44 protein-coding genes (1 of these 44 running past the window's edge) are annotated in these 57,671 nt (G+C 61.1%); 28 read left to right on the forward strand and 16 right to left on the reverse strand.

All coding sequences use genetic code 11. The features are described 5' to 3' along the window. A partial coding sequence (locus C2134_RS01640) for a transposase (protein WP_199179847.1) occupies window positions 1–248 on the reverse strand: 248 nt, incomplete at its 3' end. Window positions 249–912: 664 nt separating this feature from the next. Next, window positions 913–1,668: a winged helix-turn-helix domain-containing protein gene (locus C2134_RS21065; RefSeq protein ID WP_146042057.1), complete on the reverse strand. Its 756-nt coding sequence runs from the start codon at window positions 1,666–1,668 to the stop codon at window positions 913–915. 1,820 nt (window positions 1,669–3,488) lie between these two features. On the opposite strand from C2134_RS21065, the gene C2134_RS21070 reads away from it, so the two are divergent. From C2134_RS21070 to C2134_RS21075, 5 genes are all read left to right on the forward strand, one after another. Further along, a complete protein-coding gene (locus tag C2134_RS21070) occupies window positions 3,489–4,256 on the forward strand; it encodes a hypothetical protein (protein ID WP_146042058.1) in 768 nt (255 codons plus the stop codon). Window positions 4,257–4,265: 9 nt separating this feature from the next. Further along, entirely contained in the window at window positions 4,266–5,000 is a 735-nt protein-coding gene (locus C2134_RS01645) for a fimbria/pilus periplasmic chaperone (protein ID WP_103317011.1), read from the forward strand. A 141-nt stretch (window positions 5,001–5,141) separates the two neighbouring features. Further along, window positions 5,142–7,430: a fimbria/pilus outer membrane usher protein gene (locus C2134_RS01650; protein WP_158248664.1), complete on the forward strand. Its 2,289-nt coding sequence runs from the start codon at window positions 5,142–5,144 to the stop codon at window positions 7,428–7,430. A gap of 9 nt (window positions 7,431–7,439) precedes the next feature. Beyond that, window positions 7,440–7,976, forward strand: coding sequence for a DUF1120 domain-containing protein (locus tag C2134_RS01655; RefSeq protein WP_103317016.1), 537 nt, complete (start codon window positions 7,440–7,442; stop codon window positions 7,974–7,976). Continuing rightward, a complete protein-coding gene (locus tag C2134_RS21075; RefSeq protein ID WP_146042059.1) occupies window positions 7,973–8,665 on the forward strand; it encodes a hypothetical protein in 693 nt (230 codons plus the stop codon). Before C2134_RS01655 ends, C2134_RS21075 begins: the two co-directional genes overlap by 4 nt. Window positions 8,666–8,999: 334 nt before the next feature. Here the strand turns inward: C2134_RS21075 and C2134_RS01660 are convergent, their stop codons facing one another. Next, entirely contained in the window at window positions 9,000–11,636 is a 2,637-nt protein-coding gene (locus C2134_RS01660; protein WP_103317018.1) for a family 20 glycosylhydrolase, read from the reverse strand. Window positions 11,637–11,959: 323 nt separating this feature from the next. Here C2134_RS01660 and entS point away from each other — a divergent pair, with 323 nt between their 5' ends. The 13 genes from entS to C2134_RS01725 all read left to right on the forward strand — a co-directional run bounded on the left by entS (window position 11,960) and on the right by C2134_RS01725 (window position 29,895). After that, window positions 11,960–13,231, forward strand: a complete 1,272-nt coding sequence (entS, locus tag C2134_RS01665) for an enterobactin transporter EntS (RefSeq protein ID WP_103317020.1) — start codon at window positions 11,960–11,962, stop codon at window positions 13,229–13,231. Window positions 13,232–13,469: 238 nt separating this feature from the next. After that, complete coding sequence (locus C2134_RS01670) at window positions 13,470–15,578, forward strand: TonB-dependent receptor domain-containing protein (protein ID WP_103317022.1); 2,109 nt, start codon at window positions 13,470–13,472, stop codon at window positions 15,576–15,578. Window positions 15,579–15,693: 115 nt separating this feature from the next. Further along, the gene (locus C2134_RS01675; protein WP_103317024.1) at window positions 15,694–15,975 is read left to right on the forward strand and encodes a DUF2218 domain-containing protein; all 282 of its coding nucleotides are present in this window, start codon (window positions 15,694–15,696) and stop codon (window positions 15,973–15,975) included. Window positions 15,976–15,985: 10 nt separating this feature from the next. Then, window positions 15,986–17,095 carry an ABC transporter substrate-binding protein gene (locus tag C2134_RS01680; RefSeq protein WP_103317026.1) on the forward strand — a complete coding sequence of 370 codons (1,110 nt, stop codon included), beginning with the start codon at window positions 15,986–15,988 and terminating at the stop codon, window positions 17,093–17,095. Beyond that, a complete protein-coding gene (locus C2134_RS01685) occupies window positions 17,092–18,159 on the forward strand; it encodes a FecCD family ABC transporter permease (RefSeq protein ID WP_103317028.1) in 1,068 nt (355 codons plus the stop codon). The genes C2134_RS01680 and C2134_RS01685 overlap by 4 nt, the downstream gene beginning before the upstream one ends. Then, entirely contained in the window at window positions 18,156–18,929 is a 774-nt protein-coding gene (locus C2134_RS01690; RefSeq protein ID WP_103317030.1) for an ABC transporter ATP-binding protein, read from the forward strand. Before C2134_RS01685 ends, C2134_RS01690 begins: the two co-directional genes overlap by 4 nt. 153 nt (window positions 18,930–19,082) lie before the next feature. Beyond that, window positions 19,083–22,982: a non-ribosomal peptide synthetase gene (locus C2134_RS01695; RefSeq protein ID WP_103317032.1), complete on the forward strand. Its 3,900-nt coding sequence runs from the start codon at window positions 19,083–19,085 to the stop codon at window positions 22,980–22,982. Between the two features lie 168 nt (window positions 22,983–23,150). Continuing rightward, window positions 23,151–24,311 (forward strand): isochorismate synthase, encoded by a 1,161-nt coding sequence (locus C2134_RS01700; protein WP_103317143.1) that lies wholly within the window; start codon window positions 23,151–23,153, stop codon window positions 24,309–24,311. Further along, window positions 24,308–25,912, forward strand: a complete 1,605-nt coding sequence (locus C2134_RS01705) for a (2,3-dihydroxybenzoyl)adenylate synthase (protein WP_103317034.1) — start codon at window positions 24,308–24,310, stop codon at window positions 25,910–25,912. Before C2134_RS01700 ends, C2134_RS01705 begins: the two co-directional genes overlap by 4 nt. Window positions 25,913–25,916: 4 nt before the next feature. Next, window positions 25,917–26,792, forward strand: a complete 876-nt coding sequence (locus tag C2134_RS01710) for an isochorismatase (RefSeq protein ID WP_103317036.1) — start codon at window positions 25,917–25,919, stop codon at window positions 26,790–26,792. Between the two features lie 2 nt (window positions 26,793–26,794). Continuing rightward, window positions 26,795–27,559, forward strand: a complete 765-nt coding sequence (gene dhbA, locus C2134_RS01715) for a 2,3-dihydro-2,3-dihydroxybenzoate dehydrogenase (RefSeq protein WP_199179848.1) — start codon at window positions 26,795–26,797, stop codon at window positions 27,557–27,559. A gap of 167 nt (window positions 27,560–27,726) precedes the next feature. After that, window positions 27,727–28,833 (forward strand): 3-deoxy-7-phosphoheptulonate synthase, encoded by a 1,107-nt coding sequence (locus C2134_RS01720; RefSeq protein WP_103317040.1) that lies wholly within the window; start codon window positions 27,727–27,729, stop codon window positions 28,831–28,833. A 267-nt stretch (window positions 28,834–29,100) separates the two neighbouring features. Next, a complete protein-coding gene (locus C2134_RS01725) occupies window positions 29,101–29,895 on the forward strand; it encodes a hypothetical protein (RefSeq protein ID WP_146042060.1) in 795 nt (264 codons plus the stop codon). Between the two features lie 95 nt (window positions 29,896–29,990). On the opposite strand, the gene pnp is transcribed toward C2134_RS01725, so the two are convergent. The 7 genes from pnp to rimP all read right to left on the reverse strand — a co-directional run bounded on the left by pnp (window position 29,991) and on the right by rimP (window position 39,214). Beyond that, window positions 29,991–32,135, reverse strand: coding sequence for a polyribonucleotide nucleotidyltransferase (gene pnp, locus C2134_RS01730; RefSeq protein WP_103317044.1), 2,145 nt, complete (start codon window positions 32,133–32,135; stop codon window positions 29,991–29,993). A 197-nt stretch (window positions 32,136–32,332) separates the two neighbouring features. Beyond that, window positions 32,333–32,602, reverse strand: a complete 270-nt coding sequence (rpsO, locus tag C2134_RS01735) for a 30S ribosomal protein S15 (RefSeq protein ID WP_043625892.1) — start codon at window positions 32,600–32,602, stop codon at window positions 32,333–32,335. 94 nt (window positions 32,603–32,696) lie between these two features. Further along, window positions 32,697–33,617 carry a tRNA pseudouridine(55) synthase TruB gene (gene truB / locus C2134_RS01740; protein WP_103317046.1) on the reverse strand — a complete coding sequence of 307 codons (921 nt, stop codon included), beginning with the start codon at window positions 33,615–33,617 and terminating at the stop codon, window positions 32,697–32,699. Then, on the reverse strand, window positions 33,614–34,027 hold the full coding sequence (rbfA, locus tag C2134_RS01745; protein ID WP_103317048.1) for a 30S ribosome-binding factor RbfA: 414 nt from the start codon (window positions 34,025–34,027) through the stop codon (window positions 33,614–33,616). The genes truB and rbfA overlap by 4 nt, the downstream gene beginning before the upstream one ends. A gap of 249 nt (window positions 34,028–34,276) precedes the next feature. After that, window positions 34,277–37,219 (reverse strand): translation initiation factor IF-2, encoded by a 2,943-nt coding sequence (gene infB, locus C2134_RS01750; protein WP_103317050.1) that lies wholly within the window; start codon window positions 37,217–37,219, stop codon window positions 34,277–34,279. Between the two features lie 39 nt (window positions 37,220–37,258). Continuing rightward, complete coding sequence (nusA, locus tag C2134_RS01755) at window positions 37,259–38,737, reverse strand: transcription termination factor NusA (protein ID WP_103317052.1); 1,479 nt, start codon at window positions 38,735–38,737, stop codon at window positions 37,259–37,261. A gap of 51 nt (window positions 38,738–38,788) precedes the next feature. After that, window positions 38,789–39,214: a ribosome maturation factor RimP gene (gene rimP, locus C2134_RS01760; protein WP_043625877.1), complete on the reverse strand. Its 426-nt coding sequence runs from the start codon at window positions 39,212–39,214 to the stop codon at window positions 38,789–38,791. Window positions 39,215–39,758: 544 nt separating this feature from the next. Between rimP and C2134_RS01765 the strand changes: the two genes are divergently transcribed. The 5 genes from C2134_RS01765 (at window position 39,759) to C2134_RS01785 (ending at window position 44,994) form a co-directional block, all read left to right on the forward strand. Beyond that, complete coding sequence (locus tag C2134_RS01765) at window positions 39,759–41,438, forward strand: long-chain-fatty-acid--CoA ligase (RefSeq protein ID WP_103317054.1); 1,680 nt, start codon at window positions 39,759–39,761, stop codon at window positions 41,436–41,438. A 128-nt stretch (window positions 41,439–41,566) separates the two neighbouring features. Further along, the gene (locus tag C2134_RS01770) at window positions 41,567–42,691 is read left to right on the forward strand and encodes a PilT/PilU family type 4a pilus ATPase (RefSeq protein WP_103317056.1); all 1,125 of its coding nucleotides are present in this window, start codon (window positions 41,567–41,569) and stop codon (window positions 42,689–42,691) included. A gap of 9 nt (window positions 42,692–42,700) precedes the next feature. Further along, window positions 42,701–43,051, forward strand: a complete 351-nt coding sequence (locus C2134_RS01775; protein WP_103317058.1) for an arsenate reductase — start codon at window positions 42,701–42,703, stop codon at window positions 43,049–43,051. Next, the gene (dapE, locus tag C2134_RS01780; RefSeq protein ID WP_103317060.1) at window positions 43,048–44,178 is read left to right on the forward strand and encodes a succinyl-diaminopimelate desuccinylase; all 1,131 of its coding nucleotides are present in this window, start codon (window positions 43,048–43,050) and stop codon (window positions 44,176–44,178) included. The genes C2134_RS01775 and dapE overlap by 4 nt, the downstream gene beginning before the upstream one ends. Window positions 44,179–44,364: 186 nt before the next feature. After that, window positions 44,365–44,994 carry a MarC family protein gene (locus C2134_RS01785; protein ID WP_199154135.1) on the forward strand — a complete coding sequence of 210 codons (630 nt, stop codon included), beginning with the start codon at window positions 44,365–44,367 and terminating at the stop codon, window positions 44,992–44,994. 31 nt (window positions 44,995–45,025) lie between these two features. Here C2134_RS01785 and C2134_RS01790 read toward each other — a convergent pair whose 3' ends face one another. Further along, on the reverse strand, window positions 45,026–45,673 hold the full coding sequence (locus C2134_RS01790; protein WP_103317064.1) for a LysE family translocator: 648 nt from the start codon (window positions 45,671–45,673) through the stop codon (window positions 45,026–45,028). A gap of 163 nt (window positions 45,674–45,836) precedes the next feature. Between C2134_RS01790 and ccoG the strand changes: the two genes are divergently transcribed. From ccoG to C2134_RS01805, 3 genes are all read left to right on the forward strand, one after another. After that, window positions 45,837–47,213, forward strand: a complete 1,377-nt coding sequence (gene ccoG / locus C2134_RS01795) for a cytochrome c oxidase accessory protein CcoG (RefSeq protein WP_233196330.1) — start codon at window positions 45,837–45,839, stop codon at window positions 47,211–47,213. 17 nt (window positions 47,214–47,230) lie between these two features. Further along, the gene (locus tag C2134_RS01800) at window positions 47,231–48,604 is read left to right on the forward strand and encodes an aminotransferase-like domain-containing protein (RefSeq protein WP_103317067.1); all 1,374 of its coding nucleotides are present in this window, start codon (window positions 47,231–47,233) and stop codon (window positions 48,602–48,604) included. 100 nt (window positions 48,605–48,704) lie between these two features. Continuing rightward, window positions 48,705–49,850: an agmatine deiminase family protein gene (locus C2134_RS01805; protein WP_103317069.1), complete on the forward strand. Its 1,146-nt coding sequence runs from the start codon at window positions 48,705–48,707 to the stop codon at window positions 49,848–49,850. 241 nt (window positions 49,851–50,091) lie between these two features. On the opposite strand, the gene C2134_RS01810 is transcribed toward C2134_RS01805, so the two are convergent. From C2134_RS01810 to C2134_RS21435, 5 genes are all read right to left on the reverse strand, one after another. Then, window positions 50,092–50,541 (reverse strand): hypothetical protein, encoded by a 450-nt coding sequence (locus C2134_RS01810; RefSeq protein ID WP_103317071.1) that lies wholly within the window; start codon window positions 50,539–50,541, stop codon window positions 50,092–50,094. Between the two features lie 67 nt (window positions 50,542–50,608). Further along, window positions 50,609–51,415 (reverse strand): DUF6602 domain-containing protein, encoded by an 807-nt coding sequence (locus C2134_RS01815; RefSeq protein WP_103317073.1) that lies wholly within the window; start codon window positions 51,413–51,415, stop codon window positions 50,609–50,611. Window positions 51,416–51,714: 299 nt separating this feature from the next. After that, on the reverse strand, window positions 51,715–51,882 hold the full coding sequence (locus tag C2134_RS21430) for a hypothetical protein (protein WP_158248665.1): 168 nt from the start codon (window positions 51,880–51,882) through the stop codon (window positions 51,715–51,717). A 144-nt stretch (window positions 51,883–52,026) separates the two neighbouring features. Further along, complete coding sequence (locus tag C2134_RS01820) at window positions 52,027–53,367, reverse strand: glutamine synthetase family protein (RefSeq protein WP_103317075.1); 1,341 nt, start codon at window positions 53,365–53,367, stop codon at window positions 52,027–52,029. Between the two features lie 10 nt (window positions 53,368–53,377). Further along, the gene (locus tag C2134_RS21435; RefSeq protein WP_158248666.1) at window positions 53,378–53,539 is read right to left on the reverse strand and encodes a hypothetical protein; all 162 of its coding nucleotides are present in this window, start codon (window positions 53,537–53,539) and stop codon (window positions 53,378–53,380) included. A 187-nt stretch (window positions 53,540–53,726) separates the two neighbouring features. Here C2134_RS21435 and C2134_RS01825 point away from each other — a divergent pair, with 187 nt between their 5' ends. Together C2134_RS01825 and C2134_RS01830 are read left to right on the forward strand one after the other, a co-directional pair. Continuing rightward, window positions 53,727–57,008, forward strand: coding sequence for a DUF748 domain-containing protein (locus C2134_RS01825; RefSeq protein WP_103317077.1), 3,282 nt, complete (start codon window positions 53,727–53,729; stop codon window positions 57,006–57,008). Between the two features lie 164 nt (window positions 57,009–57,172). Continuing rightward, window positions 57,173–57,671, forward strand: the 5' portion of a protein-coding gene (locus C2134_RS01830; RefSeq protein ID WP_103317079.1) for an adenosylcobalamin-dependent ribonucleoside-diphosphate reductase. Its footprint extends 2,354 nt past the window's final position; the window shows 499 of its 2,853 coding nt (coding positions 1–499); it begins with the start codon at window positions 57,173–57,175; its stop codon lies off the right edge, out of view.

Here is a 57,671-nt window from a genome sequence, read left to right on the forward strand (position 1 = left end):
AGCTTGAGCAGACTTTGGATGAAACCGATGGTCTGCCGCAAAGGCAGTCCAAACAGGTTCTTGATAGTCAAACAGAACTGAATAGCCACATCGCTATAGGTCTGCGTCCGTCCGCGCTTGCCCCGTGGAGTCGCCTGCCATGACATGCTCGTGTCCAGCCAGACGGACAGAGAGCCGCGTTGGATCAGGGCTTGGTTGTAGGCGTTCCAGTTGGTCGTTCGATAGCGTTTTGGAGCGGGCTTGGTCATGCCGCTATCTTACCAAGCTGTGGCGGGGAGGATTTGTGCAACAAAGCCCCTCGTAACTAAACTGTATCGTTTAATTTAAAATCAGTAATTTTTAATCATTTCAACTCAATGAAATCGAGGTGTGAAGCCCGTGAAGGCAGAATGAGCACAGAACAATCTTACTCTGCAATATTTCAAAAAATAATCAATAACGCAAGGGATTTAAAATTAAAAAATAAGCCCCCCAAAGATACTCTTTAATCACGCTCTCGCTCGCAAAATAATCTTGGTGATCCAAATCTATACATAGCTATATCCTCATTAATGTGAAAGATCCGAAAGGGATACTCCTCACCTATTTTCCTTAATATATTGAAATCACTAGCTAAGCTCCCCTTCTCGTACGAGTTTACATCAATCCTATCAATCCTAAATGAACGCACTCTTCCCAGCACATCATAAAATGGTGTGATACTGACCGTTCTACCTACATGTCCATCGCTGCCATCTAACGTAATGGCAATAGATTTAGTTTGCATTTCAATATCAATATAGCCTTTTACTACAACCTCTCGCCCCGTACGATTCGGGAGTCTCAATTCAGAAATTACCGTTTTACATGACAAAGAACTATCCATTTTATAATTGTAATACACAAAGCCAACATACCCTCCAACTATCATAGCTAATGGAAGTAAGTATAGTCTTTGCAAGTTTCTTGCTTCTTTAAAGACGGAGCCAATTCTGATTTTTCCGGACATAAAAAATAACTTTCTGCTCGGGGATTATTTGTAAAAAAAATCAAACTTTCCTTAGAGTCGTTAAATTTTCTCGGAGCATTGTCCGTATTGACAAGCCAGATATTTTCACGAAAACTCACCGGATGAAAGAAAATAAGATTTTTGGCAAGAATCAATCCAGCTCCAAACCCACAACCTAAAATAAAAATTATTATCGAAAGCATGGCAAACCAATTGCATGGCAATTTCTCTTCATGAAAAACAATCAATTCCTTGCTGAATTCATCTAGCTGAGGGCTATCTCCCTGGGACTCAGATTTTGTATATGGTGCGATGGGAAGATTGGAGTTAAAAGCTAATGTCCAACTAGCACAAGCATCAGCCTCATTATGGAAAACCGTAGACGACCCGGTATAGATACATCCCCGCCTAGGAATTGTTTTTATATTATGCTGGTCCAATCCAATTAAAGAAAATTGTCTTCTCAAATCAAAAATAAGGCGGTGATAACTATTATCAGTCACGATGACACTCGGCCAAACTGTATCCATTATTTGCCTCTTTCCCTCTATTTTATTTAACAAACATTCAAGAAGAAGAGCTTCTGTTTTTTTTAATGAATAGGTATCCCCCTCCTTTAGGCGGATAGTGCCAGTCCTAGCACAAAATATAGCCCTGCCATTTTCTATCAAGTAATACATATAATACCAACAGACCTATGTGATAAAATTTAACAGCGCGGTATAGAAAGCTAAAAATTAAATCATTAGTTTTTTAGCATCTTAAAACAGCAGCGCAAATGCCATTGGCGTTCTACTTAAACCTAGACTCAGAGCATGCTTCGCGTGCTAAGTAATTTAGCTGCAAATTCTTATTGCAACAATTATTTTGAAATAAAATTCGATATCGATTGAGACCAAAATCGGTACTTCCAAAGCCTAAAAGTTGTTTTGATGAGCGGTCGCTCCAAAGCCCACCGGCTGCGAGTCAAGAAGCTTCCCACGCCGCATCTCAAACTCAGTCCGTGCGCAAAACGCCAGAGACATCCGGTAGATACCTCCCCTGCGTGCTTGGCAGAGTACACTGTTACGTAGCCTAGCCACAACATGGTCTGCGGCAGACTGCGATCCCCGCATCCGGACACAATCGTCACAACCAGATCAGCGCGGCAAACGTCAACGGCTTTTGCTCAGTCAGAAATAAATAGCACGCAATTTATTTTATAACTATATCTTCCGTCATTGTAGTCTTCTAAGCTAACCGATTACTACTGCCCTTCAATCAGCTATAGGATTGATCGCTCTCACAGCCCGCACTTCGAGCATAGGGGCTTGCCTAGGCGATAGCAATGAATCATTTCTTTGGAGCAGATCACCCGCTTGGCCAATTTAGGATGGTTTACATCTAAACAGGTGCGAACGGTTGCATATATTTATCCTTGGTGTTGCTGTTCGCCGTACAGGGATCAAGCATGATTTTGCGAGTAAAAGTAAATAGGGAAGTGATCCTGCTTAATTCATTATGGAAATAAAATTAATTAAGAAAACTGACCTCCTCTACGGGAAGAGCAGATTTAGTGTAAAAATGCAGATCTGCTGATGATTACGCCGGGCTTTCTCACAAAGCATATTTAAAAATGCGCGCATAAAAATCAAACACACCATAAATGGAGGTTTATCGAACGCAGGAATATCTCAAAGCCATGTGAAATAAAATTTTCGTACCGCAACTAAATATGCATTCACTCAGACGATGCTCGAGAAATAGCGGCTGATAGTTTTACAAACTCACTTTTAGTGATATAAATATTTTGGCTTACACTGTTTACAATGAGCAACTGCCTACAAACTTGGGTTGCCTGAAGAATAACTTCGCAATTCCTTTTAGAGGGGACCGCCTTCAGCCTTGCATGAAGTTCGATCAAGCTGGATCGATTGCATACATGGCGGCCTGCTAAAAAAGGTCTACCTAAATGATCGTTTATCATTTCTACTCGCTAGAATGAGTTCATAATCCCTAAATTCTATGAACCCCCACCATTTTCATGAAATGAATTTTCCTTTCTATTCATTGTAAAGCCTAAAAACAGCTCAAAAACAGCGTTTAGTACGATGACCTAGCAACACATAGGCAAGAGCATTTTAAATGCCATGTACATTTTTTTAAAGAAATTAAAAAATTTTGGCATATTTCCACTCTAAAGGCAATCATCCACTCCTTCTCTGAGCTTAAATTTCATTCTTATTGAATAATAATATTAAATGCATACTTATTTTGCAAAATTTCTTTTTGCATTTCAACTGCAGCCTCGTCCCCACTTCGATGCCAAGTGAACCACACTATCCCCCAAAACGGCACAACCAACCCTAATCATGAAATACCCTACCAAAGGATTAAATCAGGAATGAATCAGAAATTCCAATGAAAACATCATTTTCTCTACTCGATGCGCTTGCTATAGTTTAGGTGTTGCGCTAGCTAAAGCGTGACATTCTACATTTTTTTAAACGTAAGGACGCCCATGAAATATGCAATTATCACCGCCTCCATACTTGGCATTTACTCTGCTGGAGCGATGGCCGGGTCAGATAAATTCACAGTATCGTTCTCTGGCCACATAGGCGCCGTAGCAAACCAATGCAAGGTCTCTGCTAACAAAGCACTTGATCTCAAGGCTGGCGAATACTCTTATGAGGTACTGAAGACCGGCAAACAGCAATCGGTGGAAACTATCGTCCCTGATGCTATTGAAGTCACTTGCGATACGAATACCACGCTTACTATCGGTACCAATTCAATACAAACAGAAGACCACGGTGTTACCTATTCGAATTTTGCCGCTTTTGACTCGAACACCAGCAACCTCAATAATATTGTCGGCAATAACACCTGGCCAATGACTCGTAGCTTGGGCACCTATAAACTAGTAGGTGGAGCCCCTAATGGCCTTAAACTTGAAATTGGTAGAGCGGCTGTTGGACTCTTTAACACTAGAGTTCAAGACAGCTCTGGCGACTACCAAGCAACCGGAAAATTTCAGAACGATAGTGGCCACCTGAATAACGATGGCTCTCTGGCATATATTTCAACAGAAAGTGGTGTTTATCATGTTACCGATAAAAAGGACAACCAGCCAATCTCCTCAAAAGGATTTAAATTTGACCTGGCTTACAGAGTAATGACTCATAAGATTGCAAGCAATGGCAACAATGATCATTATGAGCAGGTGGACAAGTCAAACCCTGTTGATATTAAAAAGGCTTGGCCGGTAACTGTTACATTTAATTAAAATCTTGCAATGACCAATACGAGTACCTGCGGTGCTCGTATTGGCCGGAATATCAATATGCCACACTTTTTAAAATTTCTCCTATGTCTTGCTTTGTTCACTCCACCATTCATATTTGCAGCGCCGGTACTGGGCAAGCTGACGCTTGACGTCAGCGCTGAAAAAAAACAAGGATCGATACGAGTCAAAAATACCGACCCCTATCCCGTACTGCTCTACAGCTCAACAGAATATGTGCCCGATAGTGAAGCGAAAAATTTCTTGGTGCCGACGCAGCCTGTTCTGCGACTGGAGGCCGGCGAAGAGAAAGATGTTCGTTTTGTCTTGCTGCTAAAAGAGCCGCCGCAGCAGGAGCTATATGGGCGTGCCTTGTTTGAGGCTATTCCCGCCTCCAAGGACAATGCGGTGGTAGTCAATATCAAACAGAGCATCCCAGCGATTGTGCGGATAGCCGATGCAGGATCGTCTCAACGTCGCTGGGAAGCTCTGGAGTGGCGCACAACAAGCGACAAGTCGATGACGGTGCGCAATCCCAGCAAAAGTGTCATTCGCATGGCAAGCATTATCAGCCTCACGCCCGGGGGCAAGACATTGGATCTGAAAAAAAGCTATATCCTGCCCGGCCAAAGTCTGAGTCTTCCGCTGCCTACTGCCAACCAGGGGATGCCAACCCAAGTGAAAATTACCCCTATAGCCGATGATGGAACGGCGATGCCACCGCATGTTTTCAAAGTCCAAAACTGACAAAAGCCAGGTCATTGCCCAAGCAGACAATAGTAAAAAGGGTGCGACCAAACATGCGAACTGTATTGAGCCATGAGATTAAAGATTGTTTGTCAATTCGTTTTGCTGGCATTGTCCGCTCATGGACATGCTGGCGAGACCTTGAATATCAGCAAGGAAGCCTTGAAGGCGCGTGGCCTGCCGGAGAGCCTGGCCGACTATTTCCGTGATGAACCGCGCTTTTTGCCTGGGCAACATCAAGTGGATGTGGTAGTAAATGGCCAGCCCATGGGGGCAATGACGGTGGAGATTCAGGACAGTGGTGCACTGTGCCTGACGCAAGCGCTGATCCAACAGCTTCGAATCAATCAGCCCTCGGAGGCTGGATCGAATCCAGATAGTTGCCTGGACCCTGGACTCACTTTCCCCGAAGCCAAAATATTCTACCGCCCCAATCAGGATAAAGTGGAGCTGGTGCTGGCGCCCGAACGTATTCGCAATGCCAAGGTGGATCAACTGGACACGCTGGCCACCCAAGCCCCGGCATTCCTATTGAATTACGCCGTGCAAGCCAGCAATAGCCAGGGGCAACAGCAAAACTCCCGCAGCTATAGCGCGGATACAGAGTTAGGCGTAAATTGGCAACGCTGGCTGCTGCGCAGCCGCCAGTCATTCAGCAGCAGCTCAACTGGCAGCGCCGATTGGCGGAGTCTGGGTAGCTATGCGCAAACCAGCGTGGACTCCATATCCAGCAGCCTGCAGTTAGGGGAAATTTCTGCTGCGAACAGTCTATTCAGCATTCCGGTTTTGCTGGGTGCCCAGTTATTCACCAACCAAGGCTTGGCCGGACTGCAGAGCGAGGGTTATACGCTGCGCGGAATTTCCAAAACCTATGCAACCGTTGAAGTACGGCAAATGGGCTCGCTGGTGCATAGCGCCATGGTGCCGCCCGGCCCTTTCACACTGAACAATATCATGCTGCTTAATGGCCGCGGGGACCTTTCGATTACCATCAAGGAGTCAGATGGCGAAACTCGCGATTACGTAGAAGCGATTTCTCCGCTCTATCAGCATGCCAACACCCAAAGCAGCAGCTATTCGGCAGCCGCGGGCATCATTCGCAAAGATGGTTTGTATACCAATGTAGTGACGCTGGGCTATACGCTGCCACTTGGCAGTAACAATATTCTGCAAAGCGGCGCACTTCTAGCAACGCAATATCAAAGCCTTGGCATTTCCTTGAACAGCTATCTCGGTTCAGGTCTCTCCATTGGCAATAATACCTTTTTCAGCCGTGATGCTGTACAACAGGCCAGTGGCTGGCAATCTACCTTCAATGCCGGTATTTCGCTATGGGACGGCAGCTCGCTTGGGATCAGTTATGGAGAGACCTCACGCCAGTATCGTGATCTGGGCAGCGGCACACCACTGGCGGGCAGCAACGGCAATCTAAAACAGCGTTATGGCTTGAGCTGGAGTCTAAATGGTAGCTTCGGCAATGCCAACCTGGGTTACAGCCAAAGCCACTACTGGCAGACCCAAAGCAACCAGAATCTGAACGCCAGCTGGTCTAAATCCATGGCAAAAGGAGGATTCGTTTCGCTTAACCTAAGCCAAGATAACAACAAACAATTATTGGCATTCATCAGTGTAAGTTATCCGCTCGGGGAGCGCCGTTTTTCTGCCTCGCTCAGCGGAAACCGTCAAGCGACGTCAGCCAATGCCTCACTTTCCGAGTCGCTGCAAAACGGGAGCTATAGCATCAACGCGGGAAAGAAGCTGAATGGAAGCGGTGAGTCATTAGGCGGTAATCTGCAATGGACTAGTCACCTCAGCAACATTAATTTGGCGGCCACTGCGTACAATAATTCCCGCACGTTCAGCGGCAGCGCGATTGGTAGTCTGGCTTGGCATCAGGGCGATATGATGGCCGCACCGTCCCGAGTCGCCGAAACTTTTGGCATTTTGACTGTGGAGAATGCTCCTGGCGTTCGCGTGGAACAACCTGGCGGTCAGGTATGGACAAATAGCCAAGGCAAGGCGCTACTGACTAGTTTGCCAGCTTACGCGTCTTCGCGTGTGGCTGTTGTCAGCAGCGATCTGCCAACGAATGTCGATCTCAAACATGGGATCCAGCAAGTCATGCCTTCATTTGCAAGCGTGTCGGTTTTGCGGGCGCAGGCAAAAAACTTGGAGCAACGATTCATTCGCGTACAGGATGCCAATGGCAAGCCACTGCCTGCTGGGAGTGCCATCATCGATGATAGGGGGCAACTCATCACCATACTAGGTCCTGAGGGCTTGGCCTTCCTAAGCGGCTCTCGTAGCGCAGCGGAATATCTTGTGGAAAAAAATCAGCAAAAATGCAGTTTCAAACTTCCTGAGCAAACTATAGCAAATCAGGAGATAGGCTCTGTTGTTGATGTGCCTTGCCTCCCGGCCAATGGATAAGGAAATTAAATGAAATTATTGTACATCTACATCAGCCTGGTGGGTCTATTTTTCAGCAGCACAAGCCTGGCGCAACCTTCCTGCAAAATCAGCTCAGACTTATACGTGATGGATTTTGGCGAACTAGCCAGAGTCAATATGCAAAGCACAAAAATATCAACCAAACTACGTCATGCCAGCCTGGGAAGCAAAACAGCCACCCTAAAGATTCAATGCGACACTCCACAAAAACTAAAACTCCGCTATTTAGCGGCAGCTTATGATGAAGCCACATACAAACTTGGCAGCAATGGAAAATTATTCATAACCTTAAGTGATACATTCGTCAACGGTGACAATGAGAAGCAACTGCTGAGCGATGGGAAAGAGCAATCACTAGAAATAGCACTAACACCTAATAGCTATGTGAAGCTTGCTAACGATAAAATGGTAACAGAAATGAAAGTCAACATTAAAGCCAGCCCAGTATTTGTAGATACCGGCTATCGGCGCGACTATGATAGTGAAATGCTTACTGAAGGCACGCTGGAGGTAAGCAGCCAATGAATTTGACACTGAAGCATTTTTCCAAACTATGCGCCTTGCTATGTGGCGCATTGTCACTGAGCAGCTTTGCATCGGAACAGACAAGCTCAGTTCAATTTAATTTCAAGGCAAAAATTTCACCACCGACATGTAGCTTTAGTCACGCCATCGCAACAAAAGGTGGCGCAATTCAAACTCAGAGGGTTCATTTTGATTATCAGAAACTGCAACTACCTCAGACCAAATCCAACACAGCCTTAAAACTAGGTCTAGAGGAAAAGGATGCAGAGCTTGGAATACAATGCGAGGCGCCAGTAGCAATCGCACTATTTGCTAAGGATGACTTCAGCCCCACAAAACAATCCTCTATTCCAGATGGAAGTTTTGCAGTCATTAATAACAAAAATCAGCTAGTTGGCCACTGGTGGCTGGGGCTGTCGAATCCTAGATACTCCGACGAAGACGAGCAGATGCAGCCTGCACGATTTGGTGTCTCATTTGGTGGGCAAAACAGAAGTGATGATTCAGGAAGGACAATCTTGCCCGCAGATAATCTATTACTGTCTTGGTTGAGCAATGGCCAAATGGTCATCGGCAAACGATACACCTTCAATGTTCACATATCACCTTTTCTATACCCCAACGCATTCCCCCTACAAGAAGAAAGTATTTTTAATGCAGGCGCGACAATACATATCAAGTACCTATAAGCCGGCTTACCACGACGTTATTGCATAACTCCATTATATAATGGTTTGACAAGGCTTGCAGACAACAAATCTCCTGCTCAAGCTGCGTTTAGCAAGCCACGTAGTTTGGCCTGCAGCCCCCTGAAAGTTGCTGGCACTTGACTGGAAGCAACGTTAAAGAGCCAAAACCCTGTCCTTCATCGTGCAGAATCATTCCCTATCTGGTCAATATCACTTGCTAAAAATATTTAGAGATGGAAAATGGAAAACGGCGGACCAACAGGTCCGCCGTCCTTCACCCGTCAAATAACGCAGCCCATCAGGCCAGCGCGTTCAAAACGCGCCCCATGCCCGCTCACTGCCCGGACAAGGTTTCCGCCCGGCCCACGCGGCTGCCGTCCTGGCTCACGCCGCGCCAGTAATTGGCCTGCACCTGCCGGCCTGGCTGATAGGTTTGCCAGCTGCGGCCGTCGGTCGAGTACTGCAGCCGCGCGCCCGGCCATTCCGTGGTGACGGCATACGGCCCGCTGCCGGGCTGCACCGCCGGCATCGGCAGGCGGTATCGCACGCCGGCTTTTTCCAACTTCGGCGCTTCGCGCCAGCCCAGCACGGCGGCAAACTGTTGCCAATCGGCGTTCAGCGCCGCCTTGTCCACCAGATGGGTGACGCCCAGCTGGTAGGTTTCGCCGGCCTGGTATGGCCGCTCCCACGCCGCCTTGTGCCAGGCGCGCTCGGCCAGCGCCAGCATGCGCGGGTAAACGCGCTGTTCAAACTCGGCATCAGTCCGCACGATCTCGCTCCACGCCTGCCCTTGCATGCCGGCAAAACGCGCCGGCGCGGCAGAGCTGGTCACGGCAAATGGCTTGCCTTGGCGGTCCGGCATCACTTCGGCGTTCTGCGCCAGGTTGTCCGGCGCGAAGCTGAACACCTTGTAGCTGTCGGTATCGCGCGAGGCCCAATAGTAGCCGTGCTCGCGCGGGTTCAGCTCGTAAGGGAAGTCGAAATACAGATAGTCCGGCATCGCCAGCACGGTCTTGAACCCCTTGTTGGCCAGGTCGCTTGACGATTGCGCTGCGCCCCAGTACAGGGTGTCCCATTCGGTGACCAGGGTATGCGCGGTGGCGAAGTCCGACGCGCCGGCCGCGCCGTGCACGCCATCCTGCCAGGCGCCCATGGCGGCGATGCCCTGGCTGGCCACGATGCCGCTGGCCTGGCGGGCGAAGCGCAATGGCAAATCGTCCACGCTCTTGATCTGGCCGCTGCTGACAAGCGCCTGGCAGGCCGGCGAGCGGCCCCACGGCTTGTCCTGTTGCGCCATTGTTACCTTGCCCTTGCCCGGATCGCTGCCGCTGACATCCTGAAAACCGCCGCCCAACAGGATATTCTTGGCCTCGTCGCCGCCAAAGTGCCAGGTCTGCAGCGGCTGGCCGGCTTCGTGGTGCATGGCCGCCACCTCGGACACCAGCTTGCTGACGAAGCGCTGGCTGCCCGGCACGCAGGGGTTCAGGTAGGTGTGGCGGTCGTAAAACTGCACCGACAAGGTATTCGATTGGTCCTGCGGGTCGAGCAGGCGGTATTCGCTGGCTGCCTGCGGCTGGCCTGCCGCCATCAGCTTGCGGTAACGCGCTTCCATGGACACCACGGCGGCGCGGGCGTGCGCGGGCATGTCGAATTCCGGGATCACCTCGATGAAATGCGCCTGGGCGTAGCGCACCAGATCGATGTAATCCGCGCGGGTCAGATAGCCGCCGCCGGACTGGTTGTCCGGGCCGGAACCCAGTTGCGGCAGCAGGCAGCGGGTTTCGCTCAAATCATGGCAGCGGCGCGCGCCGACGTCGGTCAATTCCGGCAGGCCAGGAATCTGCACGCGCCAGCCTTCGTCGTCGGACAGGTGCAGGTGCAGCTTGTTGAGCTTGTAGGCCGCCATCTGCTCAATCAGCCGCCGCACGGTAGCCGGTTGTTTGAAGTTGCGCGCCAGGTCCACCATCATGCCGCGATACGCATAGCGCGGCGCGTCTTCCACCGTCATCGCGGGGATGGCGCCGCCGCCTTGCGGCACCAGGCCCAGCAAGGTTTGCACGCCATAGAACACCCCCGCCGCATCATAGCCTTCCACCCTGACGCCCTGCTGGCCGATTGACAGGCGGTAACCGCCGGACACGGCGATGTCTGCCGGCAATTTGGTCCCGGCCACTCCCCCCGCCACCGGCGCCCCATTGGCGCGCAGCCCCAACTGCGCCGCGCGCTCTGCCAACGCCTGCCGCTGTGCAGGATCGAGCCCGGATAGATTCAGACTGAGCCCGCTCACCTGCACCTGGCCGCTGCCCGCTTGCTGCCGCATCACCGCGGGGATGGTGCGTTTTGCCACCTGCGCGGCAGACAGCGGCAACCCGCGCGGGGTAAAGGTGTGATAGCGCTGCTCCGGCGTGGCCAGCGGGCGCTGTTCGCCGGCCGGGTTCTTCCAGTTGTCGCCGGTCAGCGGCAGCAGGTAGCTGGCATCGTCGCTGCTGTCATGCTGCAGCAGGGCTGGCGGCTGGCCATCCACCACTACATAAGGCCGCGGCAGCACGTCGCTTTCCTGCAGCAGCCAGTATTCGTCTATCAGCGGCAGTTCCAGCTTCTGGCCGGCGGCCAGCCCCTGGAAGCCGGCCGTGGGCGTGAGCTGGTACAAGTCGCCAGTGATATGGCGGATGGCGAAGTCTGGCGAATCCAGCTTCAGAATGCGGCGGATGCTGTGCAGATACAGGCTCCATCCGCTGCCGGCCGGCACGACTTCACCGCCACGGTTCTCCAGAATCAGCCGGCCCTTCAGGCAGGAGGCCCAGTCCGCGCCCAGGTCGGCGCAGGGCGCGCCGGCAGCTGCGCCCTTATTGGTATCCACCGCCATTTTCAGCGACAGGCTCTGCCCCAACGCCGCCGCATCCGGCGCCGACCAGGCGGCGGACGACAAGGCTGCCAGCACAGCCATGCTCAGTAATCGTTTCAGGTTCATCTTCCTCTCCTCCTCCACAGCCATGCGAAGCCGACCCATCCAGCAAGGGCTCGGCAGGAATCATTTCAGCGCCAGATGCCAGCGCCATTTGGTATTAGATTGGTATTATTGGTGACATGCAATAGGTATTAACAACGCGGCTTGATGCAAGACAAATTGCCCGCGGCTCAGATGGCCGCCGGATGCTTGGGTTTTCTGGCTCAATTCACAATTAATATTGATTCTCATTAATATTAAGTGCTAGCATGCGCCTGCTTCGGCAGGACATCCGAATCCACATTCGGCCTCAGCCTGGCCCCCGTCATCCCAACCGCCGCTTACTCATGAAAAAATCCCCCATCTTCGTTGATTTCAGCCTGCTCAGGCTCAATCCGCATTTCCGCTGCATCTTCATCGCCCGCCTGATCTCGGTGTTTGCCTTCGGCATCCTGATGGTGGCGGTGCCGGTGCAAATCCATCAGTTGACCGGCTCCCCGCTGCAGGTGGGCATGGCCATGGCGCTGGACGGCATCGGCATGTTCGCCGGCCTGATGTGCGGCGGCGTGCTGGCGGACCGCATGGACCGCCGCCGGCTGATTCTGCTGGGTCGATCTTCCTGCGGCCTGGGCTTTTTGGCGCTGGCGGCCAACGGCTTTCTGGAGCAGCCGTCGCTGGCCGCGCTCTACGCGGTATCGGCTTGGGATGGTTTCTTCAGCGGCATCGGCATCACCTCGCTGATGGCGGCCATTCCGTCCATCGTCGGGCGTGAAAACCTGCCGGCGGCCGGCGCGCTGAGCATGCTGACCATGCGCCTAGGCGCGGTGCTGTCGCCGCTGCTGGGCGGCGCCGTGATCGCGGCCATCGGCGTCAACTGGAACTACCTGCTGGCCGGCCTCGGCACCTTGCTGACCCTGGTGCCGCTGACCCGCCTCCCCAGACTGCTGCCGCAAGGCGGCGAGCCCGCCCATCCCTTGCGCGCGCTGCGCGAAGGTTTCGGCTTTCTGCTGCAGGACAAGGTGGTCGGCGCGGTGGTGGCGGTAGGCACGCTGCAGGCTTTGCTGGCTTCGGTGCGGGTGCTGTATCCGTCGCTGGCGGAGGATGGCTACGGCAGCGGCGCTTTCGCCGTGGGCCTGATGTATGGAGCGGTGCCGCTGGGCGCCATGCTGGGCGCCTTCACCAGCGGCTGGGTGGCCGGCTTGCGCCGTCCCGGCGCCGCCATGCTGGCCGCCCTGCTGGCTTCCGCGCTGGCCCTGGCCTCGCTGGGCTGGATCCCTCACCTGGCAGCCGCGCTGGCGGCGCTGGCTGTAGTGGGCTACTTCGGCTCCATCGTCTCTTTGCTGCAGTTCACACTGGTGCAGGGCCGCACGCCGGACCACCTGCTGGGGCGCGTCAACAGCCTGTGGAACGCGCAGGACGTGACGGGCGACAGCCTGGGCGCTTTCGGCCTGGGCGCGCTGGCGCGGCTTTTGGCGCCGATGGCCGCCACCGCTGCGCTCGGCCTGAGCGCGGCGGCAGCCGGACTGGCGATGCTCGCCGGCTTTGGCCAACTGCGCCGGCTGCGGCATGGCGCGGGCAGCGAATCCCCGACGCCTAAAGCGGCTCCGCAACAGAGCTGATCCCAGCGTCGTTGCGTCCGGCGGCGCGCGATAGAAACCAGATTTCTGCACGCGCCGCCGCTTTATTGAGAATGATAATGCAAACAATTCCTATTTACATTAAGGTAGATTGGTGCGACAATACGTCAACCATTTGACATTGATTGCGCAAATATTCCGCTGGCCTCAATAAAACCTTGCCACAGCGCCGCGCCTGCCAAGTGGACAACCGTTCCGTGATGAACTCTGGGTTTAGACAATGAAAAACAATCGCCTCCCACGCCAGGGCTTCCGACTGGCGCTGCTCTCTGCTGCCGTCTGCAGCCTGCACCTCCCCGCCGCCTATGCTGCGGAAGCTGAATTGCCGACCGTAGTCGTCACCGCCACCGGTTACGAACAAAAGATCAAAGAAGCGCCCGCGAGCATTTCCGTGATTACGAGAGAGCAGCTGGAAAAGAAGCCTTACACCAATTTGACCGATGCCCTCAGTGATCTGGAAGGCATCAACATCAATGGTTCCGGCCCGGGCGACAAGGACATTTCCATCCGTGGCCTGCCCGGCGAATATACGCTGATCATGGTGGATGGCCGCCGCCAGAATACCCGCGAGACGCGCAGCCGCGGCACCGGCGGCTTCCAGCAATTCCAGATTCCGCCGATGGAAGCGATTGAACGCATTGAAGTCGTGCGCGGCCCGATGTCTTCGTTGTATGGCTCCGACGCCATGGGCGGCGTGGTCAACATCATCACCCGCAAAGCGCCGAAGGAATGGCACGGTTCGATGACGCTGGGCGGCACCATCACCGAACACTCCAATGAAGGCAACACCGGCCAGAGCAGCTTCTGGGTGGGCGGCCCGCTGGTGAAGGATCTGCTGTCGCTGCAACTGTATGGCGCGCTGAATAATCAGGCAGAGGACAATATCTTCTACGCCAACAGCGGCGATGGCGGCAAAGTCGGCACACACTTGGGCGACATCAACGCCAAGCTGAGCTTTACCCCCAACAAGGATCACGAGATCACCTTCGAAGCCGGCCACAATGAGTTGCGTCAGACCACCACGCCCGGCAAGAGCGTTGGTCTCTATTTGAAGGGAACCACGCCGAATACCAAGGACGATTATTTTGACGTCCGCGACCACTGGAGCCTGAGCCACAACGGCAAGTACGGCAATATCCGCTCCAATCTGGCCCTGTATCAGGAAATCGAAAAACCCAGCCACAGCGTCAACAACGTCGATGACGGCAAAAGCCTGAAGCTGACCAATACCACGCTGGATGGGCAACTGACCTTCCTGTTTGATCGCCACACGTTCAAGGTAGGCAGCCAGGTCGGCCAGCAAGTCGGGGACAATATGGCCGCGCAGGAAGCGCTGCTGCCCCCATTCAAATTCACCGGCACGCCCAACCCTAACAAGATTACCGTCAATACTTGGGCGTTATTCGCGGAAGACACTTACGACCTAACCGACACCCTGAAGCTGACCGGCGGCGGCCGTCTGGACCATCACAGCGTCTTCGGCAGCCACTTCACGCCGCGCCTGTACCTAGTGGATCAACTGAACGCCAACTGGACATTGAAAGGCGGCGTGGGCAAGGGCTTCAAGGCGCCGACCATCCGCCAGAGCACCGACGGCTACTGCATGCGCACCGGCAGCCAGGTTGAAACCGGCCTGCTGTGCGGCAACTCCAAGCTGAAGCCGGAAGAAAGCACCACTTACGAAGCCAGCCTGCACTTCGACGACAACCAAGGCTTGAACGCAAACGCCACCGCCTTCTTCAACCGCTTCCGCAACAAGGTGGTGAGCTACGGCACCGACCAATTCACCAACGAATTGATCGCCAAGGGCAATCCGGCTCGCGTCTACGTATACGACAACGTGGACAACGTGGACATCCATGGCCTGGAGTTCTCCGGCAGCTGGGCGTTTGCGCCGCGCTGGACCGTGTCCGGCAACTACACCTACACCAAGTCCAAGCGCCACGGCGGCAAGGAAACCAGCTACTCCGGCCAATCGCTGGAAGGCATGCCGCTGGACAAAACCCCGGAACATGCCGGCAACGTCAAACTGGCTTGGAACCCGGTGGAAAAACTGGATGTGTACAGCCGCCTCAACTTTGAAGGCAAGCAGTACTACACCGGTTTCCGCAACGGAGCCAACGTCGTCCGCACCCGCGGCGGCTCCAGCACCTGGGATCTGGGCGGCACCTACCAGATCAACAAGACCTTCGACGTCAACTTCGCCGTGCTGAACGTGGGCGACCGCAAAGTCGCCATCGACGACCGCGCACGCGACAACGGCCTCAACGGCAACTGGATGGTCGACGAAGGCCGCCGCTATTGGCTGACCCTGACCGGCAAGTTCTAAACCCCGCACTTCCCGTCCGCTTGGCTCAAGCAGACGGGAAGCCGCGCACGGCAGTTGCCGGACCCTTCAGGTCCGCCAACTGCCTGTTCCCGTTTATGCAATAGGAGAAATCAAGATGCTGAGCAGCCGCGCTTCTTTGACCACCGCCCACGCCGACAAGGTGCTGTACAAGCTGTGCAAGCACTACGCGCTGAAAGTGCCGGTGGATTTCGACACCCATCGCGCCCACGTGCAGTTTCCCATCGGCACCTGCGACATCCAGCGCCAGGGCGACACGCTGGACATGGTGTGCGCGGCGGACGCGGCCGACAAGCTGGCCAAGATCGAATTCATCATGGACGAGCACCTGGGCTTGATGGCCAAGCAGCCGGAACTCAAGCTCGACTGGCAGAAGTAAAGGATTCCCGATGACAACCCTATTCTCCCGCCTGCTGCTGGCAGCGCTGTTCGCCACAAGCGCGCTGACCGCCCAGGCCGCCGTCATCACCGACATCGCCGGCCGCAAAGTGGACGCGCCGGCCAAGACGCAGCGCATCCTGCTGGGCGAAGGCCGGCTGTTCTACGCGCTGGCGCTGCTGGAAGGCAAGCAGCCGCTGGCCCGCATTGCCGGCTGGCAAGGCGACTTCCGCCAGCTGGACCCGCAAACCTACGCCCAATACAAAAAGCGCTTCCCCGAAATTGACCGCATCCCGCTGATAGGCGGCACCAGTGAGAACTCGGTCAGCGCCGAGAAAGTGCTGGCGCTGAAACCGGACATCGCCATCTTCAGCGTCTCCGGCCACGGCCCCGGCCTGAACAACCCCATCGTCAAACAGCTGCAAGCCGCCAAAGTGCCGGTGGTGTTTGTCGATTTCCGCAACGCCCCGCTGGAGCACACCGTGCCCAGCCTGCGCATCATGGGCCAGGCGCTGCAGCGCGAGGCAGAGGCGGAGCGTTTCATCCGCTTCTATCAAAGCAAAATGGACGCCATCCGCCACACCGTGGCCGCCATCCCGGCGCAGCAGAAGCCCAAGGTGTTTCTCGACCTGCGCGCCGGCGCCTTCCCCAATGTCACCAGCGCCGGCAAAGGCAGCCTGGGCGAGCTGGTGGATGCCGCCGGCGGCGTCAATATCGGCGACAAGCTGATTCCGGGCGCGGTGGGCGAAGTCAATATGGAGCACATCCTGGCCGCCAAGCCGGACTGGTATATCGGCACCGGCAGCGCCGCGCCCGGCGACAAGGCCGGCATCCAGTTCGGCGCGGATATCGCGCCGGCCCAGGCGCGCGCCTCGCTGGCCGCAGCCGCCGCGCGCAAGCCGGTGGGCGCGCTGGCCGCCGTGCGCGAGGGCCGCACTTTCGGCGCCTGGCACCACTTCTACAACACGCCTTACCACATCGTGCTGCTGGAAGCCTTCGCCAAAACGCTGCAGCCGCAGCGCTTCGCTAAGCTGGACCCCGACGCCAGCTGGCAACAACTGCACCGCGACTTTCTGGCGATCCCGCCGCAGGGCACGTACTGGGCGAGGGGCGGCAAATGATGGAACACGCCATGGCGGCGCCCGCCGCCTCGGCCATCTGCGCCGACTACCGACGGCGCTTGCTGCGCCGGCTGTTGCTGATCGCGTTTTTGATCGGGCTGATATTCGCCTCGCTGACGCTGGATGTCACCACCGGCGCCAGTGGCCTGCCGCTGGCCGAGTTCTGGCAAACGCTGCTTGAGCCGGCCACGGCTGATCCGTCCACCGCCGTCATCGTATGGGACATCCGCCTGCCCTACGCCCTGATCGCCGTCGCCGCCGGCCTGGCGCTGGGCCTGGCCGGCGCGGAGATGCAGACCGTGCTGCACAACCCGCTGGCCGACCCGTTCACGCTGGGCCTGCAGCCAGCGGCGGCGTTTGGCGCGGCGCTGGCCATTCTGCTGAACCTCAGCCTGCCCGGCGTGCCGGCGGCGTGGATGCTGCCGGCCAACGCCTTTGTCTTCGCCCTCGGCTCCGCGCTGCTGCTGGACGGCGTGGCGCGTGTGACGCGGATGGCCGCCAGCGGCGTGCTGCTGTTCGGCATCGCGCTGTTCTTCAGCTTCAACGCCCTGGTTTCGCTGCTGCAGTTCGTTTCCACCGCCGACGCGCTGCAAGACCTGGTGTTCTGGCTGATGGGCAGCCTGTCGCGCGCCGACTGGCCCAAGCTGGGGCTGCTGTTCGGCGCTTTTGCGCTGATTCTGCCGTGGTCCATGGCCAATGCCTGGCGGCTCACCGCGCTGAGGCTGGGCGAGGACCGCGCCGCCAGCTTCGGCATAGACGTGCGCCGGCTGCGCCTGGCGTCCTTGCTGCGCGCCAGCCTGCTCACCGCGCTGGCGGTGGCCTTCGTCGGCACCATAGGCTTCATCGGCCTGATCGCGCCGCACATCGCGCGGCGGCTGGTGGGCGAGGATCATCGCTTCTATCTGCCGGTCAGCGCGCTGACCGGCGCCGCCATCCTGTCGCTGGCCTCCTGTGTCACCAAGAACCTGATTCCCGGCGTCATCGTGCCGGTGGGCATCGTCACCTCGCTGGTGGGCATACCCTTCTTCATCGCCATCGTGCTGCGCAACGGAGGTCGGACATGAGCGGGCCTCTGTCGCTGGAAAACCTGTCGGTGAGCTACGGCAAACACCGGGTGATAAACAAGCTCAGCGTGCCCAGCCTGGCGGCCGGAGAAGTCGCCGCCCTGCTCGGCCCCAACGGCAGCGGCAAATCCACGCTGCTGCGCGCGCTGGCAGGCCTGCAGGCTTGCGACGGCGCGGTGCGGCTGGGCGATAGGCCATTGAACCGCCGCCACGGCGAGGCCGCCTATCTGCCGCAAACGCTGCCGCCCTGCGTGCATCTGACGGTGTTCGAGTCCTTGATGGTGGCCGGCCAGGCCACGGCTGCGGGTCTGTTTCGCCGCCATGGCGACGACGAGGTGGTGGCGCTGCTGGAGTCCTTGGGCATCGCCCACCTGGCGCGCCATTATCTGGACCAACTGTCCGGCGGCCAGCGCCAGCTGGTGGGCATCGCCCAGGCCTTGATCCGCGAACCGGCGGTGCTGCTGCTGGACGAGCCGCTATCGGCGCTGGACCTGAACTACCAGTTCCACGTCATGGACCTGCTGCGCCGCGAAACCCGCCGCCGCGGCATGGTGACAGTGATCGTGCTGCACGACCTCAACGCCGCGCTGCGCCATACCGACCGCGTGCTGATGCTGAAAGGCGGCCAGTTGCTGGCCAACGGCCGGCCGGAGCAGGTCATCGATGCCGCCACGCTGCGCGCGGTCTACGGCGTGACAGGACGCGTGGAGCGCTGCCCGCAAGGCGTGCCGCATATTCTGGTGGATGGATTGGCAGGCCGCGCCGGCTAAGGCGCCTGCTCGCCGCGGCCCGCCGGCCGCGGCAGTCATCGCCGTAAATTTTGCAGATTTCCGCATAGTTAATTGCAATTGATACTCAATCGCATTTATTATGCGACATCATCATTCCGCAAGCCGCCTGCGCGGCTCATCCAGCAGCACATCATGAACCCGACACCGTCCCGCCTCCCCGTCAGCGCCGCCCAGCACGGCATCTGGATGGGCCAGCAACTGGCAGCGCACAATCCATCCTACTGGACCGCCGAAGCGATAGAACTGCGCGGCCCTCTCCTTGCCGAGGCGCTGCTCGAATCCGCGGCGGAAGTGCTTGCACACTGCCCGGCGCTGAACATGCAGTTCCACTTCGACGGCGAATCGCTGTGGCAGCAGCCGCATGCGGAACGGTTTTCTCCCCCTGGCCTTCATGACCTGAGCGGCGCGGCCGATCCGCGCGCGGCCGCCGATGCCTGGATGCGCGAGTCCCTGTCCCGCCCCTGGCAAACCGATTCCGAACGCCCGTTCCGCGCGGCGCTGCTGAAACTCGGCCCTCGCCATCACCTGTGGTATCTGCAAACGCACCACATCGCGCTGGACGGCTACGGCTACGGCCTGCTAGCCAAGGCGATCGCTGCGCGCTACAGCGCGCGGGCGTCCGGCCAAGCCATGCCTCCCCTGCCCGACTGGTCGCTGCAAAAAGTGCTGGCGGAAGACCAGGCTTATCGCGCATCGATGGATCGGGACCATGACCGCGCCTTCTGGCAACAACGGCAAGGCTATTTTCCGGCCGCGGTGACGCTCGCGCCGCCGCAGCCACTGGCCGATCATGTCGCCAAGGCCGGCGGCATGCTGGACGCGCGGCAGATCGCCAGCTGGCAGCTTGCCGCCAAGACATGCGGCGCCAATTGGGGAGGTTGGCTGCTGGCCGCGGTTGCCGCCTGGCTGGCGGAACACTCCGGCCGCCGCGACATCACCCTGGGCCTGCCGGTGATGAACCGCATCGGTTCCGCCGCGCTGGACATCCCCTGCATGGCGATGAATATCGCCCCGTTCAGCCTGCGGCTGACGCCAGGCGACACGCTGGCGGAACTGGTGCGCCAATCGGAAGATGGCCTGCGCGCCATCCGCCCCCGCCAGCGCTACCGCTACGAGTGGCTGCGCGGCGATCTGGGCAGGCTGGCCGGCAATGACCGGCTGTTCGGCCCCGTCGTCAATCTGATGCCGTTCGACCGCCGCGCGCCGTTCGCGGGGTTGGATGCCCGCATCCTGCCGATCAGCGCCGGGCCGGTGGAAGATCTGTCCATCAACCTCAGCCTGCTGAATACAGAATGGCGTTTCAGCCTGGAGGCCAATCCGCGCGCTTATCCGCCAGAGCGGCTGCAAGCGCTGTGGCAATCGCTGCTGCGCTGGCTGGACAAACTGGCTCAAACAGAACCCGCCACGCCGTTGGCAGAGCTGCTGCCCCATCTGCCGCCCTTGTCCGTGCTGCACGGCCCCGCGCTGGCTAGCCCGCCGCAGGACGTCATGACCCATCTGGCCGAGCAAGCCGCCAGCCAGCCGGATGCGGCGGCGCTGGTCTGCGGACCGCAAACACTGAGCTATAGCCACTTGCTGGCCAGAGTCCAGGCCCTGGCCGGTCAATTGCGCGCCCAGGGCCTGCAGGACGGCGAGCGAGTGGCGATTCTGCTGCCGCGCGGCGTCGATGCGATCGTCGCCATTCTGGCCACGCTATGGGCAGGCGGCTGCTATGTCCCGCTGGACCCGCACGGCCCGCCGGCGCGCCTGCAAATGGTATTGGACGATGCCGCGCCCAAGCTGGCGCTGACCTGGCAGCGCTGGGCGGCGCAGCTGGGCGGCATCGCCACGCTATGCCTGGACGAGGCCTTGCCTTTCGCGCCATCGCAGATGCGCGCCATGCCCGCGGCGGCGCATCTGCCAGCCTACCTGCTGTACACCTCCGGCTCCACCGGCAAGCCCAACGGCGTGCTGGTAGGCCGCGGCGCCTTGGCGCATTTCGTCTCCAGCGCCGGCCAGTTCTACCGGTTTGCCCAGGGCGAACGCATGCTGCAGTTCGCGCCGCTGCATTTTGACGCCAGCGTGGAGGAAATCTTCCTCGCGCTATGCCATGGCGGCACCTTGCAGGTGCGCGACGAAGCCATGCTGGAGTCCATGCAGGCCTTTGTCGATGCCGTATCCGGGCTGGGCATTGACGTACTGGACCTGCCCACCGCCTTCTGGCATGAGCTGGCCTATGCGCTGACGCCGCAGCTGGCCGAGCAGCTGTCCGGCGTGCGCCTAGTCATCATCGGCGGCGAAGCCGCCCTGCCCGAGCGCGCCAGCCGCTGGCGCGAGCTACTGCCAAATTGTGTCCTGCTGAACAGCTACGGCCCGACCGAGGCATCCATCATCGCCACCGGCGCCATTCTGTCCGGCCCCGGCGCGGCATGGGACGGTTCGGACAGCCTGCCCATCGGCCTGCCCCGCCCCGGCGTGGACGCCGTCATTGTGGACGAGACATTGCGCCCGGTTCCGGCGGGCGAGGCCGGCGAACTTTGCCTGCTGGGCGAGGCCTTGGCGCTGGGTTATCTGCACCGGCCGGAATTGACCGCGCGCCGCTTCGTCGAACTGAGCGCCCTGCCCGGCTCGCCGCGCGCCTACCGCACCGGAGATCGAGTCGCCTGGCGCGATGGCCAGCTCCGCTTCCTGGGCCGCTTGGACCAGGAGCTGAAGATCAGCGGCCTGCGAATCGATCCGGCCGAAGTGGAAAACGCGCTGCTGGCCCATCCCTCGGTGCGGGAAGCCGCGGTGATCGGCCTGCCGCGGGCCGGAGGCGGCTACACGCTGGCCGCCTTCCTGAGCGGGGAGGAGCAAGCCGATGCGGCCGCGCTGCGCCACGCGCTGGCGGATGTCTTGCCCGCCGCCGCCATTCCTGACCGCTGGCACTGGCTGCCGCAACTGCCGCGCAACGTCAACGGCAAGATAGACCGCAAGCAGTTGGCCCTGCTGGCCGATGACGCGCCCGCCGCTTCGTCGGACGCCGGAGATGCCACGCCGCTGCAACAAAAGATCATGGCCGTCTGGCAGCAGGTGTTGGGCGCTATGCCGGACAGCCTCCATGCCAATTTCTTCGCCATGGGCGGCAAATCGCTGCAGGCGATTCAAGCCGCCAACCGGCTGAGCCGCGAGCTGGAGCGCGAAGTCCCCGTTTCCGCCTTGTTCACCCATCACACCGTCAGCGCACTGGCGCAAGCGCTGTCCGCCCCGGCGGCGCACCGGCCGCCCGCGCAAGACAGTGACCCGTTCGGCCCCTTGCTGACCATACAGCCTGGCGCGCTGCCGGCGCTGTTCTGCCTGCATCCGGCGGAAGGACTGTCCTGGTGCTATCTGGGCCTGGCGCGCCACCTGCCCGGCGTAGCCATCTACGGCCTGCAGGCAGCGGGCATACGCGGCGAGACGCCGGACAGCTTCGCAGCCATGGTGGATGGTTATATAAAGCAAATCCGCGCCATTCAGCCGCGCGGACCGTACCGGCTGCTCGGCTGGTCGCTGGGCGGCGCGCTGGTCCAGGCCATGGCCGCCGCGCTGCAACAAGCCGACGAAAACATAGAACTCTTGGCGCTGATGGACAGCTACCCGGTCACACGCTGGCAAGGCCGTCCCGCCCCCACCCTGCGCGACGCGCTGGTGACGGTGCTCAGCGTCAACGGCGAACTCGACGTCGATCCCGATGGCCAGCCCCTGGACAACGAGGCCATCTACCAGCGGCTGCTGCGCCCCGGCAGTCCGCTGGCGCCGCTGGGCCGTGCCGCGCTGGAGAAACTCGCCTTGGCGTCGTGGCAAGGCATGCAGCACTTCCGCGCCAGCCAGACGCCGCGCTGCCACGGCGACATGCTGTTGTTCCGCGCCAGCCATCATCCTGCGGATGGACCGCAGGCAGCCGACTGGGAGCCCTACCTGAACGGCCGGCTGGAGGTGATGGAGCTGGACTGCGATCACATCGGCATGAGCGATCCGCAACCCATGCGGCGGATCGGGGAAGCGCTGGCCAGGCGGCTGATAACGGGGTAATGCTTGCCGGGCAATGCCCGGCGCAAAGCAATACTCCACCCTCCATCTAGTTTTCGGAAAAACAAATCTCATACCAAATGAATTAAGCCGCATTTTTACAGTTGACTTAGTCCAGCTTTGGCTATAACTTTGAACGATAATTATTATCATTATCAACTGGAGCCTGCCATGAGCAAGCCATCCGTGATGACCAGCCAGACCGACGATGTTTTCTATTTTCTGTCCGCCCATCGCAGCCTGAAGGCCGCCGGCATCCATAGCCGCCTGAGCGTTCCGGCGAAAGACCGTCACTTCCAGACCGCCGTCACCCAAGCCTTCGCCCGCGCCCGCGCCGCCGGCATCGACAAGCCGGTGCTGATGGGCGCCATTCCTTTCGACATGGACCAGCCGTCCGAGCTGTTCATCCCGTCCTGCCACGGCTTTTTCGACCGCGCAGAACGGCTTGAGGCCGCCTCCCGCCGCGCGGCCGCCGCCGGCCAGGCCGTCAGCGCGCGCAGCATGCCGGACGAGCCGGGGTTCAAGTCCGCCGTATGCCAGGCCATCGCCCGCTTCCGCCATGGCGATATCCGCAAGGCTGTGCTGTCCCGCGTCTATGAGGTGGAGTTTGCCGAACCGTTGGCGGCCGACAAGATATTCGATGCCTTGTGCCGACAGAACCCGCACGGCTATCAGTTTCAGCTGCCGCTGAGCGTTGGCGGCCATCTGGTCGGCGTCAGCCCGGAGTTGCTGCTGCGCAAGCACGGCGCCAGCGTCCACACCTTCCCGCTGGCCGGCTCCGCCAAACGCCAGGCGGACGCCCATGCCGATCAGGCCGCAGGCGACGCCTTGTTGCAATCGGCCAAGGATCATTACGAACACAGTCTGGTGATCGAGGACATCCGCGGCGTGCTGGCGCCGCACTGCGTGGAATTGTCCATCCCCGATGCGCCATCCCTGCTCAGCACCCGCGCGATGTGGCATCTGGGCACGCCCATAGAAGGCCGGCTGGCCGACCCCTCCATGACGGCGCTGAAGCTGGCTTGCCTGCTGCATCCCACGCCCGCCATCTGCGGCTTCCCCACGGCCGCCGCGCGCGAGCTGATCGGCCAGATCGAGCCGTTCCAGCGCGGCGTATTCAGCGGCATGGTGGGCTGGTGCGACGAGGAAGGCAATGGCGAGTGGGCGGTCACCATACGCTGCGCCACGGTGGCCAAGAACCGCGCCCGCCTGTTCGCCGGCGCCGGCATTGTGGAAGCCTCCACTCCGGAAGCGGAATGGGCGGAAACCCAGGCCAAGCTGGGCACCATGTTGGCCGCCTTCGGACTCACCGGCATGGAGGCGCTGGCATGAGCATCGCCTTCACCCCATGGCCGCAAGCGCTGGCCGCCCGTTATCGCGCCGCAGGCTGGTGGACCGACTTGCCGATGACCGAGATGCTGCAGCGGCAATGCCGCGAGCGTCCGCACGCGCCAGCCATCCTGTGCGGCGAACGCGCAATCAGCTACGCCGAACTGGACCGCCAGTCTAATAACCTGGCCGCCTGGCTGCATCGGCAAGGCCTGCGCCGCCACGATACGGCCCTGGTGCAACTGCCCAATGTGGCCGAGTTCTACATCGTGCTGTTCGCCCTGTTCAAGCTGGGCGTGGCGCCGGTCAATGCCTTGTTCAGCCACCAGAAGCTGGAACTGTCCGCCTACGCGCGGCAGATCCAGCCGAAACTGCTGATCGCGGACCGCAGCCATGGCCTGTTTCACGACGACGCGATATTGCACGAGCTGCGCGCGATGGCGCCGGATCTGCGCCTGCACCTGTTCGCCCACGACACGCTGGAAGCCGTGTTGCGGCAGGATGCCGCGCTGCCGGACCATGCCGGCCCCAGCGCCGCCGACGAAGTGGCTTTCTTCCAGCTGTCCGGCGGCAGCACCGGCACCCCCAAGCTGATTCCGCGCACCCACAACGATTACTTCTACAGCGTGCGCCGCAGCGCCGAAATCTGCGAACTCGGCCCGCACACCCGCTTCCTGTGCGCGCTGCCGGCGCCGCACAACTTCCCGCTCAGCTCACCCGGCGCGCTGGGCGTATTCCACGCCGGCGGCGCCGTGGCGCTGGCACCCAGCCCGGAACCGATGGCCTGCTTCGAGCTGATCGAAAAACATCAAGTGAACATCGCCGCGCTAGTGCCGCCGGCCGTGGCGCTGTGGCTGCAAGCCGCGCCGGGGCGAGAGGCCCAGCTGAAAAGCCTGAAGCTGCTGCAAGTGGGAGGCGCCAGCTTTGCCGAGTCCATGGCGCGCCAGGTGCCGACCGTGCTGGGTTGCCGGCTGCAGCAGGTCTTCGGCATGGCCGAGGGCCTGGTCAATTACACCCGGCTGGACGACGCCGACGACATCGTCTTTACCTGCCAGGGCCGGCCGATGAGCGACGGCGACGAGGTGAAAGTGGTGGACGAGGCCGGCCATGCCGTGCCCATCGGCACGCCCGGCATGCTCGCCACGCGCGGCCCGTACACCTTCCGCGGCTATTACCAGGCGCCTGAGCACAATGCCCGCGTGTTCGACAACGAAGGCTTCTACTACTCCGGCGACATGGTGGTGGCCGACGAGAACGGCTATCTGCGCGTGGTGGGCCGGGTAAAAGACCAGATCAACCGCGGCGGCGAAAAAATCGCGGCGGAGGAAATCGAACACCTGCTGCTGCAACACCCGCAAGTGGCGCAGGCCGCGCTGGTGGCCATGCCGGACAGCATGCTGGGCGAAAAGAGCTGCGCTTTCATCGTGCCGCGCGACGATGGCCTACGCGCGGTGGCCCTGCGCCGCTTCCTGCGCGAAATCGGCGTGGCCGATTACAAGCTGCCGGATCGTTTCGAGCTGACCGCAGCCCTGCCGCTGACCCACGTCGGCAAGATAGACAAACAAACGCTGCGCGCCCAGTTGGCCACCGCAGCCGGAGCCTGAACCCATGAGCATCCCCAAACTCAACGCCTACCCCTTGCCGCAAGCCGCCGACTTTCCGGCCAACAAGACCGCCTGGCAAGTCGACCCCGCTCGCGCGGCGCTGCTGATCCATGACATGCAGCGCTATTTCCTGGCCTTCTACGGCGAGGACAGCCCGCTGATGCAGGAGCTGACCGGCCGCATCGCCGCGCTGCGCGACTGGGCCGACCGCAACGGCGTGCCGGTGGTCTACACCGCGCAGCCGACGGAACAAAAACCGGAAGACCGCGCGCTGCTGAATGATATGTGGGGCCCCGGCCTCACCACCGCCGATCCGGCCTTGCAAGCGGTGACGCCGCTGATCGCCCCGCGGCCGCAGGATACCGTGCTGGTCAAATGGCGCTACAGCGCCTTCCAGCGCAGCGATCTGCAGCAAAGGATGAAGGATTGGGGCCGCGACCAGCTGGTGATCTGCGGCGTCTACGCCCACATCGGCTGCATGATGACCGCCTGCGACGCCTTCATGCGCGACATCCAGGCCTTTCTGGTTGGCGACGCGGTGGCGGACTTCAGCGAGGACGAGCACAAAATGGCGCTGCGCTATGTGGCGACCCGCTGCGGATCGGTCATCGCCGCCTCCTCTCTGACGGAGGGAGGGCAGGAAGCATTTACTCGCGATTGGCTGAAAACGCAGGTGCTGACCGTGCTGGCCGATGGCGACGACAGCCTGGCCGCGGACGACAATCTGCTGGACTACGGCCTGGACTCCATCCGCCTGATGGAGCTGGTGGGCAAGTGGCAAGCGCAGGGTCTCGACATCGGTTTTGAAGACCTGGCCCGCGAACCCACGCTGGATGGCTGGTGGACAGCCATCGCCGCCAAGCTGCCGCAGGAGGCATGAGCATGCGCGGGTTCGATTTCAGCGGACAATGCGTGTGGGTCACTGGCGCGGCGCAAGGCATAGGCCGCGAAGTGGCCAAGCGCTTCGTCGAAGCCGGCGCGCGCGTCATCGCGCTGGATCTGCAGTTTGAACAGCCGACCGCCCGCGACGACGCGCTGCGGGAGCTGCCGCTGGACATCCGCGACGCCGGGGCTGTATCCGCGCTGTGCCGCCAGATGGCCGAAGAGGACGCCCTGCCGAACGTGCTGGTGAACGCCGCCGGCGTGCTGCGCCTAGGCGGACTGGACACGCTGTCGCTGGACGACTGGCAGCAATGCCTGGACGTCAACGTCAGCGGACCGTTCTACCTGATGCGCGCGCTGCTGCCGCATTTCAAGGCGCGCCGCGCCGGAGCCATCGTCAACGTGGCGTCCAACGCCGCCCACGTGCCGCGCCTGGACATGGCCGCCTACGGCGCATCCAAGGCCGCCATGGCGAGCCTGAGCCACAACGCGGCGCTGGAGCTGGCGCCGTACGGCGTGCGTTGCAACGTGGTGTCGCCCGGCTCCACAGACACGCCGATGCTGCGCGGCATGTGGCAGGACGACAGCGGGGCTGCCCGCACCATCGCCGGCAAGCCGGAAGCGTTCCGGCTGGGCATTCCGCTGGGCAAGCTGGCCACCCCGGCCGACGTGGCCGGCGCCGTGCTGTTCCTGGCTTCCGATCTGGCCGGCCACATCACCATGCAGGACGTGGTGGTGGATGGTGGCGCGACGCTGGCGGCCTGACATGAACGCGACAAGGCGCAGCCCCATCCTTGCCCTGAACCGTGGCAAGCCCGCGCCATCCTGTCGCACATGTCCCCATCCGGGGCGGCCGCCATATGCGCCGCCCCTGCCGCAAACAACGGAGCGCATCCGCTGACGGTTTGCGGATCGCTTCGCGGAGAAGACCCATGACTACCCTCGCCTGGCCAGACAGCCCTTTGCGCGCTGCCGGCCACACCCCCTCCCTGCCGCCGGCCAGCCAGGCCGACTACCGCGCCATGCCCAGCCCGGCCGAACTGCTGCGCAGCCTGCCGCAAAGCGCGCGCGCGGCGCAATCGGTGAATGCCGGCCGCGCCGCCGTGAAACGCGTGCTCTCCGGACAAGACCCGCGCTGGCTGGTGGTGATCGGCCCCTGCTCGATACACGACCCGCGCGCCGGCCTGGACTACGCCTCGCGGCTGGCCGAACTGGCGGCGGAGCTGGACGACACCTTGCTGATCGTCATGCGCGCTTATTTCGAAAAGCCGCGCACCAGCGTGGGTTGGAAAGGCCTGATCAACGACCCGTATCTGGACGACAGCTGCTGCATGGACGAGGGCATGCACATCGCCCGGCGCTTCCTGCTGGCCGCTGCAGAACGGGGCCTGCCGCTGGCCGGCGAGGCCCTGGACCCGCTGTCGCCGCTATACCTGGCCGACCTGTACAGCTGGACCGCCATCGGCGCCCGCACCACGGAATCGCAAATCCACCGCGAACTGGCCTCGGCGCTGGACAGCGCGGTGGGCTTCAAGAACAGCACCGACGGCACCCTGGACGCGGCGCTCAACGCCATCGTCTCCGCCAGCAGCCCGCACGCCTTCCTGGGCATGGACCACGCCGGTCAAGTCGCAGTGGTGAACAGCCGCGGCAATCCACATGGCCATCTGGTGCTGCGCGGCGGCGGCGGCCGGCCCAACTACGACTCGGTCAGCATCGCGCTGGCCGAACAGGCGCTGAAAAAGCGCGATATCCCGCCGGTGATCATGGTGGACTGCGCCCACGGCAACTCCTGGAAAAACCACGCATTGCAGCCCATGGTGCTGGCCGACGCGGTCTCCCAGATCGTCCACGGCAACCGCAGCATCCGCGCCTTCATGCTGGAGAGCTTCATCGAAGGCGGCAACCAGCCGATACCGGCCGACCTGTCCCAGCTGCGCTACGGCTGCTCCATCACCGACCCCTGCGTGGACTGGGACACCACGGCGCGCATCTTGCGCGAGACGCGCGCCAAGCTGCGGCCGCTGATGGGAAATTGAACCTACCCGAAACGCGGGTTGGCCAATCAGGTCATACCCGCGATCCATCAGCCAAGCCCGCGTCCCAATACCCGTTCCATCCGCACACGTCAATCGCCAGCATGCATCTTGCACGCGGGCAAGGCCAAAGGCCTGCCCGCCCTACAGGGCTATTCCGTTTTGCATGACGAATCTCAAACTACATCCATTACCGCGTCTAGCTACTTGCCCTAACTCTCCGCCCCCCAATAAAATACGAATGCATATTCAATACAATTTGGAATAAAAATGAAAAAAGCAATCCTGATGACAATGCTGGCCGCCACGCTTTCTGCATGCGGCGGCGGCGGTGGAGATAGTGGCAACGGCGGGCTGTCTTCTGGCGGCAATTCCTCCCCAGGCAACAACCAGGCAACGACCCCGGCCAGCAATGCCAGTGGAATCTGGAAGGGTGTTTCCGATCTTAACCGCACCATCTGGGGTGTCGTCCTAGCAAACGGCGATTATTGGGTGCTGTATTCTCGCTCAGGCATCAGCGCCCTGCTGGATGGCTTCATCACCGGCAATTTAAAATACAACGGCAGCAACTTCAGCTCTTCTGGCCTGGACTACAACATGTACAGCGGCATTCTGTCGGTTGGCGTGAATGGCAGTTTCACAGCTAACCAACTGACGGTCACCTCGTCCTACGCCAACGGCGACAAGAGCACAACCAGCGCCCCTTCTTTGCCAGGCAGCGGTCAAGCGGCGAGTTTGAGCGCCATCGCAGGGAACTTGGCCGGCAACAGCTACGTTCCGCGTTCTGGCATGGACGGCATCATTGTTAACGTCGCAAACAATGGCCAAATCAGCGGACAGAGTACCATCAGCGGCAGCGGCTGCCGTTTCAATGGCACCATCACTCCGGATGCGAAGCTGAACCTGTACACAGTCAGCCTAACCTTCCTGAACAACAACTGTGCACTGGGCGCCGGCACATCCGTCAATGGCGCCGCCATGCTGGACACGCAAACAGGACGGTTACTTGGCGCCGCCACAACGGGTCAGTCGGGGCAAGGCATCATGTTCGATCTTCACAAATAACTGCCGTCTTTTCTTGCAACGCAAAACAAAACCCCCGCCAAGGCGGGGGTTTTGTTTTCTTCCCTACCATCCACAAAGGATGGTCAGCAAGCGGATTACTGCGTCTTCAGACCGAAGGAATCAGCGGTCGCCTGGGCGGTTTTCGCCTCTTCTTCCAGCAGGGCCTTGATGGACAGGCGGATGCGACCGCGGTCGTCCATTTCGATGGCCTTGACCTTCACCACTTGACCTTCCTTCAGGTGATCGGACACATTCTTGATGCGCTCGTTGGCGATCTGCGAGATGTGAACCAGACCATCCTTGCCCGGCAGGATGGAGACGATGGCGCCGACGTTGTTGTCGAGGATCTTGACCACGGTGCCTTCGTACACCTTGCCCACTTCCACTTCAACGGTGATCTCTTCGATGCGCTTCTTGGCCGCTTCCGCGCCCTCGTTGCTGACCGAAGCGATGGTGATGGTGCCGTCTTCCTCGATATTGATCTCGCAACCGGTGTCCTTGGTGATGGCGCGGATGGTTTCGCCGCCCTTGCCGATCACTTCGCGGATTTTCTCCGGGTTGATCTTCATCACGTACAGGCGTGGCGCGTGGGCGGACAGCTCTTGCGGGCCGTCCACGGCTTCCTTCATCAGGCCCAGGATGTGCAGACGGCCTTCCTTGGCCTGGTCCAGCGCAACCTGCATGATTTCCTTGGTGATGCCCTGGATCTTGATGTCCATCTGCAGCGCGGTGATGCCTTCGGCGGTGCCGGCTACCTTGAAGTCCATGTCACCCAGGTGATCTTCATCGCCCAGGATGTCGGTCAGCACGGCGAAGCGGTTGCCTTCCAGGATCAGGCCCATGGCGATACCGGCCACGTGCGCCTTCAGCGGCACGCCGGCGGACAGCAGCGACAGGCAGCCGCCACAGACGGAAGCCATCGAGGAGGAGCCGTTGGATTCGGTGATTTCCGAAACCACGCGCATGGAGTAGCCGAACTCGGTTTCCGGCGGCAGCACGGCGACCAGCGCGCGCTTGGCCAGACGGCCGTGGCCGATTTCGCGGCGCTTCGGCGGGCCCATGCGGCCAGCTTCGCCGGTGGAGTACGGCGGGAAGTTGTAGTGCAGCATGAAGCGTTCGGTGTATTCGCCGGCCAGCGCGTCGATGATCTGCTCGTCCTGCTTGGTGCCCAGCGTGGCCACAACCAGCGCCTGGGTTTCGCCGCGGGTGAACAGGGCGGAACCGTGGGTGCGCGGCAGCAGGTTGTTGCGGATGCTGATCGGGCGCACGGTGCGGGTATCGCGGCCGTCGATGCGCGGCTCGCCGGCCAAGATCTGGCCGCGGACGATTTCCGCTTCCAGGCCCTTGAAGATGCCCTTGATTTCGTTGGCCTTCAGCGTGTCCGTGTCTTCGTTGATCAGCGCGGCCTTGACGGCATCCCAGGCTTCATTGATGGCAACGGTGCGAGCTTGCTTCTGACGCAGACGGAAGGCTTCGGCCAGCTTGTCGCCGGCGATGCCGCGGATCTGGGCGATCAGCGCTTCGTCCTTGGCCGGAGCGGCCCAGTCGAACATGACCGGATTGACTTCGTCGGCCAGCTCGTTGATGGCCTTGATCGCGGCTTGCATTTGCTCGTGGCCGAACACCACGCCGCCCAGCATCACGGCTTCGGACAGTTCCTTGGCTTCGGATTCCACCATCAGCACGGCGCGTTGGGTACCGGCCACCACCAAGTCCATCTGCGAGGTTTGCAGTTCGGACTTGGTCGGGTTCAGCACGTATTCGCCGTTGATGTAACCAACGCGGGCGGCGCCGATCGGGCCGGCGAACGGCAGGCCGGAGATGGCCAGGGCGGCGGAAGCGCCGATCATCGCCGGGATGTCGGAATCCACTTCCGGATTCAGCGACAGCACGGTGGCGACGATCTGCACGTCATGGTAGAAGCCTTCCGGGAACAGCGGGCGGATCGGACGGTCGATCAGGCGGCTGGTCAGCACTTCCTTCTCGGACTGCTTGCCTTCGCGCTTGAAGAAGCCGCCCGGGATCTTGCCGGCGGCGTAGGTGCGCTCCAGGTAGTCCACGGTCAGCGGGAAGAAATCTTGGCCCGGCTTGACGGACTTGCCGCCCACCACGTTGACCATCACGACGGTGTCGTCAACGGTGACGACGACGGAACCGGACGCCTGGCGGGCGATTTCACCGGTTTCCAGGGTGACGGTTTGACGGCCGAACTGGAAGGTTTTGGTGATCTTATTGAACACGAGGGTTTCCCTATATCTTGGTTCGATTGTAAAAATCGCGAGCCGGAAAAAAACAACGGGAACCCCTAAAAATTCGGACCTGCGGCTAGATCTGAATTTGTAGAGGCTCCCCCCGTTGTCACGACAATTGAAACTCGCGAAGCTGTCGGTGTGAAAAAGTCGCAGCAAGCTGCGACTTTTTCAGAACCGGATACCGATTACTTGCGCAGGCCCAGGCGGGCGATCAGCGCGCGGTAAGCATCAGCGTCAGTGCCCTTCAGGTAGTCCAGCAGACGGCGGCGACGGCTAACCAGCTTCAGCAGACCACGACGGCTGTGGTGGTCCTTGGTGTTGGCTTTGAAGTGCGGGGTCAGGTCGTTGATGCGTGCGGTCAGCAGGGCAACCTGCACTTCGGACGAACCAGTGTCGCCTTCAGCGCGTTGGAAGCTTTTAACGATTTCTGCTTTTTGAGCGGCGGTCATTGCCATTTGGATTACTCCAGTTTCAGTAGGGGGTTTGAAAACCCGACAAGTGCGGCGAGCCGGAAAACCCAACCCATTCCACACTCCGGTAAGCGGCGGATCAGGCCTCGGCCTGGTTCGCCAGGAGCCGGATCGGATGCAAGCGGCCATCGCCGCGAGCCTCGCCCAGCCCCACAAATTTCCGTGTCACCTGATGGTAAACCCGGAAACGCTGCATTTTCTCACACTTTTGTTCAAAACGCACGGGTTGGCCGTGCATAAACTTGCCGATCTCGCCATCGGGCAGCTCGACCTGTGGAAAGTGCGCAACCAGCACGTCGGCCGGCAGCAGCTTCGCCTCGCGCGCCGGCATGTCCAGCTGCTCCAGCGCGGCCAATTGATGCGACTGGTCCAGCGTGAAACCGCCGGTCGCGGTGCGGCGCAGCGCGGTCAAATGCGCGCCGCAACCGAGCGCCTCGCCAATATCGCAACCCAAGGTGCGGATATAGGTGCCCTTGGTGCACAGCACATCGATCTCGGCCGATATGCCGTCGAACGACAACAGCTCCAGCTTGCGGATGGTGACCTGGCGCGCCTCGCGCGGCACCTCGATGCCGGCGCGGGCATATTCGTACAGCGGTTTGCCCTGATGCTTCAGCGCAGAATACATCGGCGGCACCTGGCTGATCTTGCCGCGGAAACGCTCCAGCACCGCTTCCAGCTGTTCGCGGTTGAAGCTGACGGGCCGCTCGGATACCACCTCGCCCTCCACATCGCCGGTGGTGGTCACCACGCCGAACTTGACCGTCGCGCGGTAGCCCTTGTCGGCATCCAGCAAGTAGGACGAAAACTTGGTGGCCTCGCCCAGGCACACCGGCAGCAGGCCGGTGGCCAGCGGGTCCAGCACGCCGGTGTGGCCGGCCTTGGCGGCGTTCAGCAGCCAGCGCGCCTTCTGCAGCGCGTTGTTGCTGGAGATGTCGTAGGGCTTGTCGATCAGCAGCACGCCATCGATGTGGCGGCGGTTGCTGCGCGGCTTGCTCATTCCGCCTTGCCCTCGCCCGGCTCGCCGTTGGCGACATCGCCGAACTTCTCCGCGTCTTCGCGCGCCACCTGGTTGATCAGGCTGGTCAGGTGCATGCCGCGCTCGACCGAGTCGTCATACACGAAGTGCAGCTGCGGAATGCTGAAAATCTTGATCGCGCGGCCCAGCTCGTTGCGCAGGTAGCCGGCGGAGCTGTCCAGCGCCTCCTGAGTCGCTTCGCGGGTGGTATCCACCATCACGGTGTAATACACCTTGGCGTGCGAGTAGTCGCGGGTCACCTCCACCTGGGTGATGGTGATCCAGCCGGCGCGCGGATCCTTCAGTCCCTTGCGGGTCAGCTCGGCCAGCTCGCGCTGGATTTGCTCGGCGATGCGGTCCGAGCGGGAAAAACCTTTTTTGGCTTTGGCCATGATAATTCCAATCGTTACCTTGCGATTCACAGAACCGCTTTAGCCACGAAAACCACGGAAAACACGAAACACAATCACGAGACCGATACTCAGAACGGTGCGCCAGCGCGTTCACTCCAAGCCAGTCTTGTCACTGCCGCCCTCGGGCTGGTTTGTTCGTGTTTTTCGTGGGTTTCGTGGCACAAACATGAAAAAGGCGAGCGCCCGCCGACCTTTCGGTCAGACCGGCGCCCGCCCTTGGCGTCTCAATTACAGAGAGCGCGCAACTTCGACGATTTCGAACGCTTCCAGTTGGTCGCCTTCCTGGATGTCGTTGAAGTTCTTCAGCATCAGGCCGCACTCGTAGCCTTGCTTGACTTCCTTCACGTCGTCCTTGAAGCGCTTCAGCGATTCCAGCTCGCCGGTGTGCACCACCACGTGGTTGCGGATCAGACGGACCGAAGCGGAGCGCTTGATCATGCCGTCGGTCACCATACAACCCGCGATATTGCCCACCTTGGAAACCGAGATCACCTGACGGATTTCGACCGTACCCAGGATCTGTTCCTTCTTCTCCGGCGCCAGCATGCCGGACAGCGCGGCCTTCACCTCGTCCACCGCATCATAGATGATGTTGTAGTAACGGATGTCGACGCCCTCGTTCTCGGCCAGCTTGCGCGCGGCGGAGTCGGCACGGGTGTTGAAGCCGATGATGATGGCCTTGGAAGCGATCGCCAGGTTGACGTCGGATTCGCTGATGCCGCCCACGCCAGAGTGCAGGATGGCCACGCGAACTTCTTCGGTGGACAGCTTCTGCAGGCTGCCGGCCAGCGCTTCGTACGAACCTTGCACGTCCGCCTTGATGATGATGGACAGGGTTTGCACCTCGCCTTCGGACATCTGGGCGAACATGTTCTCCAGCTTGGCGGCTTGCTGCTTGGCCAGACGCACGTCGCGGAACTTGCCGGCGCGGAACAGGGCGATTTCACGCGCCTTCTTCTCGTCGGCCAGCGCCATGGCGTCTTCGCCAGCCAGCGGCACGTCGGACAGGCCCAGGATTTCCACCGGGATGGCCGGGCCGGCCGATTCGATGGCCTTGCCGTTTTCGTCCATCATGGCGCGGACGCGGCCGAATGCCGTGCCAGCCAGAACCACATCGCCCTTGCGCAGCGTGCCGGACTGAACCAGCAGGGTAGCGACCGGACCGCGGCCCTTGTCGAGGCGGGCCTCGACGATGATGCCCTTGGCCAGGGTTTCCACCGGCGCCTTCAACTCCAGCACTTCGGCCTGCAGCAGGATGGCTTCCAGCAGCGCATCGATGTTCAGGCCCATCTTGGCCGACACTTCGACGAACTGAGTATCGCCGCCCCAGTCTTCCGGCACCACTTCGTGCGATACCAGTTCCTGGCGGATACGTTCCGGGTTGGCGCCCTGCTTGTCGATCTTGTTGACCGCCACCACCATCGGCACCTTGGCCGCCTTGGCGTGGTGAATCGCTTCGATCGTCTGCGGCATCACGCCGTCGTCGGCCGCCACCACCAGCACCACGATGTCCGTAGCCTTGGCGCCGCGGGCACGCATCGCGGTAAACGCTTCGTGACCCGGGGTATCCAGGAAGGTGATCATGCCGCGCGGGGTTTCCACGTGGTAAGCGCCGATGTGCTGGGTAATGCCGCCGGCTTCGCCCGCCGCCACTTTGGCGCGACGGATGTAGTCCAGCAGCGAGGTCTTGCCATGGTCCACGTGGCCCATCACGGTCACCACCGGGGAGCGCGGCTTTTCCACCACTTCGACGGTCTCACCGCCGGTCACTTCCAGGTAGGCTTCCGGATCGTCCGCCTGAGCGGCCTTGCCGATGTGGCCCATTTCTTCCACCACGATCAACGCGGTTTCCTGATCCAGCACCTGGTTGATGGTGACCATCATGCCCATCTTCATCAGGGTCTTGATCACTTCAACCGCCTTCACGGCCATCCGGTGGGCCAGTTCGGCCACGGTGATGGTTTCCGGCACCAGGACTTCATGCACGATGGGTTCGGTCGGCGCCTGGAAGGCGTGCTGGTTGTTCTGCTTGTTCTTGCCCTTGCCGCCGCGCGACTTCCAGTCGTTGCCGGCGTCGCCGCCCTTGGTCTTCAGACCGCGGCCGCCCTTCTTGCCTTCATCCCAACGATCGCCACCCTTTTTGTTGCCGCCGCCCTTCTTGGCATCCGGACGACCGGCAACCGTCGCCGGCACGGTCGGGGCGCCAGGTGCGCCGGCTACGCCAGGACGCGGGCCGCGGTTATCGCCAGCCGGGCGCGGACCACGGTTGTCCCCAGCCGGACGCGGGCCGCGATCGCCGGCGCCTGCCGGACGCGGACCACGGTCGCCAGCGCCTGCCGGGCGCGGACCGCGATCGCCGGTACCTGCCGGACGCGGGCCACGGTCACCGGCGCCAGCCGGGCGCGGGCCACGGTTGTCGCGGTTATCGTTGCCGCGCGGACCGCGGTTGTCGCCAGCCGGGGCCGGACGACGCTCGTCGCGGCGCTCTTCGCGCGGCGGTTCGACGACCGGAGCGGGTGCCGGAGCCGGTTGCGAAGCCGCCAGCTTGGCAGCCTGGCGACGTTCCTCGCGCTCGATCTTTTCGCGCATCAGCGCTTCTTGACGGGCGCGGAACGCGGCCTGACGCTTCTCTTCAGCTTCACGCGCGGCGATTTCTTCCGGCGACAGGATGGAGGCGACTGTGCGCGGAGCCGGCGCGGCGGCCGGCTTCGGCTCGGGCTTCGGTTCCGGCTTGGCTTCCACCTTGGGCTCCGGCTTCGGCTCGGGCTTGGCTTCCGGCTTCACCTCGACCTTGGGCTCCGGCTTAGGCTCGGGCTTGGCTTCCGCAGGCTTGGCGGCCGGAGCGGGAGCCGGTTCGGCCGGCTTCGGCGCTTCGGCGCGCGGTGCTTCTTCCGGACGCGCCACCACGCGCTTCTTGCGGGTTTCCACAGTCACGGTGCCGCCGTCGGCTTTTTTCACCTCGGAGGTGGACTTGCGGGTCAGCGTAATGCCGCCGTCCTCGCGCGCGCCATGCGCACGCTTCAGATAGTCCAGGAGCTGGGACTTGTCTTGCGCCGACAGGGTGTCTTCCGGCGAGCGCTTGCTCACGCCGGCCGCCTTCAGCTGTTCCAGCAGGCGTTCCGGCGAGAGATTCATCTCACTGGCAAATTGTTTTACATTCGTCAAAACCATTCGTCTTCCCAAATTCCGTAAATACTTCCCGAGAAAGCCTTACTGGTTGAACCAGTGTTCGCGCGCCTTCATGATGATTGCGCGTGCAGCTTCCGCTTCCATGCCGGTCATGTCCACCAGATCGTCAACAGCCAAGTCGGCCAGATCGTCGCGGGTGTTCACGCCGCCTGCGGCCAGCTTGCGAACCAGCTCGGCATCCAGGCCTTCCATGTCCTTCAGGTCATCCGATACGTTTTCGACCTGCTCTTCGGACGCAATGGCCTGAGTCAGGAGCGCATCACGGGCGCGGCTGCGCAGCTCGCCCACCAGCTCCTCGTTGAAGCCTTCGATTTCCAGCATTTCTTCCAGCGGCACATAGGCCACTTCTTCCAGCGCGGCAAAGCCTTCGTTCACCAGCTTGGCTGCGATGTCTTCTTCCACGCCCAGCGCGCTGACGAACAGCTGGCGCAGCGCGGCGTCCTCGGCCTGGTGCTTCTCTTCGGCCTCGGTCACGGTCATGATGTTCAGGTACCAGCCGGTCAGCTCCGCAGCGAGCTTGACGTTCTGGCCGCTACGGCCGATGGCCAGCGCCAGTTGGTCTTCCTCAACGATCACATCCATGCTGTGATTGTCTTCGTCCACCATGATGCGGCTGACTTCAGCCGGCGACAGCGCGTTGATGACGAACTGAGCCGGTTCCGGCGCCCACAGCACGATGTCGACGCGCTCGCCCGCCAGTTCCTGCGTCACCGCCTGAACGCGGGAACCGCGCATGCCGATGCAGGTGCCTTGCGGATCGATGCGGGCGTCGTTGGCCTTGACGGCGATCTTGGCGCGCATGCCGGCATCGCGCACCGCGGCGCGGATTTCCAGCATGCCTTCGTCGATCTCCGGCACTTCCAGCTCAAACAGTTTGACCAGGAAATCCGGCGAGGTGCGGGACAGGATCAGTTGCGGGCCGCGACCTTGGCGGTCGATGCGCAGCAGGAAAGCCTTGACGCGGTCGCCCACGCGCAGGTTTTCCTTCGGAATCATCTGATCGCGCGGCAGCACGGCTTCCAGCTTGCCGCATTCGACGATGGCATTGCCGCGTTCGATGCGCTTGATGGTGCCGATCACCAGGTGCTCGCGGCGCTGCAGGAATTCGTTCAGCAGCTGTTCGCGCTCGGCGTCGCGGATGCGCTGCAGGATGACCTGCTTGGCGGTCTGCGCGCCGATGCGTCCGAACTCCACCGCTTCCATCGGTTCTTCAATATAGGCGCCCAGCTCGACGCGCGGATCACGCTCGCGAGCATCGACCAGGCCGATTTCCTTGCTTTCGGATTCCAGCAGCTCATCTTCCACCACCAGCCAGCGGCGGAAGGTCTGGTACTGACCGGTGTGGCGATCGATTTCGACGCGCACATCCATCTCGTCATCGGTAAACTTTTTCTTGGTTGCCGAGGCAAGCGCCATCTCAAGGGCGGAAAACACCACATCCTTGCTGACATTCTTTTCGCTCGCCAGGGCATCCACCAGCAACAAAATCTCGCGACTCATGCATTCCTCTCCGAATTTTGTCCTTTAGCGCGGGCTATCGCCGTCCAGGCATCAAAACTCAGGCTCGAGACGAGCCTTGTCGATGTTGGCGAACGGAATCACCACGATGCGGCCATCCACATCCAGCTTCACGGAGCCGTCTTCGACCCCGGCAAGACGACCGGTAAATTTCTTCTGCTGCTCGATCGGCATCCGCGTCTTGATCTTGGCGAGCTGACCGGCGAAACGGACGAAATCGGCTTCCTTCTTCAAAGGACGATCCAGGCCCGGCGAAGAGACTTCCAGTCGCTCGTAGTCCACGTTCTCGACCATGAACAGTCGAGTCAGGTGATTGCTCACCAACACGCAGTCTTCCACGGTGATGCCACCGGGCTTGTCGAGAAATACGCGAAAACCGCCACCCGGGGTCATTTCAAAATCGACCAACTCGTAGCCGAAACCCTGCAGGGTGTTTTCCAGCAGCAAACGAACATCCATTGCTTTTTCCACAAATAAAAAATGGGCGAAACGCCCATCCCTAACCGCTGCGATTGTAACCTATTTCCGCAAAAAAGAAAACCTAAGCGCCCGGCCGCGTTCTTTGTCTGCCGGCGGCCATTTTCCGCCGAAAAGCGCTCGCCACAAACGCCAGCCGCTCCAGCCCTTCGCTGCCAGGGCATTTTGGCCGCGCGCCGGCAAAAGCCAGCCATGGGGAGCGGACTCTGGGGCCGCCATGCCTTGTGGCCGGGCCCAACCCGCACACGCTCCATCCCCCCAAGCTGCGCTGCGCCGAATGATCGCAAACCGCCCATAGGCCCGACCAGCGCCCCGCCCCGGCCCGGCTCCATGCCAGACAATTTTTGCGAGAGTTTTTCAGTTACGGTACATTACCGCGAATCAAACATCAGTTTGAGCCCAGCGGCCAGCTTCACGGGCCGCGAAGAAAACGATTAAAAAACAGCGACTCGCTAAAACCGGATCGCCGCCGGCGCGCGCTGGCGCGATGCTCGCTAAAACCCGCACGACGGAGAAACCCGGATTTATGGATAAGGTGTGGCTTAAAAACTACCAGGCTGGGGTTGCCCACGAGATCGATATCAATCAGTTCCAGTCGGTCATCGAGGTGTTCGACCGCAGCGTCAAGAAGTTCGGCGACCGCCCGGCCATGGCCTGCATGGACAAGGTGCTCAGCTATTCGGAGCTGGATGCGCTCAGCGGCCAGTTCGCCTCCTTCCTGCAGCACAAGCTCGGCGTGAAGAAGGGCGATCGCGTGGCGATCATGATGCCCAATCTGCTGCAATATCCCATTTCCGTCTTCGGCACCATGCGCGCCGGCGGCGTGGTGGTCAACGTCAATCCGCTGTACACCCCGCGCGAGCTGGAACACCAGCTGAAAGACGCTGGCGCCGAAACCATCGTCATCCTGGAAAACTTCGCTAACGTGCTGGAGCAGGTGCTGCCGCGCACCCAGGTCAAGAACGTGGTGATCGCCACCATCGGCGACATGTTCGGCTTCCCCAAGCGCCAGCTGGCCAACTTCGTGGTGCGAAAGGTCAAGAAGATGGTGCCGCCATGGCACATCCCCGGCCACATCGGCTTCAACGACGCGCTGGCCGCCGGCCGCGCCAAGCCGTATGACAAGGTGACGCTGACGCACGACGACATCGCCTTCCTGCAGTACACCGGCGGCACCACCGGCGTGGCCAAGGGCGCCGAGCTGCTGCACAAGAACATCGTCGCCAACATGCTGCAGGCCAGCGCCTGGGTCTCCACCCTGGTGCGCGAAGGCCAGGAAGTCATCGTCACCGCGCTGCCGCTGTACCATATCTTCTCGCTGACCGCGAACCTGATGGTGTTCACCGAGCTGGGCGCGCTGAACGTGCTGATCCCGAACCCGCGCGACATCCCCGGCTTCATCAAGGAACTGCGCAAATACCCGATCACCTGCATCACCGGCGTCAACACGCTGTTCAACGCGCTGCTCAACAATCCGGAATTCGCCAAGCTGGACTTCTCCACCTGGCGGCTGACGCTGGGCGGCGGCATGGCGGTGCAAAAAGCGGTGGCCGACAAGTGGAAGGCCGTCACCGGCGTCACCCTGGCCGAGGCCTACGGCCTGACTGAAACCAGTCCGGCCGCCTGCATCAACCCGATGGACCTGCAGGCCTACAATGGCACCATCGGCTTGCCGGTGCCGTCGACGGAAATCGAAATCCGCGACGCCGAAGGCAAGCCGGTGCCGCAGGGCGAACAGGGCGAGCTTTGCATCCGCGGTCCGCAGGTGATGCGCGGCTACTGGAAGCGCCCGGACGAAACCGCCAAGGTGCTGGGAGCGGACGGCTTCCTCGCCACCGGCGATATGGCGATGATCACGCCGGAAGGCTTCGTCAAATTGGTGGACCGCAAGAAGGACATGATTCTAGTGTCCGGCTTCAACGTCTACCCGAACGAGATCGAAGACGTGGTGGCAGGACATCCGGGCGTGCTGGAAGTGGCCTGCATCGGCGTGCCGGACGAAAAATCCGGCGAAGTGGTCAAGGTGTTCGTGGTGAAGAAAGACCCGGCGCTGACCGACAAGGACATCATCCACTACTGCCGCGAGAACCTGACCGGCTACAAAGTGCCCAAGCTGGTGGAATTCCGCCAGGAACTGCCGAAAACGAACGTCGGCAAGATTCTGCGCCGCGCCTTGCGCGATCAGGAAACCGCCAAACAAGCCTGATCCCATCCGGCAGCATCCGCAAGCCGCCCTTCCCGGGCGGCTTTTGTTTTGCCTCGAACAAACACAACACCGGCCGCGGCAACTACACTATAGTGGCCTACCCAGATACGCCGTACAGGAAGCGATTCATGCTGATGTTGCCGTTTTTCAAGCTGATGGCCGAAAAAAAGGCCAGCGATCTGTTCATGACCAGCGCGGCGCCGCCGATGCTGAAAGTGGCCGGCGAATTGCAGCCGGTCAACGACAAGCCGTTGACGGCTGAAATGGTCAAACAGCTGGCCTACAGCCTGATGAGCGAACAGGATATCGCCGAGTTCGAGCGCGAGCGCGAAATGAACCTGGGCCATCCCATCACCGGCCTGGGCAGCTTCCGCATCAATATTTTCTGGCAGCGCGGCTCGGTCAGCATGGTGGTGCGCTACATCATGCCCAATATCCCGTCGCTGGAAAGCCTGCAATTGCCGGCCAAGCTGGGCGAGCTGATCCAGCAGAAGCGCGGCCTGATTCTGGTGGTGGGCGCCACCGGCTCCGGCAAGAGCTCGACCGTGGCGGCCATGCTGCAGATGCGCAACCAGAACATGAAGGGCCACATCCTCACCATCGAGGACCCGATCGAGTTTCTGCACCGCCACGAGCAATCCATCGTCAACCAGCGCGAAGTCGGCTTCGACACGCTGTCTTACGAGCGCGCGCTGAAAAACGCCATGCGCGAGGCGCCGGACGTGCTGATGATAGGCGAGATCCGCGACGCGGAAACCCTGATCCACGCCATCAACTACGCCCAGTCCGGCCATCTGTGCATCTCCACGCTGCACGGCAACAACAGCTACCACATGCTGAACCGCGTGATCAATTTCTTCCCGCCGGAAAGCCGCCACTCGCTGCTGCTGGATCTGTCCGCCTCGCTGCGCGCGGTGGTGTCGCAGCGACTGGTGGCCACGGCCGACGGCAGCCGCGCGCCGGCAATCGAACTTCTGATCAATACCCCACACATAGCAGAGTTGATTCGCACCGGCGAGATAGACAAAATCAAGGAAGCCATCGAAAGCAGCATGAGCGATGGCGCGCAAACCTTCGAGCAGGCGCTGTACCAGCTGTATCGGGACGGCCGCATCACGCTGGAAGAGGCGCTGAAAAACGCCGATTCGCCAACCAATCTGTACTGGCTGGTCAATCAATCCAAAGAAAGCGGCAAAGACAAATCTGGCCCCGCCAGCGCGGCCAGCTTCGACAGCATCAAACTGGACTTGTAAACCCACCCGATGATTACCCTCTACGGCATTCCCAACTGCAATACCGTGAAGAAGGCCCGCCAATGGCTGGCCGACAACGGCATCGACTACATTTTCCACGACTTCAAGAAACAGGGCATAGACGCCGCGCGCCTGCAGGCCTGGACCGCCCAGGTGCCGCTGGCCAAGCTGGTGAACCGCCAGGGCACCACCTGGCGCGCGCTGCCGGACGACAGCAAGGCGGCCGCGGACGAAACCGCCGGCGCCATCGCGCTGATGCTGGACAAGCCGTCCGTGATCAAGCGCCCGGTGCTGGAATGGGACGGCAAAGTCGGCGTCGGTTTCTCCGAGGCCGACTGGGCGGAGCGCTTCGGCAAATGAGCGCGACGCTGGATTTGACTCGCGAACTGATCCGCCGCGATTCCGTCACCCCGCGCGACGAAGGCTGCCAGGCGCTGATGATAGGCCGGCTGGAAGCCATAGGCTTCAAGGTGGAGAAGATGCGCCACGGCGACGTGGACAACTTCTGGGCGCGCAAGGGCGACGCCGGCCCGCTGTTCTGCTTCGCCGGCCATACCGACGTGGTGCCCACCGGCCCGCTGGACAAGTGGGACAGCCCGCCGTTCGAGCCGACCGTGCGAAACGGCCTGCTCTACGGCCGCGGCGCGGCGGACATGAAAGCCTCGCTGGCCGCCTTCGTCACCGCCTGCGAACGCTTCGTCGCCGAGCATCCGGACCACAAGGGCTCGCTGGCGCTGTTGATCACCTCCGACGAGGAAGGCGTGGCGACCGATGGCACGGTGAAAGTGGTGGATGCGCTGGAAGCGCGCGGCGAAACGATAGATTACTGCATCGTCGGCGAGCCCACCTCCGAACAGCGCCTGGGCGACACCATCAAGAACGGCCGCCGCGGCTCGCTGTCCGGCCGGCTGATCGTGCACGGCATCCAGGGCCACATCGCCTATCCGCAATTGGCGAAGAACCCCATCCATCTGCTGGCCCCGGCGCTGGCCGAGCTGGCCGCCACGCGCTGGGACGAGGGCAACGCCTTCTTCCCGCCCACCAGCTGGCAGGTGTCGAACATCCAGGCCGGCACCGGCGCCACCAACGTCATTCCCGGCCACTGCGAGCTGCTGTTCAACTTCCGCTTCTCGCCGGAAAGCTCGGCGGAAAATCTGAAGGAACGCGTGTATCGGATCTTGGACCGGCACGGCTTGGCTTATGAACTGCACTGGCAGCTGTCCGGCCAGCCCTTCATCACGCCGCCGGGCGCCTTGACCGAGGCGCTGAGCCAGGCCATCGCCGACGTGGCCGATGCCAAGGCCGAACTGTCCACCACCGGCGGCACCTCGGACGGCCGCTTCATCAAGCGCATCGCGCGCGAGCTGGTGGAGTTCGGCCCGATCAACGCCACCATCCACAAGCTCAACGAGTGCGTAGCGGTGGACGATATCGAACCGCTGGCGGATATCTACCACCGCACGCTGGAAGGCCTGCTGCTGGATTGACCTTGCGCCTTCCGCATCCTGAAACGCCGCCTACAAGCGGCGTTTTGTTTGCCATGCAGACCGCGCCATGAGCAGCGCGCCAAGCGGCTATGCTGAAACCTAGCCGGAGCCGGTGGCGCAAGCGTGCAGATTCACGTCCCCGCGGTGAATGCAAGATACTTCAGTCCACGCTAATATTGGCCGATCATGGAAATAGAAATCGCAAAAATCTTCGTCGCCCTGCTGGTTCTGGTGAATCCGCTCGGCGCCATCCCCATCTTCATCAGCCTGACGCCCAACGCCAGCCAGGAAGAAAGACAGAAAGTCGCCAAGACCACCGCCATCGCGGTAGCCGTGGTGATGTGCCTGTTCGCCATCGTCGGCCAGACGCTGCTGCGCTTTCTGGGCATCAGCATAGGCTCGTTCCAGGTCGGCGGCGGCATTCTGCTGATGCTGATCGCCATCGCGCTGATGAACGCCAAGCCCGGCCCCACCAAAACCACCAAGCAGGAGCGCGAGGAAGCCGGCCACAAGACCAATATCGCCGTAGTGCCGATGGCCATCCCGCTGATGACCGGCCCCGGCACCATCTCCACCGTCATCATCTACGCCACCACCGCCCATTCCTGGGTGCAGGTGGTCTATCTGCTGATCAGCAGCCTGCTGGTGGCGCTGACCTGCTTTGGCGCGCTGACGCTGGCCACCCCGCTGACCCGCTTGCTGGGCCAGACCGGCATCAATATCGTCAATCGCGTGATGGGCATGCTGCTGGCCGCCGTATCGGTGGAAATCATCGTCGATGGCCTGTACCGGCTGTTTCCGCAACTGACTCGCTAAAAGACACTGGCCTGCCCGCGCAGGCCATTGCTTATACCGTCCGCGACGAGGCCAGCAGCATCTTCACGCCGGCCCAGCCAAAAGCCGCCGCGAGAATAGCCTGGAAGCAACGCCTCACCTTCAGATAGCCCTCGCGCGCCGCCGCTGTCGAAAAAAGCAGCGCATAGCCGAAGAACACCAGCACGGCGATGCCGCCGCAAACCCATACCGCGTGGAAGGCCTGCTCGCCGCCGCCCTCGCGCGGCAACGCCAGCGTGACGATGGACATCCACACCAAGATGGCTTTGGGGTTGGTCATGTGCATGGCAGCGCCTTTGAGCAGCCAACGCCAAGCGCCATTCTTTTCCGGCTCCAAAGCAGCGGGGGCCGCCCAATCCGCAACCGCTGCCTGCCTGGCCGACAGAAACGCCAGGTACAGCAAATAAACGCCTCCCGCCAGCTTCATCGCCATCATCAGCCACCAGGCCTCACGCATGATCCCGGCCAGCCCGCAGGCGGCCAGCAGCCCCCAGAATTGCGACCCCAACACCACGCCAAGCGCCATCGCCAGCGCGCGCAGCCGCCCATGGCTCATCGCCGCGCCCATGATCGCCAGATTGCTGGGGCCGGGGCTTGCCGCGCCGACCGCATACAGGGTGGCCGCCGCGACCAAACCCTCATTCAGGACATAAGCGCCCATATCTCCCCCACACATTAACAATGCTAAAAGCATTACCCAACTCCGCGCGCCAAGCAATACTGCGAGACTTCAACAAAAGACAGAGCGGGCTGACAGTTGGCATCTGTATATATTTTTCCGACTGATTCTGTTCATTGTGTGTACTGATTTCCAGCAGTAAAACATGGTTATTCCTCATAGCCTGGTGGCAGCCATGTCCAAGCCCAAAATACAGCCGGTTCCAATCAAAATCCACCCCAGACTCACCAGCGGCCGCTTCAACAACCTGCGCGTCGGCATGGTCCTGCTCACGCAACTGGTATTCTTCGGCGTGCCCTGGCTGCAATGGAACGGCCGCCAGGCTGTGCACTTCAACCTGGCGGAACATCACTTCCTGATCTTCGGCATCAGTCTATGGCCGCAGGATTTCATCTATCTGGCGGCGCTATTGGTGGTATCGGCGCTGGGCCTGTTCCTGTGGACCACGCTGGCCGGCCGGCTATGGTGCGGTTACAGCTGCCCGCAAACTGTATACACCCAGATCATGATATGGATAGAACGGCTGGTGCAGGGCGACCACCTGGCCCGCCGCAAGCTGGACGCGGCGCCGATGAGCGCCGGCAAATTCTTCAAGAAAGGCGCCACCCAGCTGCTGATGGGGGCGTTTTCGCTGTGGACCGGCCTGACCTTCGTCGGCTACTTCACGCCGATACGCGAACTGGCCACGCTGCAGGTGGGCCCATGGGACCTGTTCTGGACGCTGTTCTACGCCGGCTTCACCTGGCTGCTGGCCGGGGTGCTGCGCGAGAAGGTCTGTCTGCATATGTGCCCATACGCGCGCTTCCAGGGCGCGATGTTCGACGACCACACCCTGATCATCTCCTACGACGAACGGCGCGGCGAACCGCGCGGCAAACAGCAGGCCAAGAGCGAAAACGCGGTCAAAGGCTGCGTGGACTGCGGCATTTGCGTGCAGGTCTGCCCTACCGGCATCGACATCCGCAACGGCCTGCAATATGAATGCATAGGCTGCGCCGCCTGCATCGACGCCTGCGACCAGGTGATGGACAAGCTGAAGTCGCCGCGCGGGCTAATCCGCTACACCAGCGCCCAGGCGCTGCAGGGCAAACCCGCGCCGGCCAAGTCGCTGCACAGGCCGCGCATCGCGGTGTATTCCTGTCTGCTCGCCGGCATCATCGTGGCCTCCACCACCGCGCTGGCGCTGAAGAAGCCGTTCAAGGTGGACGTGCTGCGCGACCGCGCCAGCCTGGTGGAGCAGAGCGACGACGGCATGCTGCAGAACCGCTACAACCTCAGGCTGATCAACACCACCGAACAGGCGCAGCGCTATAGCGTGACGGTGGAGGGCTTGCCCAGCATCCGCATGGAGCGCCCCGAGCAAGTCTTCGACGTCAAGCCGGCGCACACCGAAACCGTGGTGGTGCGCGTGCAGGCCAATCCCGAGCACGCCAGCCGCGGCGCCCACCCTATCCACTTCGTGATACGCTCGCTGAACGATGACGTCACCGTCAAGGAAAAATCCAGCTTCATCGGCGAATAAACCGGCAGGAAAAGCGCATGAACAAAACCGGCCAACTGAGCCAACGCTTCCGTCACGCCATCGAACAGGGCCACCTGCGCGCCGGAGACCGCATGCCCTCGCTGCGCAAGGTGTGCCAGGATCACAAGATCAGCATCACCACCGCCCAGCGCGCCTATGCCGAACTGGAACGGCTGGGGCTGATTGCGTCCCTGCCGCGCTCCGGCTTCCGCGTGCTGGCGCGCGCCGCGCCCAGCCGGCTGACGATGGACGGCGACGGCAGCGACGTCCGCATCGAGCACCTGACCGCCGCGCTGCCCATGCCCTGGGGCTGTCCCTATATCAACCCGGCGCTGATCAACACCACGCCGCTTAACCGCGCCCTGGCCCGCGCGCTGGGCGACTACCGCTACGCGCTGACCGGCCAGACCAGCACCGGCTATGAAGGCCTGCGCCGGGAACTGGCGCTGCGCTATCTGGCGCAGGGCGTAGAGCTGGACGGCGAGGAGCTGCTGGTGACCTGCGGCGCGATGGAGGCGCTGAATCTGGCGATACGCGCGGTCGCCCGGCTGGCCGGCAACGCGGCGATGCTGGTGCTGACGCCGGCCTTTCCGGCGCTGTTCGACCTGCTAGAGCAACTGGGCATTGCCGCCCACACCCTGGCCACGCCGCCAGGCCAGGCCTTGGACCTGGAGCGGCTGGATCAGTTGATCGTCCAGCACCGCCCTGCCGCCATTCTGGCGATGGCCAATTTCCAGCACCCCACCGGCCTGACGATGAGCGACGCCGACAAGCAGGCGCTGTTGACCCTGGCGGACCGCCACCGCGTGCCCATCATCGAGGACGACACCTACCGCGAGCTGTACTTCGGCGAAAACGCCCCATTGCCGCTGAAAGCCTATGACCGCAACGGCAGCGTGCTGCACTGCGCCTCGTTCAGCAAATCGCTGGCGCCGGGCTACCGCGTCGGCTGGATCGCCGCCGGGCGCTACCGCGACAGCATCGTCGGCCTGAAGTTATGCAGCTCCTTGTCCACGCCGCTGCCCAGCCAGCTGGCCCTGGCGCGGCTGCTGGCCGGCGGCCAGCACGAGGACATGCTCAGCCTGCTGCGCGGCCGGCTGCAAGCCAACTGGCACGCCTTGAGCCAACAACTGGCCGCCCAATTGCCAAACGGCAGCCGCCTGGTCACGCCGCAAGGCGGTTATTTCCTGTGGCTGGAACTGCCGCCGGGCATGGACTGCCGCCGCCTGCTGCCGCAGGCGATGCAGATGGGCATTCACTACGCGCCCGGTTCGCTGTTCTTCCGCGACAGCGAGCCCAGGCAGCATGCGCTGCGGCTTAACTTCAGCTATTACGACCCATTGCAGCAGCGCGAAGGCGCGGCCACCCTGGCGGCGCTGCTCTCCGCCTGAGCCGCTTTGCCGCCGCCGGAAAATTCGCCAAGCCTGCCTGTCAGCAGCTATCTCTAAAGCATGAGCCTAGCTTATGCAAAGCTGCTTGCCGGGGGCGAGAATGAACCGACGCCATTTTCTGAGACAAACCGCCTGGCTATCGGGCTGCGCGCTGCTGGGCGGTTGTCTGTCCGATGGCCGTTCCAGCCCTGCTTCCAATCCCTCGCCGCCCGCTGCGGCCATTCGGCCTGCCAGGCTGCAGGCTGCCGGCTGGCGCATGCCGGACGAGGGCGAGCCGCACGCCGCCACCTGGATGGCCTTCGGCGCCCAGGCCGCGATCTGGGGAGATCGCCTGCTGCAGCCCGCTCAACGCAATCTGGCGCAAATCGCCCGCGTCATCGCCCAGTTCGAGCCGGTGCGCATGCTGGCGCCGGCAGCCAGCCTGGAGCTGGCGCGGCGGCTATGCGGGGACGGGGTGCAACTGATCGCCCTGCCGCTGGACGACATCTGGATGCGCGACACCGGGCCGGTATTCGTGCATGACGCCCAGGGCCAGCTGGCCGGCGCCGGCTTCAACTTCAATGGATGGGGCGGCAAGCAGGAATACGGCTGGGACCGCGCCGTGGCGTCCGCCGTCTGCGAACGCGCCCGTGTCCCGCTGCTGAAGAGTTCGCTGATATTGGAAGGCGGCGCGCTGGAGGTGGACGGCGACGGCACCGCCATCCTCGCCGAAAGCTGCGTGCTGAATCCCAACCGCAACCCCGGCATGGACAAGGCGGCCTGCGAGGCCGAGCTGAAACGGCTGCTGGGCGTGGACAAGGTGATCTGGCTGCCCGGCATCCCCGGGCGCGACATCACCGACGGCCATACCGATTTCTACGCCCGCTTCGCCCGCCCCGGCGTGGTGATCGCCGGCGTGGACAGCGACCCGTCCTCGTTCGACCACGCGGTCACGCAACGCCATCTGGCCATTTTGCGCCGGGCTACAGACGCCAAGGGCCGCCGCCTGCAAGTGGTGACCTTGCGCGGCCCGGACAAGGTCAGGCCCACCTACGACAGCAAGTCCTTCGCCGCCGGCTACGTCAACTTTTACGTCTGCAACGGCGCGGTGATCGCGCCGCAGTTTGGCGACGACGATGCCGATGGCAACTGCCGCGACATCCTGCGCGAGCAGTTCCCAAACCGCGAAATCGTGCAGCTGAACATCGACGCGATCGCCGCCGGCGGCGGCGGCATCCACTGCGTGACGCAGCAGCAGCCGGCGTGAAGATGCCAATCCGCATTGTTATGGATAGGTTGCTGCGCGCTCATATGGGACGAAGCTGCTCATCCAGAGAGCGCGTTTTCTCAATGATGACATCGCCGGTATGCAGCGTCGCTTTGCGCTCGACCAGCATCAGCAAGCATTCTTGCTCGGCTAACCGACATACGACAGAGTGACGTAGCCGGGCGAAAATGAAATGAAGTCCGGCGCAGGAACGCTGGAGTATGTCCGGTTGAACGATGGATTAGGCAGATACCTTGCGGCTGAGCGTGACTCTGAACAAGCTGCCATCTTGGTATTGGTAGTGCCTTGTGAAGGAGCCGAAGTCTCCCTTGATCCACCACTTGTACATTGACGAGCCCGACTCTCCGCTGCTTTGGCTATAGGAGATTCCGTCGGCTTCAAAGGAATTCTTCGCCTCATCGAAGGTGCCATAGATCGGGAAATCCAACGTCGACGCGTCGATGGGCTCGAATCCTTCACTTGCCGTGATGTAGAGAAAAACCACGTAGAGGACCTGATCTTTGTCGAATCCAAACTGGAAGCCATCAGGCTTCGAATCGGACCAGTAGAGATCGTTCATGTTTTCGTGAGTTCGATCGAACTCATAGACGACCGTCATGTCGTGAGTCTCCAGGACTTCGATCACATCGTCGTCCTTGAGCTTCTTGCCTAGTAGCGCTGCGAACTTCATTGCAGATTCCTAACGTGGAAGTGAGCGGCCTGCGCCGCTTTTTGCGCAGGTCCGTTCGACTGCCGGGTTAGGGCAGACCGTTGACTTTGTTAATGAGAGAGCCATACGAAAAGAGTATGTGCGTAGACGCGCTTGCGTTCTGTTGAAGTTGATTGAGTATCCAGACAACTGCTTGTAGATCTGAGTCGGTCGTCAGGAGATGGTATGTGCCAAGAGTGATAGACTCGGCTGTACCAGCTCCGCAATCATGCAGAGTCATGCCATCCTGTACACGGACGATTAGACAGGAACCTGCCACATGAATGAAGTTCGGGCGTCTGCTCAGTGGAATCTCAGGATGCGTTCCGTAGTATTCATTTATGTACGCGAGCAAAGTATTTGGTGCGATGCCCTTTGAGGCATACACTATTTTCACAGGCCAATCGTCATAGTTCTTGATCTTTAGAAGAACATTTACTCGTCCATCCAACGCTCTTGTTGGTGGGATCGAAGCGATGCCGCCAAGCGCGTCAAAAAGTTCAACCCGGTTTAGCGTTGATTTGACTGACACGACGCCAAGAGTACCCTCAACGGGCGAAAAGGATTTTCCGGAGCCATCCTTATTATGGAAATTGAAACGGGGAGCAGTGTCGGTAGTAATGATGATGTCGAGTTGCTTGGATTCGGCGCCATCATCATCAAATAGGAAACCACCCAAGAACACGTTGCATTTCGATGGCGCGTGTTGTTTCAGAAACTCTGCATAGGCAAGCTCGCGGGACATCCCAATGTCTGTTGTATTCGCGAATACTGATGCCGCATCGGCTTCACCGCGAAGCACCTCGGCTACTTTTATGTAGTAGCTGCGGAGTCGGTCGAAGAAGTTCTGTGCCATGTGCAGGTGCCCTAACTTGTAATTAGCCAACCTAAATGACGGATGAAAACACCCACATATTGGTGTATAAAAATCACACCTTCAAGTTTTTTCATTTGAAATCAAAAAGATATCAACCATCTCTCTTTTTTTGTATGGGCCTAACATTGGACGAAAAACACCACTTACCAGGGGCTGTGGGAAAGCTGCGTTTGCAGGAACAGATTCGTGCCCGTATTCTCCCAAAGGGGTCCGTAATTTTTAATAATTGGCATAAGTAAACAAATAGAGAATTAATATGGTAGAAGAAATTTTACAGCTTAAACTTGCGACTCTCCCGACAGTGCCGGGGAAATATCATCGTACCTCACCCCAAGCCATACCATTAAGACTTTATCATTAAAATAATCATGCCGCCAATTAACACTCAGCACTTGCGCACCGAGCAATCGCATATGGACCGCCTTCGCCGCTTCATTCTGCTTCATGGCAAGCACACCTGCACGGCTGGTCAAGTGCACGAAACAAAGCTGAGGCGCGGCGTACGCTTACCCTGCCCCCCTTCCAATACATAGCGCAAAAACGCCCTCCAACCACTAAGGCGGGAAGGCGTGTACGCATGGCTAATACGATTAGACGTGCAATAGCAGGAAGCGCCGCTCCCACGGGCTGATCACGTCGAAGTACTCGCGGTACTCGGCTTCCTTGATCGCCGCGTAGGTTTCGACGAAATGCTCGCCGAACAGCTCCGCCAGCGGCTTGCAGCGCAGCAGCATGTCGATGGCGTCGTCCAGGTGGCGCGGCAGCTGGTGCGGCTGTTCGTAGGCGCTGCCGGACAGCGGCTCGGACGGATCCGTCTTCTCCAGCATGCCCAGGTAGCCGCAGGCCAGGCTAGCGGCCATCGCCAGGTACGGATTGACGTCCACGCCGGCCAGGCGGTTTTCCACTCGCCGCGCTTCCGGGCCGGAGTGCGGCACGCGCAGGCCGCAGGTGCGGTTGTCGTAGCCCCAGCTCAGGTTGATCGGCGCCGAGGTGTAGCGGCTGAGGCGGCGGTAGGAGTTCACATACGGCGCGAAAAAGGGCATGGCCGCCGGCAGGTACTTTTGCAGGCCGCCGATGAAGTGCAGGAAGGCCGGCGACGGTTCGCCATTGTCCTGGCTGAAGATGTTGCGCCCGCTGGCAATGTCCACCACGCTCTGGTGCATGTGCATGGCGCTGCCGGGCTGGCCCTGCATGGGCTTGGCCATGAAGGTGGCGTACATATTGTTGCGGATGGCCACTTCGCGCACGGTGCGCTTGAACAGGAAAACCTGGTCGGCCAGCTGCAGCGGATCGCCGTGGTCCAGGTTGATCTCCATCTGGGCGGTGCCCATCTCATGGATCAAGGTATCCAGCGCCAGGCCCTGGGCCTCGCACCAGTCGTACATCACGTCGAAGATGTCGTCGTATTCGTTGACGGCGTCGATGGAAAAGCTCTGCATGCCGGCTTCGGTGCGGCGGGTGCGGCCCACCGGCGGGCGCAGCGGCAGGTCTTCGTCGGGCTGGATCTCCACCAGGTAGAACTCCATCTCCGGCGCGATCACCGCCTTCCAGCCCTTGTCCTCATACAGCTTCAGGATGCGCTTGAGCACATTGCGCGGGGCCAGGTCCACCGCCTGGCCGTCAAAGCTGTAGCAGTCGTGAATGATCTGCGCCGTCGGCTCGCGGTTCCACGGCACCGGGCGCAGCGTGCTGGCGTCCGGGATCAGCTTCATGTCGGGATCGGCCACGGAGGTGAAATCGCGGTCCGGGTAATCGCCGGTCACCGTCATCGACAGCACGGCCTCCGGCAGGCGCAGCCCCTCGGCGGGGTTGTATTTGTGGCGCGGCACGATCTTGCCGCGGGCGAGGCCGGTCATGTCCGGAATCAGACACTCCACCTCGGTGATATGGTGTTCGTCAAGCCATTGATTGATGGTATGGGCACTGTCCATAAAGCCTCTGTTACGTGTGCGCGCCCGAACTGCTGAGCAGTTGGGCCGGATGGGCCAGCGTGTGTCGCCTGCCTGCCTGAAGCAGGAACAGGGTGCGCTCGGCCAGTTGCGGCGGCTTGGCCGCCTTTGAAAAAATGGTGGAAGACCGGCCTTGCCGGTGGCGCTGCTGCAAAATGATCCCCCTTTCGTGATAAAGATTTGGCAAATTTCGCGTTCAAGATTTTGAACGCTTCTCCATCCTAGCCAGCCCTTTTGGCTGCCTGCAACGGGCAAGACGTTTCTTTTGGTCAATCATGGTCAACAATAGGACAAACAACGCAACAGGACGGCGGCGTGAAAGTGAATTAGAATTAAACGATATGAATACTGATGCCCATGCCAACCAGGCCGTCCCCTCACCCAATCCCCGCAAACCTCGTCGCTGGCTGCGCTGGCTGGCGCTAGCCGTTGCCTTGCTGCTGGCCTTCTGGGCCTTTTTGGGCCTGGCCGCGCCGCATTTATTGCAGCAGGCCGCGTCGGACTGGGCCCGCAAGCATGGCCGGCAGCTGGCCATCGCCGAGGTTCGCATCGTGCCCTGGAGCATGGAGCTGACGCTGAACGGCGTCGCCCTGCGCGAAGCCGACGGCCGCCCCTTGTTCATGGCGCGCCGCCTGTACCTGAATGCCGACCTGTATGCGCTGCTGCTGGGCCGCTGGCAAGCCAGCGAATTCACGCTGGATACGCCGCAGCTGTGGCTGGAGCGCGACGCCCAAGGCAAGTGGAACTGGGAAAAGCTGGCGGCGGATATCTCTGGACCAGCCAGACTAGACAGCGGTTCCACACCGGAGAAACTGCCCCGGCTGAAAATCGACGGGATCAATCTGCGCGGCGGCCAAATCCGCGTCAGCGACCATGAAGTCGGCCAGGCCGAGCGCTTCCGGCTGATGCCGATCAATCTGAGCCTGAGCAACCTGTCCACGCTGGCGGAAAACGGCCGCTACGCGCTGCATGCGGAGCTGGAAGGCGGCGGCCGCTTCGACTGGCGCGGCAGCATGCAGCTGCAGCCGCTGCAATCGAGCGGAGAGGCGCACATCGGCAGCCTGCCCTTGGCCACCGCCTGGGACTACGTCCATCCCTACTTCGCCGTCGACAAGCCGGAAGGCGCGCTGACCGTGGACGCGCGCTACCAGCTCGACCTGAGCGGAAAAACGCCTGAGCTGACGGTATCGTCACTGAACGCCAGCCTGCAGCGCCTGAAGCTGAAAGGACCGGGCGGCAGCGCGCTGGAGCTGCCTGAGCTGAAAGTGGAAGGCGGCGCGCTGGATCTGTCCCACGCCCTGTTGACCGTGGACCGCATCGAACTGAACGGCGGCCAGGTCAGCGCCGGCCGCAACGCGGCGGGCCAGCTGAACTGGCTGCAGGCATTGCGGCTGCCGCCTGCGGCGCCGGCCAAGCCCAGCAAGGTCTCGCCCTGGCTGGTCAAGGTGGAGAGCATACGCCTCAACAACTGGCATGCTGCCTGGACCGACCAGACCTTCATCCAGCCGCTGAAACTGGAAACCGACATCCCGCGCCTGCAGACCAAGCTGAGCCTGGACCCAGAGCATGGCATGCGGCTGGAAAACGCCGGGCTGCAGCTGGCCGACCTGCAACTGAGCAGCGGCGGCGTATCGTGGCTGAGCCTGCCCCGCGCCGAGCTGTCGCCGACGCGGATAGACCTGAAACAACGCCAGCTCGAGCCGGGCGACCTCGCGCTGAACGGTCTGCAACTGACGCTGCAGCGCGAACGCGACGGCAAGCTGCAGTTGCAGAAGCTGCTGGCGCAGCGGCGGCAAGCTCCCGCTAAACCGTCGGCAAACGGTCCGGCATGGGCGCTGCCCTACCCCGATATCGAACTGCAAAACGGCAGTCTGCGCTGGCGCGATCTCAGCCTGCCCAAACCGCTGGAATACCGCCTGGAAAAGCTGAACGGCGAGCTGGAAGTCAACGATGACGACAAGCTGTCGCTGGACCTGTCCGCCCGCGCCGGCAGCGGCGGACTGAGCGCCAAGCTCGATATCGATCCAGCCAAGCCCGCCGCGCGCGGCAGCATCAAACTGGATGCCCTGCCGTTGGCGCCGCTGGCCCCGTATGGCCTGACCGGCACCCCGCTGAAGCTGTCCGGCGGCGCCGCCAGCGCCGACCTCAAGCTGGACGCCGCCTCCGCCGCCAAATGGCAGCTGTCCGGCCAGCTCCGGCTGGCCAAGATGACGCTGCAGGAGCCGGGCGAGCCGCTGCCCTTGCTGGGCTGGAACAGCCTGAGCCTGAGCCAGCTGCAGGCCCAGGGCATGCCGCTGAAAGTCAGCATCAACGACGTGCGGCTGGATCAGCCGCGAGCCCGGCTGATCCTGGACCCGCAGCGCCGGCTGAACTGGCAGCAAATCTTCGCCGGCAGGCCAGGCGGCAAGCCGGCATCGGCGCCATCCGCGCCGCTGCCGCAGGTCGACGTGCACAGCATCCATGTGCAGAACGGCGCGGTGGAGTTCGCCGACCACGGCATGACCCCGGACTTCGCCACCCGCATGCATCACCTGCGCGGCAGCATTCAGAACCTGTCCACCCGCGCCGGCGGCCGCGGCCGCATCACGCTGGACGGCGCGGTGGATCAGTACGGCGAGGTCAAGGTGCGCGGCGCGTTGTCGCCGATGTCGCCCACCGACAGCACCGACATCGTGCTGGACTTCCACAACCTGGCGCTGAATAACCTCAATCCGTACTCGATGAACTTTGCCGGCTGGCAGGTCAAGGACGGCAAGCTGTCGCTGGAATTGCGCTACCTGCTGGACCACCGCCAGCTCAAGGGCGAGAACCGCATCGTGATCGACTCCATCCAGCTGGGCGAGGAGCTGAAGGGCGACAAAGGCCCGCACCTGCCGCTGCGGCTGGCCGTGGCGCTGCTGGAAGACAGCAACGGCCGCATCGATCTGGACCTGCCGGTGGCCGGCAGCCTGGACGATCCGCAGTTCAGCTACGGCCAGGTGATCTGGAAAGCCTTCGTCAACATCGTCACCAAGGTGGCCACCGCGCCGTTCCGCGCCCTGGGCGCGCTGCTGGGCGGAGAAGGCTTCGACGACATCCGCTTCGTCGCCGGCGAGGCCCATGTCAGCCCGCCGGAGCGCGAAAAGCTGGACAAGGTGGCGGCCTTGATGGCCAAGCGGCCCAAGATGCAGATCGCCATCGCCGGCGGCTACGCGCCGGACGCGGACAGCAAACAGCTGGCGCGCGCCCGCGTCGACTCGGCGGTGCTGGCCGCCGCCGGCCATCCGCCGCTGGACGACGAGCCGCTGCCGGTGCTGGACCTGAAGGACGCGCAGACGCAATCGGCCATCAAGACCGTGTACGGCCGCCTCATCGGCCGGATGAAGCTGCTGGGCCATGTGCTGAAGCCGGGCGGTCCGTCCGGCGAGGCGCTGGCCAAGCAGCTGCGCGATGAAATGCTGGCCGCCCAGCAAGTCAGCCAGGCCGATCTCGTCAAGCTGGCGAGCCAGCGCGCGGACAACGCCCGCAAGGTGATGCTGCGCCACCAGCCGGAGCTGGCGGATCGCATCGCGCTGGATGCGCCGCAAAAGACATCGGCCAACCGCGACGGCGTGGAACTGGCGGTCAAAATCACCGCGAAATAGCGACGCGGCGTTGCGGCTGCGGTACAATCGCAGCCGGCACACAACACAATAGCTTGCGTTTCAACACCGGACGGCGTAACAACATATAGTGTGCTACGCCGTTTTTCATGCCCACGCAGCCATGCCGTCGTCGTCGAACACCGTTTCAGAAGGATGAGCGTTCCATGCAGCAGGAAAACATCGCCGCCATGGCGGAGCAGGACATCTCGCGCGAGGTGTTGCTGGAGAAATACGCCAAGAACGGCGAACAAAGCGTCAGCGAAGTCCGCCACCGTGTCGCCCGCGCGCTGGCCGCGCTGGAAAAAGACCCGGCCCGTTTCGAGCCGCTGTTTTTCGAGGCGCTGGACAAGGGCTTCATCCCGGGCGGCCGCATCAACTCCGCCGCCGGCACCGAACTCTCCGCCACGCTGATCAACTGCTTCGTGCAGCCGGTGGGCGACTCCGTCTCCGAAACCGAGCGCGGCAAGGTAGGCATCTACCAGGCGCTGCTGCAGGCGGCCGAAACCATGCGCCGCGGCGGCGGCGTGGGCTACAACTTCTCGCGCATCCGCCCCAAGGGCGCGCACGTGAAGGGCACCAATAGCCGCGCTTCCGGCCCGGTGTCGTACATGCGCGTGTTCGACCGCAGCTGCGAGACGGTGGAATCGGCCGGCGCCCGCCGCG

Source organism: Chromobacterium sinusclupearum, assembly GCF_002902845.1.
Classification (GTDB): Bacteria; Pseudomonadota; Gammaproteobacteria; order Burkholderiales; family Chromobacteriaceae; genus Chromobacterium; species Chromobacterium sinusclupearum.

What these genes read in the sequence shown, in the direction of transcription:
- C2134_RS21065 (WP_146042057.1), bottom strand. Translation starts at nt 1,668, where the DNA reads ATGTATTACTTGATAGAAAATGGCAGGGCTATATTTTGTGCTAGGACT.
- C2134_RS21070 (WP_146042058.1), top strand. Translation starts at nt 3,489, where the DNA reads ATGAAATATGCAATTATCACCGCCTCCATACTTGGCATTTACTCTGCT.
- C2134_RS01645 (WP_103317011.1), top strand. Translation starts at nt 4,266, where the DNA reads ATGACCAATACGAGTACCTGCGGTGCTCGTATTGGCCGGAATATCAAT.
- C2134_RS01655 (WP_103317016.1), top strand. Translation starts at nt 7,440, where the DNA reads ATGAAATTATTGTACATCTACATCAGCCTGGTGGGTCTATTTTTCAGC.
- C2134_RS21075 (WP_146042059.1), top strand. Translation starts at nt 7,973, where the DNA reads ATGAATTTGACACTGAAGCATTTTTCCAAACTATGCGCCTTGCTATGT.
- C2134_RS01660 (WP_103317018.1), bottom strand. Translation starts at nt 11,636, where the DNA reads ATGAACCTGAAACGATTACTGAGCATGGCTGTGCTGGCAGCCTTGTCG.
- entS (WP_103317020.1), top strand. Translation starts at nt 11,960, where the DNA reads ATGAAAAAATCCCCCATCTTCGTTGATTTCAGCCTGCTCAGGCTCAAT.
- C2134_RS01670 (WP_103317022.1), top strand. Translation starts at nt 13,470, where the DNA reads ATGAAAAACAATCGCCTCCCACGCCAGGGCTTCCGACTGGCGCTGCTC.
- C2134_RS01675 (WP_103317024.1), top strand. Translation starts at nt 15,694, where the DNA reads ATGCTGAGCAGCCGCGCTTCTTTGACCACCGCCCACGCCGACAAGGTG.
- C2134_RS01680 (WP_103317026.1), top strand. Translation starts at nt 15,986, where the DNA reads ATGACAACCCTATTCTCCCGCCTGCTGCTGGCAGCGCTGTTCGCCACA.
- C2134_RS01685 (WP_103317028.1), top strand. Translation starts at nt 17,092, where the DNA reads ATGATGGAACACGCCATGGCGGCGCCCGCCGCCTCGGCCATCTGCGCC.
- C2134_RS01690 (WP_103317030.1), top strand. Translation starts at nt 18,156, where the DNA reads ATGAGCGGGCCTCTGTCGCTGGAAAACCTGTCGGTGAGCTACGGCAAA.
- C2134_RS01695 (WP_103317032.1), top strand. Translation starts at nt 19,083, where the DNA reads ATGAACCCGACACCGTCCCGCCTCCCCGTCAGCGCCGCCCAGCACGGC.
- C2134_RS01700 (WP_103317143.1), top strand. Translation starts at nt 23,151, where the DNA reads ATGAGCAAGCCATCCGTGATGACCAGCCAGACCGACGATGTTTTCTAT.
- C2134_RS01705 (WP_103317034.1), top strand. Translation starts at nt 24,308, where the DNA reads ATGAGCATCGCCTTCACCCCATGGCCGCAAGCGCTGGCCGCCCGTTAT.
- C2134_RS01710 (WP_103317036.1), top strand. Translation starts at nt 25,917, where the DNA reads ATGAGCATCCCCAAACTCAACGCCTACCCCTTGCCGCAAGCCGCCGAC.
- dhbA (WP_199179848.1), top strand. Translation starts at nt 26,795, where the DNA reads ATGCGCGGGTTCGATTTCAGCGGACAATGCGTGTGGGTCACTGGCGCG.
- C2134_RS01720 (WP_103317040.1), top strand. Translation starts at nt 27,727, where the DNA reads ATGACTACCCTCGCCTGGCCAGACAGCCCTTTGCGCGCTGCCGGCCAC.
- C2134_RS01725 (WP_146042060.1), top strand. Translation starts at nt 29,101, where the DNA reads ATGAAAAAAGCAATCCTGATGACAATGCTGGCCGCCACGCTTTCTGCA.
- rpsO (WP_043625892.1), bottom strand. Translation starts at nt 32,602, where the DNA reads ATGGCAATGACCGCCGCTCAAAAAGCAGAAATCGTTAAAAGCTTCCAA.
- truB (WP_103317046.1), bottom strand. Translation starts at nt 33,617, where the DNA reads ATGAGCAAGCCGCGCAGCAACCGCCGCCACATCGATGGCGTGCTGCTG.
- rbfA (WP_103317048.1), bottom strand. Translation starts at nt 34,027, where the DNA reads ATGGCCAAAGCCAAAAAAGGTTTTTCCCGCTCGGACCGCATCGCCGAG.
- infB (WP_103317050.1), bottom strand. Translation starts at nt 37,219, where the DNA reads ATGGTTTTGACGAATGTAAAACAATTTGCCAGTGAGATGAATCTCTCG.
- nusA (WP_103317052.1), bottom strand. Translation starts at nt 38,737, where the DNA reads ATGAGTCGCGAGATTTTGTTGCTGGTGGATGCCCTGGCGAGCGAAAAG.
- rimP (WP_043625877.1), bottom strand. Translation starts at nt 39,214, where the DNA reads ATGGATGTTCGTTTGCTGCTGGAAAACACCCTGCAGGGTTTCGGCTAC.
- C2134_RS01765 (WP_103317054.1), top strand. Translation starts at nt 39,759, where the DNA reads ATGGATAAGGTGTGGCTTAAAAACTACCAGGCTGGGGTTGCCCACGAG.
- C2134_RS01770 (WP_103317056.1), top strand. Translation starts at nt 41,567, where the DNA reads ATGCTGATGTTGCCGTTTTTCAAGCTGATGGCCGAAAAAAAGGCCAGC.
- C2134_RS01775 (WP_103317058.1), top strand. Translation starts at nt 42,701, where the DNA reads ATGATTACCCTCTACGGCATTCCCAACTGCAATACCGTGAAGAAGGCC.
- dapE (WP_103317060.1), top strand. Translation starts at nt 43,048, where the DNA reads ATGAGCGCGACGCTGGATTTGACTCGCGAACTGATCCGCCGCGATTCC.
- C2134_RS01785 (WP_199154135.1), top strand. Translation starts at nt 44,365, where the DNA reads ATGGAAATAGAAATCGCAAAAATCTTCGTCGCCCTGCTGGTTCTGGTG.
- C2134_RS01790 (WP_103317064.1), bottom strand. Translation starts at nt 45,673, where the DNA reads ATGGGCGCTTATGTCCTGAATGAGGGTTTGGTCGCGGCGGCCACCCTG.
- ccoG (WP_233196330.1), top strand. Translation starts at nt 45,837, where the DNA reads ATGGTTATTCCTCATAGCCTGGTGGCAGCCATGTCCAAGCCCAAAATA.
- C2134_RS01800 (WP_103317067.1), top strand. Translation starts at nt 47,231, where the DNA reads ATGAACAAAACCGGCCAACTGAGCCAACGCTTCCGTCACGCCATCGAA.
- C2134_RS01805 (WP_103317069.1), top strand. Translation starts at nt 48,705, where the DNA reads ATGAACCGACGCCATTTTCTGAGACAAACCGCCTGGCTATCGGGCTGC.
- C2134_RS01810 (WP_103317071.1), bottom strand. Translation starts at nt 50,541, where the DNA reads ATGAAGTTCGCAGCGCTACTAGGCAAGAAGCTCAAGGACGACGATGTG.
- C2134_RS01815 (WP_103317073.1), bottom strand. Translation starts at nt 51,415, where the DNA reads ATGGCACAGAACTTCTTCGACCGACTCCGCAGCTACTACATAAAAGTA.
- C2134_RS21430 (WP_158248665.1), bottom strand. Translation starts at nt 51,882, where the DNA reads ATGAAGCAGAATGAAGCGGCGAAGGCGGTCCATATGCGATTGCTCGGT.
- C2134_RS01820 (WP_103317075.1), bottom strand. Translation starts at nt 53,367, where the DNA reads ATGGACAGTGCCCATACCATCAATCAATGGCTTGACGAACACCATATC.
- C2134_RS01825 (WP_103317077.1), top strand. Translation starts at nt 53,727, where the DNA reads ATGAATACTGATGCCCATGCCAACCAGGCCGTCCCCTCACCCAATCCC.